The sequence below is a fragment of the Nostoc sp. JL33 genome (assembly GCF_017114985.1).
Classification (GTDB): domain Bacteria; phylum Cyanobacteriota; class Cyanobacteriia; order Cyanobacteriales; family Nostocaceae; genus Nostoc.
Window position 1 is genome coordinate 1 of the sequence record NZ_JABXKP010000078.1, and the last position, 57,671, is coordinate 57,671.

Below are 57,671 nucleotides of genomic sequence, written 5' to 3' on the forward strand. Positions count from 1 at the left end.
ACTTGGGCTGCTAGTTGAACTTGGGCTGCTAGTTGAACTTGGGCTGCTAGTTGAAGTTCCACGATTAACAATAGAACGAACCTGTTGCAGGTGTTCTTGGAGGGTTGGCAGCGTTTGAGCCGCAAATGCTTTCACGTCTGGATCTTGTCCCTGTTGAGCTTCACGCACAAATGCAGAGACATCCTTTTGATGAGCTTGAAGCATCTGATTTAGATATTGGCGATCAAAGTTAGTACCAGAAAGTTTGGATAAGCGTTGCTTTACTTGCTGATTTTTGCTGCCGATACTAGTTGGCAGCGTGACACGTTTTTGAGCCGCCAACTGTTTGAGTTGATTGTTTACCGGGGTATGATCTTGAACCATATGCTGTCCAAACTGTTTTACCACATTGCTGGTTCCACGTTGTGATGCCAGTTTTCCTAGTTGGACTTCTGCTAAACCATCTTGAGCGGCTTCAGTCATGAACTGTCTGTCTAAAGAACTCAGCCGATTTTGCCCTGATGCAGTTGGTGATACACTTGGTGATGCAGTTGGGGATGGACTCTCAGTTGCTTGTACAGGAACACTTGTAGCCGGTGGAGCTTCAGATGTATTCTGGCCAGGGGTAGTTTGTGTGCAACCAGTCGCCATAGATAAAGCGATCGCAACTAGACCAGTAGAGAGTATTTTGAAGTTGGACATAATTAATGTTTTCCTTAGGTAAAGCTATATCTTGAAACGTCGAATGAAAAACAAGCGCGATCGCACGCTTAAGTAAGCTACAAACAAAGCCGAAATTTACAGTTATGATTTAATGGTTACTCCTGCTTCTAACTCCAAAGCTTTAATCAATGCCGATGCATTGTCTTCGCCCCATCCTTGATTAACTGCTGTTTTAATGGTTTCTCTGACAATTGCCGCAGCAGGCATTGGAGAATTTAAATCTTGGGCAAATCGAGCGATTAAATTGGCATCTTTCAACAGATGCTTTAAGGCGAAATTCGGTGTAAAGTCCCGATTCACCAGCATCTTGCCGATGCCGTCAAAAATCGGAGAGCGAAAATCTACCACATGCAGGACATCAAGAACGTCTTGTGGATTCAGTCCGGCTTTGGTTGCCAGAACCAGCGCTTCCCCTAAAGCTTCGATTTGGGTTGCCACAATGGAGTTACCAATGAGTTTCATCGATGCGCCTTTGCCAGTGTCACCCAGGTAATGGATCGTTTCGCTTAACGGCTCTAAAATTGGTTTGACTTGCTCAAATATCTCCTGTTTGCCACCAACGACAATCCACAATCCCCCAGTTGCGGATTCGTTTTTACTGCCGAAAACCGGGGCATCAAGAAACTCAACCTGCTTTTCGGCATAAGCTGCGGCTTGTTTGCCGGAGGTGTCGGGATGAACTGTACTCATGTCGATCGCAATTTGTCCCGATCGCACGTTCGATAAAATGCCATCTTGCCCAAACACAACCTCTTCAACTGCATTGTCATTGGCTAGGGAGTAGATAATCACCTCGGCATTTTCTACAGCTTGTGCAGGTGTTTGTCCTTGGGTTGCACCTTGTTCTACTAAAGGCTTACAAGACTCTGGGCTGCGATTCCAAACCCGCAAATCGTAACCAGCTTTGAGCAAGTTGGTTGCCATGCCACTGCCCATGATGCCGAGTCCTAAATATGCAATGCGTTTCATAATGATGTTCTCGCATAGTGTCTTACTTCAAGAAATTCTGAACATGATCCGACCCACAAAATTTATTGAAGTCAGTCTCCTTCTACCTTCCTATAACATTTCAAGGCTTTGAGGATAAATACATCTTCCAATCGACAGACTCAGCAGTAGATGTAACTCACACCTGCAAAATTGCGGCAGCTACGCCCGTCGTAGATATCGCTGTTTGGGTAAACAAAACCGTTAAAGATAGTATTAATATTTACCCCAGCCAAGCTGGATTCATGGCTGTACTATCATTTTGGGTTGTAGTCTTATATCGTTCGTACTGCCCTTTAGCTGCTGCCTCACGGGTACGCGCTAACAGTGCTGTAACTCGTGCCTGATCCATTGGCTCAAAGGTGCGGACTGCCTCAAACGCCTGGTCTAAAATCCTCATGCTGTCGATGCCCGTAATTACCACTGAGGTTGGTAAATTCATTGCGTAGTGCAGGCACTCGATCGCACTCACCGTGTTGCTTCTGAGAATGTAAGACTCCCCGATGCTTTTCATTCCCAGGACACCAATGTTGTTTTTCACTAGCACAGGTAAAACCTGATGTTCAAAACTTCTAAAATGTGCATCCATCACATTCAAGGGCATCTGCACGGTATCGAAGTGGAAACCATTTTGTGCCGCAGCTTCCAGCATCTGAAGGTGAATCTGGGGATTTTTATGTCCTGTGAAACCAATATAGCGAATTTTGCCCGCTTTCTGTGCTTCCAGAACTGCCTCCATTGAGCCACCGGGAGCAAAAACCCGATCAGGGTCTTCAAAACGGAGTATTTCATGATGCTGCAATAAATCAATGTGATCGACTTGCAAATCTTTGAGTGATTCATCAATCTGCATTTTGGCAGCGCCTTTAGTGCGTCCGTCGATTTTCGTCATTAAAAAAACTTTTTGACGATAACCATTCTTAAGAGCATTTCCCATCCAACGGTGGCTACGTCCGTTGTTATAGTCCCAAGAGTTATCCATAAAGTTGATGCCGCGATCGATGGCACTGCGGATCAGCTTGATACTTTCTTGCTCTTCTTGAATTTTTCCAATATGATACCCCCCCAAACCAATCACAGATACTTGTTCTTTGGTGCGTCCGAGGTTGCGATACAACATTTCGCCGCGTCGAGTTGGAGTGGCTGAGGTTTGGGCTTGCAGTTGAGTATTTTCATCAACAGGTTTTGTTTGGGCAAGCAGCGGTTGCAAAAATCCTTCCGAAACCGCAAGTCCTGCTGCCACTAATCCTGAAGCAGAAGCAGTTTTTAACAAGCTGCGTCTACTAATTTCCATAATTGTCTCCTACAAGTAACAACAGGAATGAGCCGTATAGTATCACGGCAATCTGTCATAGAGACTCTAACTAAGGTGTGTTTTGAAGCATACTCCGCAAGATGTATTCACAATGCTTACCTTTTGTTAAGCTTGCTTGATTTAAAACTTTATAGGAACAGCCGGTAAGCGTAAAACTCAGTGGCAAGGCTAAAATGTTGCAAAAAAATTGTAGGTTGGGGAGCCACTGCGTTGCGCGGGTTCCCCGCGTTGTAGCAAGTGGCGTTGGAGGCTTTGCGTAACCCAACATCCTGATATGTGTTGGGTTGCGCTCCGCTCCACCCAACCTACATCTAATGCACAATTTTTTTGCTTGCCACGCCAGTAGGTTGGGTAGAACGAAGTGGAACCCAACATCAAGTCTGAATATTTGCGAACCCCTTTTACGGTGACGTGTACTAAGGGACTTCCAAGTAAAAAAATAAGTAGATGGACAAAAATATTTACAGTTATTGCAAGCAAACCTTTCCCGGAGCGTCTCGTTGGCGCTGCCTCTCGTAGAGAAGAGAAGCAACGCCAGCCCTTGCGATCGCCTTTGCTTGCCCGATGTACAGACATTCTATGCCAGTTCATGTATCTGATACCACTTTGTGCGGTACTAAAAAACCAAGTACAATTGCTACCAAGAACAATGCTGGAACATCACCAAACAGGTGTCCCTGTTCAACAGGGTCAATTACTGCATGTACCGCCATGATCAGCCCGTGGACTACACTTGACCAGACGGTGAACCAGATTAAACTGAGGTGAGCTTCTGGTTGCCTTGAAGCCAACAGCAAAAAGACACCAAGCGTTGCATAAATACCAATGATCATCTGTTCGTATTCGTGCTGACCTGGTTGCCATAACCAGCCTGATGCCCAGACCTGACTTAGCGGATAGATCAGTAGAAAAACTATTCCAATAAGAACCAGAGCGATTTGTAAGTACCGATCACGCTCATTCATTGCTTTAACCTCCGCTATTTTCTAGTGCAGTCTCTAACAAAACTGTATAATTTTGTGATTGTATTCCCACTGGTGACACTTCAGCTTTGGAGTGTTATAAATTTAAATGCTTCTTGTGGTTTAAAACTGATTCAACTGTGAATGCAAGTTGATGCATTCACAATGCAAGCCGATGCATTCACAATGCAAGTCGATACATTCACAATGCAAGCCGATGCATTCACAATGCAAGCCGATGCATTCACAATGCAAGTCGATGCATTCACAATGCAAGTCGATGCATTCACAATGCAAGCCGATGCATTCACAATGCTTACCTTTTGTTTCAGCTTGCCCAATTTAAAACTTTATCTTACTGATAGATTTTTGGTTGCAATGGGTACATTAAATTTATACTATCTGAGTAGATACATTTATGACTATCCAAGATACAACACGCCGTTTGCGCCCTCAAACCATTAGTCAAGATATTAGCTCATTCCACGGTTTGCAAACCGTCACCACCTACAATACAACTCGTGCTGATGCCTCATCTGCAAAGTTACAGGAACTTTATCAGGGGATGTTGATTTCTCAACAAATCGAAACGGAGAAACTAGCTTTATACCGTGCTGCTTCTGATGCTGGCCGATTAGCAGAATGGGAATATCATAATGCTGTATTAGCGATGAAAGAAGTTGTGCGCGGGCAATATGGTTCAGATAGTGATCAAGCTCAAGCTGTGGGACTGAAGAAAAAATCAGACCGCAAGCGCCCTTCTCGCAAAAAGCTAGTTGCGATGGCGTAACCGCCGGCTGGAAGCGATCGCAAGTTAATCAACTTGATTAAGATTGAAAATTAGCGATCGCTAATCGGATGATTGAGCTTTCATCGTTTCGGCGATGCCTACGGCTGGCTACGCCGAAGCATTGTAAGTAGTCGGCGTTGCAATTTATGAGAGATGCGAACTGCCGAAGGCGGCAGCGCTTCGCTATCGCGCAATTCCTGAAAGCTCAACGGCAGCAATTAATCTCTTATTTCATATTTTGCATTTGCTGATTGCTCGGACGCTCCAACTCCAAATCGTCCCAAGAAACTGGATCTTCTACAGGTTCCAGGTGAGTTGTAACGTGGGTTGAAGGCAGCACCCGAAGAATAGCAAGCTCAATTACCTCGCACAAATCGTGCCCTTGTTGCACTGTCCAAGATCCAGGCACAAGAACATGAAAGGAAACAAAGCGGCGGGTTCCAGCAGTGCGGGTTCGCAAGGCATGGAACTGGATGTCCTGATGTTTGTACTCGTTAAGGATGCTTTTGATTGCGTCAATTTCTTTTTTAGGCAAAGCTGCATCCAGTAACGCGCTACTGGTTTCCCGCAGCAAACGAAATCCTGTCCAAGTAATATTTACTGCTACTATCAGTGCAACAATTGGATCGAGCACGAGAGCGCCTGTTAGCTGGACGAGAATGATTCCAATTACTACACCACCCGAAGTCACCACATCAGTAAACAAGTGGTGAGCATCAGCCCTCAGTGTAATGGAACGTAACCGTCGCCCTGCCCGTAGCAAGATAAAAGCAACAACGCCGTTGATTGCAGTTGCAAAGAGGGAGAGTGCTAACCCGAATCCCAGCTGTGTTAATGGTTCTGGATGCAACAAGCGTCCCCAAGCTTCAACAGCAATACTAATAGCTGCTACTATAATCAACGCACCTTCTGCACCACTGGAGAAGTATTCGGCTTTAGAATGCCCAAAGGCGTGTTCGGCATCGGCTGGTTTATCAGCATAGGTCAATGCCCATAGAGCGACTAATGCTGCTACGAGATTTACAATTGATTCAATAGCATCTGAAAGCAAACCTACTGACCCGGTTAGCAGGTAAGCGCCAAATTTTAGGGCAATAGTGACGATTGCCGCTACAATCGACAAGAAAGCGTAGGAGCGGGCTGTTCGACTACTCATCTCGGTGACAGACGTAATTACAGTGATTCCGAGCTAAGAGTACCAAATTTTACTTGAGTTGGTCATCAGTCCTGAGACTTCTACTGATTAGTAAAAGAAACTACAGGATATCATTGCCAGTATGAACTTCTTGCTCATACTGGTCAACTCAGATGTTGCACCTAGCCCTAGCGATTAGAAATCGCGGCTATACAACGAACGCGAACAGCGTCTGGCAGAGAAGTCCGCCTATCGCGCTTGCGCTGCGCTTCTCTGCGAGACGCTTTGCGAACGCGCACCACGCAAACTAACGCAAAATCAAGGCTTTTCAACCTGCGGAGGCAAGTTTTGTCTGTGTAGCCACGACTTCTAGTCGCCTGGTGCAAGATATAAGTAATGTAGCGATCGCTAATCGGATGATTGAGCTTTCATCGTTTCGGCGATGCCTACGGCTGGCTACGCCTACGCAAATCGATCTACAGCAGCTTGTCTAATGTAATTGGCAAATCGCGGACGCGCTTACCTGTGGCATGATAAACAGCGTTAGCGATCGCCGCCGCAGTTCCGGTAATGCCAATTTCACCAATTCCTTTGACACCAAGCGGGTTGATATGTGGATCGTGTTCATCAACGAACAGCACCTGAATATCAGGAACGTCTGCATTCACTGGTACGTGATACTCAGCTAAATCATGGTTGACAACGCGCCCTCGGTTCGGGTCTGTTAGCGTGTGTTCCATTAGCGCCATGCCAATACCATAGACAATTCCACCGATTAGCTGACTGTTGGCTGTTTTCGCATTCAGTATGCGTCCCACGCCAAATGTTCCCACCCAGCGCGTTACTCGCACTTCACCTAAATCAGGTTCAACGCGGACTTCGGCAAACTGCGCTCCAAATGCGTGCATTGAGAACTTCTTTTGTTCCTCTCCCGGCTTGGCATCTGCACGCGCTTCGATCATTTTCATTCCATGCCGTGCCAAGATTGCCCCATAAGTTTCGCTTGCTGACGATTTATTTTTTAAGGAAAAGCTGCCATCTTGGGCAATCACATCCTCAGCGTTTGAACTATAAAGGGGTGATTTTTGATCGGCAAGCGCTAATTGCAAAAGCTGACTGCGAGCTTGATTTCCCGCTAAATGTACCGCCGAACTGACGCTGGCGGCGGTTTGCGAACCACCGGAAACAGGGGTTTGTGGCATCTTAGTATCGCCTAGTTCAAACCGGACTTTGTTAACTGGGAGACCGAGTGCTTCAGCTGCCACTTGAGTCATCACAGTATAAGTTCCCGTACCAATATCTTGGGAACCGCTTTGCACTACGGCTGTACCGTCTGCCATAATTTGAGCGATCGCCGATGCTGGAGAACGGTTGGTAGGATAAGTAGCTGTCGCCATACCCCAACCGATCAAATAATTGCCGTCTCGCATTGAGCGGGGCTGAGGGTTGCGCTTCTGCCAGCCAAACTTTTCTGCCCCTAATTTGTAGCATTGTATGAGTGACTTGCTCGACCAGGGCAGTCCTTTGCTAGGATCGACATCAGCATGGTTACGCAGACGCAGTTCCACCGGATCGATATTCAGCGCATAAGCCAGTTCGTCCATTGCCGATTCTAAGGCGAACGACCCAGAAGCTTCGCCTGGTGCCCGCATATAGGTTGGTGTTCCCTGATCGAGTTGAATCAGACGATGGCTGGTTTCGATATTCGGGCAAGCGTAGAGCATCCGGGCGCTTTTACCAACAGGTTCGATAAATTCATCGAAAGTTGAAGTTTGGGAAGTCCCAGCGTGTCGGAGAGCGGTCAATTTGCCTTCGCGGGTTGCACCGAGAGAAACCTGTTGAATTGTCTCTGGTCGGAAGCCAACAGGCCCATACATCTGTATCCGTCCCAGAACTAATTTCACTGGGCGATTAACTTGCCGGGCTGCGATCGCCGCTATTGGCACATGCGACCAAACCGACCCTTTGCAACCGAAGCCACCGCCAACAAAGTAAGACATAATGCGGACTTTCTCTGGCTCAATTCCTAATACCCCCGCAACTTTTTGTTGAGCCGAAAAGATTCCTTGAGTTGCGTCATACAACAGCAGTTCATCGCCTTGCCAAACTGCTGTTGTGGCATGAGGCTCCATTGGATTGTGATTTTCGATCGGTGTAGTATAGGTTTGCTCGACGCGGACAGCAGCAGTCGCTAGTCCCTGGTTGACATTACCGTGCGCTAAATCGGGCGGCTCGTCTCTAGGGATTTTACCTTTAGGCAAGTATGCCTTAGCGAGGTTGTCCCGCATATTGATGGTCGGTTTCTCTTCGTCATAGCGAACTTGCACCAGTGAAGCAGCGTACATAGCTCGTTCAAAGGTATCGGCAACCACAACACCAATGTGCTGACCGCTATAAAGCACAGCGTTATCTTGCAGCACTTGCAGCTTATTACCGCCGCCTTTTTCTCCCGATGCCTTTGGTGCGTTGAGGTGGGTAATTACTGCTAATACACCCGGTACTTGTTCCGCCGCTTTTGTATCGATTTGGGCAATCTTACCTTTGGCGATCGTGCTTTGAATCGTGACTCCATAAGTCATTTTGGCGATCGGAAACTCTGCCGAATAGCGTGCGCCACCCGTTACCTTGAGATGTCCATCGACTCGATTTAGCGGTTTGCCGACAACTGTATTTGTATCCCCTGTATTCATGCCATCCCTCCCACGGTTGTCAGCGCCTTAACAATTGTGCGTTTAGTTAGTTCGACCTTAAAGCCGTTGTATTTTTGAGGTTTAGCTCCGGCGATCGCAACTGAGGCTGCTGCTTGAAATGTTGCCTGGTTTGCGGGTTTGTTCAGAAGTGCTTTTTCAGCTTCGTATGCACGCCAGGGCTTTGTTCCTACGCCACCAAGGGCAATGCGTGCCGAGCGAATAATCCCATTTTGAATATCTAATGCTGCCGCAACCGATGCCATTGCAAAAGCATAAGAGGCGCGATCGCGGACTTTTAAATAGTGCGATCGCTGGGCAAAGTTTGAAGCAGGTAAGTCAACGCCAACTATTAACTCTCCGTGTTGTAAAACTGTCTCTCTTTCTGGTGTATCGCCAGGTAAAAGATGAAAATCTACAAGGGGAATACTCCGCTCTCCATTCGGGCCGCGGGTTTGCACAACTGCATCGAGTGCGATCATTGCCACCGCCATATCAGAGGGATGGGTGGCAATACAGCGATCGCTTCCGCCGAGAATCGCGTGAATCCGGTTGTAACCTTCGATTGCCGGACAACCTGAACCGGGAACGCGCTTGTTACACGGCATGGAAGTGTCACGGAAGTAGTAACACCGGGTACGTTGCAGCAAATTTCCGCCCACCGTCGCCATGTTTCGCAGTTGCGGTGATGCCCCAGACAGCAACGCCTCCGATAGCACGGGGTAACGCTCCCGAATTATCGCATCATAGGCAACATCGCTATTACGTGCCATTGCCCCAATCCGTACACCGTTACCTTGGGTTTCTATCTTGGTTAGCGGTAGTGGGTTAATGTCAACCAACTCTTTTGGGGTCTGGACATTCAGCTTCATCAAATCAATTAAGCTTGTACCGCCTGCCAAGTAAGCAGCTTGCACCTCTGGAGCGACCAACGCCACGGCATTCTCTGCTTGTCCTGCTTTCTTATAGCTAAACGGCTGCATCTTTTTTTCCCTCTAAGACATCGCGGACAGCAGCCACGATATTTGGATAAGCGCCACAACGGCAGATATTGCCGCTCATCAGTTCGCGAATGTCGGCATCGGACTTAGCATGTCCCTCGTTGACTAAACCCACCGCCGAACAAATCTGTCCCGGTGTGCAGTAGCCGCACTGAAACGCATCGTGAGCAAGAAACGCCGCTTGCATCGGGTGCAAATTGTTTCCTTGCTCCAGCCCTTCAATAGTTGCGATCGCGGCATCAGTGTGCATAATCGCAAATGTCAAGCACGAATTAATCCGTTGCCCATCAACCAGCACCGTACAAGCACCGCACTGACCGTGATCACAACCTTTTTTAGTACCAATTAGCCCGATATATTCCCGAAGTGCATCAAGTAAAGTAACACGCGGTTCAATCTGTAAACTATGTGCTGTTCCGTTGACTTGCAGCGTTACCTTCATAGTCTCAGGTGTCGAAGTTGTCAGCATTGGGGTAGTTTTTTTGACTTGAGTTTGTGCTACAGTTTTCCCTACAAAATTACTGATTGTAGCCGCTACTGTGCTGACGACCATCAATTGACCCAACCTGCGACGTCTTAGGATAAACTTCATCTGTTTACTCCATTCTGTTTTTGTTGGTAATAATATTGCGTAATTCTCTTGACTTGAATTCTTTATAGAAAACCACTTTTTTTACAAGCATTTTTCTCAAATGACATTGTTAACAGAATACAATTTATCTTGTTATCCTCTCTCTATCAGAAGATTTATGCCATAAGTACCATCTATTATCAAAACAGAATAAAGGCGTTATTCGTCAAAATTCAGCATGAATTGAAGTTAGTTTATCCGCTCAGAGAGCTAGTAACGCGGCGGCGATAAATTTAGTAATACTACCAGACGCTTCTCTTCTTAGGCTCCGCCAATGCGTAGCTTGCTTAAGGGAAAGGGTACGCACTACGTGTCTAACTCAGTTGCCTGGAGTTGAGCCAGTTTCAGGAATCTGCCACGGCCAAATTACTGATACACTGCGATCGCTTGCAAGCTGGCAATTATTCAGCCGCGTCCAAAAACGGCAGTAAAGATTTGACATCAAAATTATCCGCAAAATCCGAGCGCACAGCTAGCATTAATTGAAACTTAATAACTTCACCGTGGTAGTTAAGTAAGTTGGCAAGAAAATTCCAATGTATGTAACCAAATATAAATTAACGCACCTGACAATTTAAATTTATTAACATAGTTATTAATTTTTGAATTTTCAATCTTCTCTTCTTAGGCTCCGCCAACAATTCCATTATCCAAAATTTAAAATCTAAAATTCGGTGATCGAGCCTAAAGATACATCTAAAATTGTTTGGATTTCTTCGTACAAGTAATCTTGGTACACCAGCTTGACTTGCCTTGCGCTTTTCTTGCCTGACGCGCATCACCGCAAGCAGCGATAAAATCCTGTAACTTTGCGTTAGCGTTGGCGTAGCGTCTCGTAGAGAAGCTCACCGTACCACTACGTGGAAGCAAGCTACGCGTAGCGTCTCGTAGAGAAGGTATCGCAGTTACGATTTGAGTAGCAATTAAGACTTAGATATCTGCTAAGTATGATTGGCTAAAAAACTTTTTAGAATTAGCAAATGGGATTCCGTCGCATGATATTGGGCTTTCAGTAGACCGAAAATTTGGGAAAATGGACGAAATAGTAGGGGTTTCAGCCGTCGTGATTGCGAGGTAATTATAAGAACGTTAAACCGAAAATATACGGTTACAGGATTTATTCTTCCGATACCAGAAGCGGCAATTGAGCTTGATACGCCAGACGAATACGAACAGCTACTATATATTTTGTAAATCGGACAGGATGCTTGACCTACAATAATAATGCTATATCTTTGTAGTTGAAAATTTTAATAAACCACAAAGCCAACTTTTGCAACACAACCGTATTTGATGGCTAAATCAATTCTTTCAAAAAAACAGTTCGGCAGACAGTTAATCAACTGGTTGCTTGAAGAAAACCGAAAAGAGAAGGAAGGGCCTTACCGCAAGGAAGAACCACATCGCCAGCATGCTTGGTGGCAGGTGATGTGCTTGACTGGTGTAGATTATTTCTCGACTCTTGGCTATCAACCTGGGATTGCAGCACTGGCGGCTGGCGCTCTTTCTCCTCTGGCTACCCTGATTCTGGTTTTGCTGACAATCTTTGGAGCATTGCCAATCTACCGGCGCATTGCTGCCGAAAGCCCTCATGGGGAAGGGTCGATCGCAATGTTAGAGCGTTTGCTCCCTTGGTGGCAAGGCAAATTACTTGTGCTATGCCTACTTGGCTTTGTGGGAACCGACTTTATTATTACCATTACCTTGTCGGCTGCTGATGCTACAGCCCATATCATCGAAAATCCGCTCGCTCCAATTTGGCTTCACAATCAGACGATCGCTATCACCCTGATATTAGTTACATTACTAGGCGGAGTTTTCTTGAGAGGTTTCCGAGAAGCAATTGGTATTGCAGTAGTTTTGGTGGGAGTTTATCTGCTGTTAAACTTTATTGTCGTTAGCGTCGGTCTGTATCAGATCCTAACTCACCCACAAGCGATCGCTAACTGGCAGGCTGCACTTTTTGCACGCGATTCCAACCCTGTGATGCTACTCGGCATAGCTCTTTTGATATTCCCCAAGCTAGCGCTGGGATTGTCAGGCTTTGAGACTGGCGTCACCGTTATGCCCCTCGTCAAAGGTAGCAGCAGCAACACCGCGCCGCATACCAAAGGGCGAATTCGGAATACACGCAAGCTGCTCACCACTGCTGCTCTGATTATGAGCTTCTTTTTGCTCACCACCAGCTTTATAACTACTCTACTAATTCCAGTCGCAGAATTTGCATCTGGGGGTAAAGCCAATGGACGGGCCCTTGCTTATTTAGCACATCTGTATTTAGGCAATGGCTTTGGCACATTTTACGATTTAAGTACTATTTCCATTTTGTGGTTTGCAGGTGCATCTGCAATGGCAGGGCTGCTGAATATCGTGCCCCGCTATTTACCACGCTATGGCATGGCACCAAATTGGGCACGAGCAGCGCGACCTTTGGTTTTAGTCTATACAGCGATCGCCTTTGTTGTCACAATTATCTTTCGGGCAAATGTGGAAGCCCAAGGTGGGGCTTACGCAACTGGTGTGCTTGTATTGATCACTTCAGCTGCTTTTGCCGTCACCTTATCAGCTCACCGTCACCAACAGAAGCGGGCAGAACTGATTTTTGGCATTATCACACTGTTATTTTTATATACCACTGTTGTTAATATCATCGAAAGGCCAGAAGGGATTAAGATCGCTGGGTTCTTCATCGGTGCGATCATTTTTACCTCGCTGGTTTCTCGTGTTTGGCGTTCAACGGAACTGCGAACAGAGCGGATCGAGGTTGACGAACTTGCAGGCCAATTCCTTGCCGAAGAGAGCCAGGGAGCAATACGGCTAATTGCAAATCGGTTGAATGTGGGCGATGCCCAAGAGTATTTTTTAAAAGAGAAAGAGGTGCGCGACGATAACCATATTCCACCCAACGATCCAATTCTGTTCTTAGAGATTCATGTATCAGATGCTTCGGAGTTTGCGGATGTGATCAAAGTAAAAGGGGTGCAAGTTGGTGATTATCGGATTCTACGGGCCGAGAGTGCAGCAGTACCTAACGCGATCGCGGCTTTACTGCTCTATATTCGTGACCAAACAGGTAAGATTCCCCATGCCTACTTCGGCTGGGTTGAAGGCAACCCCATACAATACTTACTGCGTTTTATCTTGTTTGGGGAGGGCGATATTGCTGTAGTCACGCGTGAAGTACTCCGTCGGGCTGAAAAGAATCCCCACAGGCGTCCTTGCGTTCATGTCGGGGGGTAAGGATCATGGATGGGCTGTACGCCCTTACCTTAAACAGCAAGGAGGCTCACACTGTACCGCAAGGGAACGTGTAGGTAGTTCACACATGTATCTGTAGTAGACATAGGCGTGAAATTAAATATGCGTTACCCAGAACCCTTGTAGAGACGTAGCAGTGCTACGTCAAAACAATTCTTTTTCACTCCTATGTCTAGTAGGTATTTCTTGAAATGCTATAACTTATAATCAAAACAAGTCTGCCTTCAGGAGATTGACTCAATGACATATATCTCCCCAAAAACCCTTACCTTTGAAGATTTTCTCTCTCAATACCGAGATAATCCCCGCTATGAACTGGCAGATGGAGAACTAATTGACATGGAACCCACTGGCCCGCACGAAACGGTAAGTGGCATTGCAACCCAAATTGGTATCTACCTTGTTGCAGAACAACTCCCCTGGTTTATCCCTCGCACTTGTTTAATTTACCCCTTGGCAGATGCTGCCACAGTTCGTCGTCCTGATGTTGTGGTTCTCGATGAAACTGTTCTCCACCGTGAACCCCTTTGGGAGCGAGAACCCGTAATTACGCTGGGACGTTCGATTAAACTGGTGGTGGAAGTTGTTAGCACCAACTGGGAAACTGACTATGCTCGCAAGGTTGAAGAATATGCACTCTTAGGCATTCCTGAATATTGGATTGTTGATTATCGAGGATTAGGCGGTGTCGCATTTATTGGTAAACCCAAACAACCTACTTTTACCGTCTGCGAACTGGTTGAAGACACCTATACTCAACAACAATATCGGCTAAACCAATCAATTAACTCACCCCTTTTACCCCGTCTGCAACTTCGCCTAGATAATATCTTTCCTCTTTAAGTATCTAACGTAACGCTATTCATCCCCTTCTGTTCGCCGATTAACTAGGGTAGCGCTAGCTTGGTCAACAGGCATTAGCACAACTTCATTAATATTGACATGAGGCGATCGCGTCACACAGAAAAATATCACATCAGCCACATCATCTGCTGTCAGGGGTGTAACTCCCTGATAGACTTTGTTGGCGCGTTCGCTATCTCCGTGAAAGCGCACCTCGCTAAATTCAGTTTCTACCATACCAGGGTCAACGGAAGTTACACGTACCCGCGTTCCCAACAGGTCTTGTTTTAAACCTTCAGAAATTGCCCTCACAGCAGCTTTGGTAGCACAGTAGACATTGCCACCGGGATAGGTTTGATGTCCAGCAATGGAACCTAAATTTACCACATGACCGCGATCGCGACTCACCATTCCCGGAACGACATAGCGAGAAAGGTAAAGTAGACCCTTAACGTTAGTATCAATCATGTCTTCCCAGTCTTGAAAGCTGCCTTCGTGCAACTTGTCTAAACCACGACTTAGACCAGCATTGTTAATTAGAATGTCGATGTCAGACCAGGCGGGGGGTAGAGTCGAAATAGCAGATTCGACAGCGTTGCGATCGCGCACATCTAGCTGTAATAAATGAATTTCAGTCCTAAAATCTTTACTGAGAGTATCTGCTAGCTGCTGCAAACGTTCTAACCGTCGTGCCGCCAAGATCAGTTTTGCACCCGCACCAGCGAAGATTCTCGCACAAGCAGTACCGATACCACTACTTGCACCAGTGATCAAAATGATTTGATTTTCTAAGGAAGTCATTAGGATAGTTAGGAGTCAAGAGTTAATAGTTATGAATTATGAATTAGCACAAGTTTCATAGTTCATAATTTATCATTAGTCGTCTATAACTCCTAACTCCTGTACAGACGCGATTAATCGCGTCTCTGGTAACTCCTGTACAGAGGCGATTAATCGCGTCTCTACTTCTTCACCACTTGCAGGCGCTGAGTTATCATCGTCATTCCATTACCCCGCAGGATGACAGCAGAAACCCATTGGCTACCAGGCGTAGATGGTGCTTGTGCTACTTTAAACAGTCCGCCAGATGTCAGTAATTCCAAATCCACGGATGTGGGGTTGAGATATTTATCCGGTTGGATGGGTTCCTCTAGCGCGGTTCCTAGTAGAAAATCATCACCAAGTGGCTCTTTGACGATCGCATCAAAATTATACTTCTGACCAACTAGCACCTGCTGTGGTAATTTAATATCAACTTGGGGCGGCTTGCTGCCAGAGGTAAGTAGGGTGCGTTCTGACAAAATATCTTGGCGGAGGATTTTTCCGCTTGCAATGCGCTGACGCGATTTAATCGTGGCATTGAGAGCCAAATTATTACTGTTACCGGAGGGTAAGCTAGTTATCTGCGTTTCCGTTTCAGCAATAATCCCATTGCCTTCAGGTTTTGAAGATAGCAGTTTCGTACTGTATTGCAATTTGGGATATCGTTGCCAAAGTGAAGTCAAAGACCTTTCCATCGTTTGAAGGGTTAATCCATCCCCATGAGTGAAATTGGGGCTGTAGAATTGCAACACCCCTTTGACATCGCCCCGGCTGGCGGCTGCATCAACTTGTGTCAACAGTTTTTTCACATCGGCTGGTGCATTTGGGGGTGTACCAGCCTGGACTAATTGTTGTGGTGTCGTCGCTTGAGTGCGTTGCCAACCAGTTGTTAAACCAAAGGTTAGCAGGAAGAAAATCAGCCAGATACTTGCTGGAAATCTAAGTTGGCGTTTCACTAAGGCGGTAATAATGTTAGTCATTGGTAAGAATTTACTGATTTGATTAGAGAAAGTGAGGAAATTGTTTTATCTTAGTTAAGCTAGGCGCTAAACGGTAGAGGTTTGATGGCAAACGCACCGATACGATTATTAATCGCTGCCAGTGGGACTGGTGGACATTTGTTTCCAGCGATCGCACTGGCAGAGAAACTCCCAGATTATCAAATTGAATGGCTGGGAGTACCCAATCGGCTAGAAACTCAACTTGTTCCCAAACAGTATCCCTTGAATACTATTGCAGTTGAAGGGTTTCAGCAAGGGTTTGGACTCTCCTCGATTCGCATTTTGGGTAAACTCGCCCTTTCGATTCTGGAAGTCAGACGAATTCTCAAACAAGGAAATTTTCAAGGCGTGTTTACCACAGGGGGTTACATTGCCGGGCCTGCTGTGATTGCGGCGCGTTCCCTCGGTTTACCCGTGGTTTTCCACGAATCTAACGCTTTACCTGGTAAAGTAACTCGCTTTTTTGGCCCTTGGTGTAGTGCGATCGCCTTGGGATTTGAAGTAGCTGCTAAGTATTTACCCCGTTCCAAAACTGTCTACGTGGGCACTCCCGTAAGAGCGCAATTTCTCGATGGGGCAATTAATCCACCTCTGGATTTAGCCATTCCTGAAGGTGTTCCCTTAATTGTCGTCTTTGGTGGTAGCCAGGGTGCAATTGCGGTTAATAAATTGGTGCGGGAATCTGCAAACGCTTGGTTTGATGCTGGTGCATATATAGTACATTTAACTGGCGATCGCGATCCAGAAGCAGATAGTCTCAAACATCCACAGTACATAGCCTTACCTTTTTACAACAATATGGCGGCGTTGTTGCAACGGGCAACTCTTGCCATTAGTCGTTCTGGCGCAGGTAGCTTGACAGAATTGGCAGTGTGTGGAACGCCAGCGATTTTGATTCCTTACCCCTTTGCCGCAGAAGACCATCAATCTTACAATGCAGACGTATTTACTTCAGCTGGTGCGGCGTTAACTTTGAAGCAATCGGAGTTGACGACCCAAGCATTGCAAAGTAATGTGTTGAATTTGTTGCAGTCACCGCCAGAGTTAGCAAAGATGGCTCAAAAAGCTCGTGCGATCGCAGTTCCCGATAGTGCCGAAAAATTGGCGCAATTAGTGCGTGAGGTGATAGAAACTTAAAAAAATTCGTAATTCGTAATTCGTAATTCTTAATTAAAGACAATAGGAATTTATTTTCCAGGTTATGAATATCTTATTTAACCCAAAATTCCGCCTTGCAGTAGGTTGTGCTGGTTTATTATTTGTCAGTTTAGCGAGTAGCCATCTATATACTCAGTCAAAAAATAAACAGCTAGTTCAACAAGATCAGTCCTTTAGTCAGCAAAAAAATTTTGCCCCACTTCAATCACAGATTTACCTTACTTCCAAATTTCAAAATCCTTTTGTCGCTCAACAAACATCTGATCAGATTATCGCCAAGCAAAACGCTTTTTCATCTTCGGATAATTTGTTAGCAGCATCTGCACCCTATCCAGTTGTCGATGAGTTCAAAAAATATAAATTTAGCATTAATGGCAGCCAGGTTGTTACTCCAGCCAAGCTGCCAAGTAGTAAGGTTAACTTCAATCAAAAAGATTTATTAACGGTTCTCGTTAATACTAGAAAATATTTTCAAGACTACGCTTCAGCAGACCCAGATATTCTGCGTACAGGGATGCTTACCACCCAAGGGGTTACTGTGCCAGATGTTCTCAAAACTTTGGATTTCATGATTGCTATCTTAAAGGAGGATGTTGCTAATAATCGAGCTACTCGTTTACAAGACCCTAAATTTATCAATACCAATTTTCGAGTCATTAAATGGTCTGCCTACAACCCAAATAATAAACAGCAAAAACAATTACGAATTACCAAATATGCTGTCTTTACTCACCCCGGTTCTCGCAAGAAAACCTCTACCTTTAATACACCAATTTATAGCTTAAAAGACAACTCTAATAGCGATAAGTTCTACACTCGATACACAAAGCAGGATGTTTTGTCGGGTATTTATGAACCAGGTGGTAAAGAATTTGGAAAAGTTACAAGTCTCGCTTATCTAACCAGGAATGGCTTAGAAGAGGCAATTATGGAAGGAACAATACTGATTAATTTTACAGATGGTTATCAGGCATTTTTTAATGTAGATAGAAATAATGGAATGTCTTATATTCGCGGATTGAAGGCAACAGCACAAAAGCGTTATTGGTATTTTCGAGAAGTTGATGCTATTAAAGGCTATGGATACAAAATAGATGCAAAAATTTCTATCAAACCCGGAGTCACTTTTGCCGGAGATGTTTTGAATATCGGTTTAGGTAAAGTGATTGTGATTGAGCATACTCAAGGTGGTCGCAAACATCTGCAAATGGGAGTCATCGCCGATACAGGCGGAGCATTTTTACCCAATCTTTATCAACTCGATTTTTTGGCAGGTATTTTTAAGAATAAAAAAGATTTTGGGCAGCATATCACGCAATTGCCAGACTATGCTACAGCATATTTTTTAGTAAAAAAGTAATGCATTGACTTGATGTCAAATATCTAGGCACTGGTCAAAATAATTCGTAATGACGGCGAACGTCATTACGAATTAGTAATTATTTGGTCAACAGTTCTAAGTTGTGACCATTGGGATCATAAAAATAGAAGCCACGACCTTGCTTCCGGTGGTTAATTTGTCCTTTATTCTGATGCATGGGGTCGCTAGTGTATTCAATGCCCGCCTCTTTGATGCGTGCAAAAATTGCATCAAATTCCTCATCACTGACATGGAAGGCATAATGATGCGACTCAAACGCTTCGGCATCGGCGAAGTCGAGTGTCAGTGCATCATTTATATGTACAGCAGCGAAGTGGCCAACGGGAACCTCGACCTCTAAACCAAAAATTTTTGCAAAGAACCTCGCCGATGCTTCCTTGTCATGTACGGGTACTATGGTGTGATTTAAAGTAATTGTCATGTCACACTTCCCCTCCTAATTTCGGTAATAATTCATTTCAACTCTCTATTCAGAGTCGATAAGAACAATGTTCCTTTCTATTTTATCTTTTCAGCGCTAACACCAGAGTAAATATATCGGAATCCGGTTTGATTTTTGAACAAAATTAAGTATTTGTAGCGACTGTCTTAATTGTCAAGTGCGATCGCCTGATGTTGGCGACTGTTTTAAAAGTCAAGCGTTCGCTTTGTTTGTTGAGATTTATGAAGGCGATGCCTACGGCGGGCTGCGCCGGAGCACCTGTATACTTGATCGCGGTGCGACAAAGTTAAGAGTACTTCAACACGATATTTGAGTACCTGAATACGATATTTGAGTACCTGAATACGATATTTGAGTACCTGAACACGATATTTGAGTACCTGAACACGATATTTGAGTACCTGAACACGATATTTGAGTACCTGAACACGATATTTGAGTACTTCAACACGATATTTGAGTACTTCAACACGATATTTGAGTACTTCAACACGATATTTGAGGTATCTGTTTTAACGCGATGTTGAAAGCGATCGCTCAGACATCGAGATCAAAAGTGCGATGCAATCGATATTGTACGGTACGTTATCGGCGTGAGTACAGCACCAAATCCTTAAGAATAATCTCGTACTCTCAGCGATAATCAGAAATAAGCAAAACTAATAACTTCTATCAGTTTTACTGAAGTAATAAAACTTGATAAAAAATTGTAAAGCATTGTAAAGTAGATTCACAGGCAAAAACAAAACTGCCTGATTCATAAATAACTAACCGCACTTATAAAACCATGACAACAACCTTACAACGTCGCGAAAGCGCCAACGTATGGGATCGGTTCTGCGAGTGGATCACCAGCACCAACAACCGTATTTACATCGGTTGGTTCGGCGTAGTCATGATCCCCACCCTGCTAGCCGCCACTGCTTGCTTCGTAATCGCCTTCATCGCCGCACCTCCAGTAGACATCGATGGAATCCGTGAACCTGTTGCAGGTTCCTTAATCTACGGAAACAACATCATCTCTGGTGCAGTAGTACCTTCCTCCAACGCTATCGGCTTGCACTTCTACCCAATTTGGGAAGCAGCTTCTCTAGATGAGTGGTTGTACAACGGCGGCCCTTACCAATTGGTAATTTTCCACTTCCTGATTGGCATATTCTGCTACATGGGTCGTGAATGGGAACTATCCTACCGCTTAGGAATGCGTCCTTGGATTGCGATCGCCTACTCAGCACCAGTAGCAGCAGCAAGTGCAGTATTCTTGGTATACCCCATCGGACAAGGTTCTTTCTCTGATGGTATGCCCTTGGGTATTTCTGGAACATTCAACTTCATGATCGTGTTCCAAGCAGAACACAACATCTTAATGCACCCCTTCCACCAATTAGGTGTAGCAGGTGTATTCGGCGGAAGTTTGTTCTCTGCAATGCACGGTTCTCTTGTTACTTCTTCCTTAGTTCGTGAAACTACCGAAACTGAGTCCCTTAACTACGGTTACAAGTTCGGTCAAGAAGAAGAAACCTACAACATCGTTGCAGCCCACGGCTACTTCGGTCGCTTAATCTTCCAATACGCTTCCTTCAACAACAGCCGCAGCTTGCACTTCTTCTTAGCAGCGTGGCCTGTAATCGGCATCTGGTTTACCGCCTTGGGTGTAAGCACAATGGCGTTCAACTTGAACGGTTTCAACTTTAACCAATCAATCATTGATTCTGAAGGTCGTGTGATTGCAACTTGGGCAGATGTAATCAACCGGGCTAACCTGGGTATGGAAGTAATGCACGAGCGCAACGCTCACAACTTCCCCCTAGATTTGGCTGCTGGTGATTTTGCTCCTGTAGCTCTAACCGCTCCTGCTATCAACGGTTAATCATAATCTGAGATACGCTCTTCACGCTTATCTATAATTAAAAGACGCTCTCCCGAAAGGGGGGGCGTTTTTGCATTAGACATAGGAGTGAAAAAGAATCTAGAGACGTAGCAGTGCTTGTAGAGACGTAGCAGTGCTACGTCTCTACAAGGGTTCTGGGTAACGCATATTTAATTTCACTCCTATGTCTATTGGGTTAATTGGTACGTTAAGCATGGCACTGGTTTCTGAAGTGTAAGAATAGTGATGGGTGTTGCATCAAAACAGACTGCTATAGTTCAGAACTTAGGCAATAATTATCAAAAAGTAAATTTTACGGGTAATAATTGCTAGCAGCGCTGATAATTGCCTCAAAGCTCAAGTATAAGGAGAAGCCAAGAATGATTTTACACCGTGGGCGTAGGGTAGTAGCTGCTTTGTTGCTGTCAGTGGTACTACTGACAACAGCCTGTACTCCAAAAGCACCTGGACGTTTTGACCAGGTGCAAAAAGAAAGTACTCAACAAAAACGCGGTCAAGCGGTAAGTAAGACCGCAACTCAGGGTAGCGAATTTAATAAACTTTTCCCTGATGCAGGTGATGGCTACCAGCGCGTCTATACCCAAGAGAAAAAAGGCTTTGCGGAAGCGAAGTTGAAAAAAGGCGGTAAAGATATAGCATTGCTATCTATTTCTGATACCACCAGCACACCGAGTACAGCAGCAAAGTTCTCGAAGAGTACCAAAAAAATTGGCGGTTATCCCGCAGTAGAAGTTGGTAAGACGCAAACTGCAATTTTGGTAGGTAAGTACCAAGTAAAAGCACTTTCCCGTGATTCGTCATTTACAGCTAGCGATCGCGCAGATTGGCTAAAGAAGTTTAATCTTAATGGTCTGGCTAAACTGCAATGATTTGCACTACGAAGATTCAGATAATAAAACCTAAATAAGGAGATTTTTGTGAGTAAATCGATTGTTGAGTTGGTTGATCAATTACCAACCGGTGGCTTGACTGTTTCTATGTTGAATTCCCTCGATTTTGTTGCTCCCGGACAGTGGCAAAATACCGTCGGTTTTGTCAACACTATTAAAACTGTCACTGGCGAAGACGACGAAGATTTAATTCAGCAAATTGGTGAAAGAGCAATTTATTTATTCAACGACAAATCCCAAGGATACCAAACAGCCTTGTGGTTATATCAAACCGTTGATGGTACAGATAAAGCGCTTGGTGCAGCAGCTTTAGCTAACAAAGTCGGTGAGAAAATTCCTCTGTTGGGTTTTTTAAACTCTGTCACTCCCAAACCAGACAAAGCCCAAACCATCGATCTGACATTAAAATTAGTGGCTGAGTTGGTAGCTTTCTGCCAAATTAACGGCATTCCTGGAGACAGTATTGGGGATTTTGTCGCCTCTTTAGGTGAGTATAGCGGTGAGTCGCTCATCCGCATGGTGGCATTAGTTTGTGTTGATGGTTTGATCCCTTTGGGCCCAGACTTCATCAGCAAAGCGATATCTGGGCTTAATCAAACAAATCCCCAGGAGTTAGAAAAAAACTCGACTTTCCAAAATATCAAAGATGTGATTCCAGGGAACAATTCTGGTGGTAAACTCGCTTTTATCGGCGAAAGTTTTGACTCAGTTAAAGGTTGGATGAGTGGGTTAGTCAGCGCCAATAATTTAACCCCACAAAAGGTAGTTGGCAACTTACAAAGTTTTGTCGATATTGCCGATGACAAGTTAGACTATCTCGCGGCGTTCCTAGATGTAGCAACGAATTATTATGAACACACTGGCACGCAAACTTTAGCACGTCGCTTAATTGAACGGGCGGTAGCTGAGATTTAGATTGATTGGGAATGGGGGAGTAAGAATTTTAGATTTTAGATTTTAGATTTTAGATTTAATCCAAAAGACGCTCCTACGTCGCTCTCCGTGGCGCTATCGTCAATCCAAAATCCAAAATTAAATTGCCCCATGCCTCTTAGGGTAAACGCAAATCTGCTGCGATCGCATACAAGTAAGGTTGAAAAATAGCCAAGTTTTCCAGTTTCTCAAACTTACCTGTTTGCGTACCTGGGTCAAAGGCAGTGGTAATTACGTAAAGTTTACTACCATCAAAGGCAATATGACCGATATGTTGCTCTTGTACTCCACCTTGTTGGTTGAGTCCGGCGAACCCGTAGCGGATTCCCTGAAGTTTACCAACGGGTACTGGTTGCGGTGGATAGGCTGAGAAAGTAATCTGTTTTCCATATTCACCCTGACGATCTTTCACAAAAGCAGCGTAGTGGTCTGCAACCCAAGCCTTGAGTGCTGATAATATCTGGGTTTGGTATTTGGAACTTTGGTAGTCCACTTGGGAACCAGGTGGAATACCCGCTGCTACAAGTTTCTTTTGAAAATCCTCATTGTTTGCTAGCGGGTAAACGTTAATCTCAACTGTACCCAAAACTTCCCCTTTGGAGGAGACACACAATAAAGGCGCATTTCCCTTACAAGCAGCAACTTCCCAGTTAGTTGGAGCCGCAGCACTTCCCAGGATTTTCTGCCAGATATTTCCTTCGTTAGGGTTGGAAAGTCTTCCAACAGCGAGGGGTTTTACCACTTTGGGTGGAGAAAATTGGGGGAGAATAAGTTTTGCTCCCACTGGTATTGACACCAGCAAGATAGAACCTAGTAATAAATGATAAAGTCGTAACATTTTATTGAAAATCCAGAGCCAAGGATTGCAGACTAACGATATCTACAATACTTTATGGATATACAGGAAGATACATTTATATTGCTGCAAGTTCCGCAAATGGAACTCAACAAACTATCGCTCTTTATTACTCTGAAAAAACATGGGTTGAACATTCGTGTTACCCAACGAAAGCAAGAATTCTTGGTGTTGGGTTATCCTGCCTTAAGCCGGAGACGCTTCTCTTCTTAGGCTCCGCCAATGCGTAGCTTGCTTTTCCAACGACAGGCTTTTGTTGCTTGTAATATAAGAGTTACATTTTTAACAAAAAATCGTAATTAACTAGCGATCGCCCAGGCAATTAGTGTTGTCAACTACCCACCACTGAGCGCGGTACCGCAGAGCGTGGGGGCTGCAAATTAAAAAATATTCATCCTCAAATGCCCCATTTAGTTATGCTCAAACTGCGCTAAAATCCTTTCTGCTTCCTTACACAGCACCTCGTGATATTCACCGTTACTAGCCAGCAAACCTCCCCATTGATTGATATCACCAGTGTTATACTGCAACGGAGTGCCGTCGAAGTGGGTAAATTTACCACCAGCTTCTGTTAAAATCAGTTCTGGGGCTGCCATATCCCAATCTTTGGGCGCAGACTTGCCGGAAAGGGAAATGTAGATATCTGCCTGTTGCTCGACAATGGTGGCGATTTTGCAGCCTACACTACCCACAGTTTTCTGATTTTGACAGGGTAAATTTTTTAGTAAGTAATCTAATCGTTGGTTACGATGAGAGCGACTAATGACTAAGGTTAAATCCTCAATTCGTTTGCCTGACGACACTTGTAAAGGAACAGAACCATCACGGGTTTCTACAAATGTACCCCCGCCTTTGGTAGCGTAATATAACTTTTCTGTCTCTGGTACTGCCACCACGGCCAAGACTGGGCGTGTTTCCTTGACTAAAGCAATGTGAACTGCATAGTCTCCAGTTTTTTCGATAAAGTCTCGTGTGCCATCTAAAGGGTCAATTATCCATACCCAAGGGGCGGAAGGCTGTGCTACACCACTTGGAGATTCATAGGTTTCTTCACTGATATAAGCAAAATCTTCATTACCCAAAGTTGCTTGTAGCCTCTGCAAAATGTATTGACTCACAGCTACATCGGCAACGGTAACAGGCTCATTCTGTTTATATTGTACTTCTAAATTTGGGTCTTTTGCGGTGCCGTGGTAATATGATCGCAGTATATGTGCTGCGCCCCAACCTACCTCACGAGCGATCGCTAATATTTCTTGTAAATCTTTCATTAATTTGGCCTGATCTAAAAATATGTATAACCTGATTAGAGGCGCACAGCGATGCTTACTTAGTTTAACTAATTACTAATGGGCTACGCTCCGCTACGCTAACGCAATTCGTAATTGGAAGTCTTTAATTACGAATTATTTTAAATCCATCCAGCGCCGGGTGCCAAAAGATTTACAGGAATCAGCAGCAATATTAACTGCCAGTGCCAGTGCATCAGTAAAACTTTCCCTTAAAATGTAATCACAGAAAGCACCGTGGAAAATATCTCCAGCCCCTAATGTATCAACCGCTTGAATCTGCGGCACATCTACGATACCAGTTTTAGTGCAACTCAAGTATTCAATTGGTTTTTGTCCGTGGGTAATGGCGATGTGAGGAATGTCAAATCCACCCAGATAGGCAAAAATGTCTTCTCCAGTCTGGCAGTTGGGGGGATAAAAATTAGCCGAACAGATGGCATAATCTACAAATGGCAGAATTTGCTCAAATCCAGGTTTCCAACTACCACCATCGATCACTACTGGGATATTCTTGGCTTTAGCCATTTCGGCTATGGAATAACTAACCATCATCTGATGTCCATCAATCAGTACTATATCGACATTTTGCAAAATATCTGGCGGGATAGATGCGCTGCTGGCTTGAGTTTTGACAGAATTGATCGAAACCACAGCCCGTTCACCCGTGGCTTGGGTGACAATGATTGAGGAGACAGGAGGTGCTAAATCAGTGGTAGGCTCAAGGTCTGCGATCGCAACTTTGTAATTTGCCAAATCACCTCGAATTAGCTGCGTCATGGGATCAGAACCCACTACACCTAAGACTGTAGCTTGATTACCTAAATGGCTGAAAGTCACAGCCGCGTTTGTTGCTGGGCCCCCTGCCGCTACAGTATAGTCAGTAGCAACAATCTTCTGATTATTCTTAGGGGGATCAGCAAGGTAAATTAAATCTAAGGTTACTAAACCTACAAATAACCCACGAGGCGATTTTGGATTTTGGATTTTGGATTTTAGATTATCCATTTGTCATATATTTTCGTATTGGTGCATAAATTATTATTTTTAACTCTTGTACAGACGCGATGAATCGCGTCTCTCCTGCATAGCATAGACGCGATGAATCGCGTCTCTACAAACTCCTAACTCTTACTCATGCAAACCGATCCAAAACCAGGAACACTTTACGTTGTCGGCACACCAATTGGCAACCTGGAAGATATAACCTTTCGGGCGGTACGAATTTTGCAGACTGTGGATATCATTGCTGCGGAAGACACGCGCCACACTGGGAAACTGCTACAGCATTTTCAAGTTAAAACTCCCCAGGTGAGTTACCACGAACACAATCGTACCAGTCGCATCCCAGAATTATTAGAGCATTTAGTTAACAATAAAGCGATCGCTCTGGTGAGTGATGCTGGAATGCCAGGAATTTCCGATCCTGGATATGAACTAGTGAAAGCCTGCATTCAGGCAGGAATTGCAGTAGTTCCCATTCCTGGCGCTAGTGCAGCAATTACTGCATTGAGTGCAGCTGGATTACCAACAGATCGGTTTGTTTTTGAAGGCTTTCTCCCAGCGAAAAGTCAACAGAGGCAAGAACATTTAGAATCTCTGCAAACAGAAGCTCGCACATTGATTTTCTACGAATCGCCCCACCGTTTGCGAGATACTTTACAAGACTTAGCTCTTGTTTGGGGAAGCGATCGCCAAATTGTGCTGGGGCGGGAGTTAACTAAATTGTATGAGGAATTTTGGCGGGGGACAATTGCTGAGGCGATCGCTCACTACAACCAACGAGAACCCCAAGGGGAATATACATTAGTAGTGGCGGGAATTCCACTCAGTCAGCCCCAACTGACACAAGAGGAATTGAAAGCCGAATTGAAACAGTTAATTACTCAGGGAATATCGCGATCGCAAGCTAGCCGTCAGTTAGCAAAAGCTACTTTCCTTCCCCGTCGCCAACTCTATCAACTAGCTCTTTCTATAGTCCTCACTCCTGAGGCTTAAGCAGCTAATACTGCTTTGAAAAAATCACAAGTTCGGGTGCATCCCAGTTTTTACTATTCGATAAAATAATCAAATTTAATCTGTGATTGCGTTCACGTAGCGAACGCAATCCCGGAAGATTGTTAGATTTTACACTCATGGGGATGCTCCCACAAATTCAAATCTCTATTTACCTTCTGTGAATAATTGCATGAACAGAATTTTCTACTTAATAATTTAGGAAAAACATAATTCTAAGTAACTGGGCAAGAATAAATCAAGCTATGTTAGGTAATGCAAACATTACTTTTGCTCGTAATCAGGACTGAAGCCCTTACTATAAACCTTTAATTATTCACGCCCACTTACTTAAGTCGAGTTCACACTCCTATGAAGCACCCATTGGGTTATATAGTTCCAGCAAAGAAGTATGATTGCCAGATAAAAATTGTTACTAATTCATATATAACAATCCTATTTGATTTGATCTCCACCGACAGGCTCAGATCCCCCACTTCTTGAAGAAGTCGGAGATCTTTTTGTTCGTAACTCCTGCACGGATTGCTATATTCATCCTCAAAGACGACCTAGTGAATATTCAAATGATATCTAAAGATTTTTGATATTAGTTCTCTAGATAGATCAGAAATTTTGCCGAAAAATTTTAAGATGAAATGGTGAAAAGCAAACAAAGCAGATTCTCAAGGAAGGAGAAATTCAATGGGTAACATTATTGCTTGGCTAGTTTTGGGTTTAATTGCAGGTGCGTTAGCTAAGTTATTTTATCCAGGAACCCAAGGTGGCGGCATTCTCTCCACCATTGTATTAGGAATCCTTGGAGCCGTTGTCGGTGGTTATTTGGGTCAAGCTTTGCATATAGGAAGTAGTTCAGCAGCCGCCGCATCTGTAGGAGCTTTTTCCCTCGGAAGTATTTTATTTGCTGTTCTTGGTGCGATGCTACTGATTTTCATTTGGGGTTTAGTGACTCGTCGAGCTGTGTAATTGCCTGAAATTAGCTAATGGTCTTGGGAATCACTTCTAGCTGAATAAACCGATAAAATGACCTTAGAAAAAGAGCGAAGAACTATAGGAGTTTTCGCTAGTTGTTCGGATGCACAATTGGCACTTCAGGAACTAAAAGCTTCTAATTTTCCAATGCACAAAGTTTCTGTAATCGCACGGAATGCAGAAGAACAAAGTGATATTGCTGGTGTTGAAGTTAAAGAGCACACTAGCAATACATTCTCAGAAGATACGGCTCAAACCGTTACGGGTGCAGCTTTAGGCGGTCTTACTACCTTATTAGTCGGTTTAGTATTCTGGGTAATTCCTGGTATAGGCCGAGTCATCCTAGCCGGAGCAGCAACAGCGATCGCTACCACTTTAGCAGGTAGTTTGCCTGGTGTGTTGCTAAGTTTAGGAATCCCTAAACAGCAAGCACACGGTTACAGCGATCTTGTCTGCAAAGGTTACTATTTGGTGATAGTAACCGGCATAGAGATAGAAATTCGTCTTGCTAAGAGGATTTTTAATCGCCGTGATATTGAACAGTGTGGGGTTTATGAGCCATACTCGACCCCAAATAGTCGCTATAAAAATGCAGTTGGTGTTTTTTCTACGCGCCAAGACGCAGAAAGAACACTTACTCAACTGAAAGCTGCTGGGTTTCCTATGAGTCAAGTGTCGGTGATTGCTAAGGATACAAATACTCTGAATGGTCTTAGTGAGGTAGATATCAGCAGTTCCAAAGATAACTACACTACTTTCGGAATTCCTGCGGATCTAGCCAGATATTATGAACATCAAGTGACCCTTGGCAATTACCTATTAATGCTAAATAGTACTGATATCTATATCGCAGGTGCAAGAGCCATTTTAGAGAGTAACAAGATTGAACATTTTCGGATATATAGCCAATCTGAACTTGATGCGGCTAGAAGCGATCGCCTCTTTCTTACGAACTTCTAGTTAAACGTCAAGTTAATATAAAGAGGTTTGATGGCATACCCTAATTGAGGATATTCCTGAAAATTTAGAGGAGGAGTATATAGTTTGTCTTGTAAACTACAGATAAGCCTCAGTATAGGTTGCCTTTTGAAACCTGAACTTTGCGCTAGAATACTGCTTGCGATAACTAAGTTTAGGGTTGATCTGTATAGTGATGTAGAATGGCATTGATGTCATATCCAACCGCAACCACTATCTATATTTAGCGTTTATAGAAATTCTGTTTTAATGAACTTAATTTTCCCTATCCGCCTGCTTGATTTTACTATCCAGCCTTTTTGTCAACCCCCAAAGTTATTGAACCGTAACAATATAATATTAAATGAGCCTTGAATTGTTTAATATTCTTCAAGGTTTTTTTGATTATTAAACCTAAGCGAGAAAAGGGGGGAGCATCCCAAATGTGTAAACTCATAAAAATCACCATTTTTTAGCGAGTAAAGTCTAGTCTGAATCCTAAATTTATAATCTAAGAACAAGTGTTGAATCATCCACCGCCAGATTCAATTAAAAAATAAGGTGGCTGCTTCTTGTGAAAGAAGTTATGCTGTCTAAAGGCTTATTTTTTAAATTATCAAAATCTTAGACGAAGAAATTATATAAATTTCTTTAAAATAACGTTACATTTGTAAATATATTAGGATACAAATGATAATATTTTGTGGGCAAAAAACTAAGCATATCCCATGCGAATAAAATATCCTACATTTGTTTTGGATAGTTAAAACATAATCAGAATAGTCTTAAAAACAGAAATAATTTGAATACCTGACTGGAATAATGTTGAAGCGTTTGAAGATTGGAACCAAGATTGCAGTAAGTTTTGCCCTGAGTTTGGCAACTCTGACCACCATTGGTCTAATCTCCTACCAAAGCACCAATGATCTAATTGAAACTTCGCGCCAAGAAAACCATACTTACCAGGTATTAAGTCAGCTTGAAGACCTCAACTTGCAACTGATAAATGCTGAGACTGGGCAACGCGGTTACATTATTACTGGAGAACAGCGCTATTTAGAACCTTATAACGCTGCTATTCAAGTACTAAATCAAAAATTCAACGAACTTCAGAGATTAACAGCAGATAATCCCAACCAGCAAAATCGGCTTGATATTTTGGAGCCACTGCTAACCGAGAGAATGGCTGTAATGAAAAATGTCATTGAGCTACGGCGAAGTCAAAGCGTGGAACTTGCCCAGAAAGCTATTCTGACAGACCAGGGTAAACAACTGATGGATAAAATCCAGAAAATTATCCAGGCGATGAAAACTGAGGAAAATACACTGCTGAAACAGCGCTCTAACAAGGCAAAAGCAGCTGCTCAACAAATGATCGCCATTATTGTTTATAGTATTCCTCTATTTGCTTTGATCTTAGCTTTGATCGGATACGCCCTGACCCGAAATATCTCAGTACCCCTGAAGCAAGTTTCTGATTTGGCTCAAAAGCTGGCGGATGGGGATTTATCGGGGAGTTTACCACACAGCGATCGCCTAGATGAAATTGGCGTGTTGACGCGCACCTTCAACCAGATGATCGTTAATTTGCGAAACACAACTCAAAAAAATGATGAGCAAAACTGGCTAAAATCTAACTTAGCTGAATTTACCCAGATGCTGCAAGGGCAGCGAAAGCTGGAAAGTGTATCTCGCCTGATCTTGTCGAATTTAGCACCACTGGTTGGAGCATCGCAGGGCGTTTTTTATCTGATGGACTCCATAGACGACGAGCCTGTACTGAAGTTGTTGAGTAGTTATGCTTACAAAGAGCGGAAAAACCTGGCAAATCAGTTTCGTTTGGGCGAGGGATTGGTGGGACAATGCGCCCTAGAAAAACAAAGAATCCTCCTCACAGAAGTTCCTAGTGACTATATCCGCATTACTTCCGGCTTGGGAGAAGCTCCACCGCTAAATATTATTGTCTTACCTATAGTATTTGAGACGCAGGTGAATGCCGTAATTGAACTTGCCTCTTTTGGGACTTTTAAGCAATTGCACCTGACATTTCTAGAGCAATTGAGTGAAAATCTGGGTGTATTTTTAAATAACATTGCCTCACAATTCCAAACTCAGCAACTACTTCAAGAGTCTGTTGCATTAACAGAGGAACTGCAAACCCAACAAGAAGAACTACAGCAGAGCAATCAACGCCTGGAAGAACAGGCGCACGAGTTGGAGGAATCACAATTTATTGTCAAGGAGTCTAACGAAGAATTACAACAATTAAATGAGGAGCTAGAAGAAAAGGCAGAATTGTTAGAAGTTCAAAATCGGGAAGTTGCCCGCAAAAACCAAGAAGTTGAGCGGGCGAGGCAGTCTTTGGAAGAAAAAGCTGAACAACTGGCCTTGTCTTCCAAATATAAGTCAGAATTTCTCGCGAATATGTCCCACGAACTGCGGACACCGCTAAATAGCCTGTTAATTTTAGCAAGGCTGCTAGCAGATAACTCTCTTAGCAACTTGACTGACAAACAGGTTGAGTACAGCCGGACTATTTACTCGGCTGGGACTGATTTGCTAGAGTTGATAAATGACATTCTAGATTTGGCAAAAATTGAGTCGGGTACTATGTCACTCGATATTGAGCAAATTGCTCTTGCAGATTTGCAGACATCTCTAGAGCAGACTTTCCGGCAACTTGCCCACAATAAAGAACTCAGTTTTACTGTTGAACTAGATAATAAGTTACCCCCGACAATTTATAACGACTCCAAGCGTCTGCAACAAGTATTGAAAAATCTCCTAGCTAACGCCTTTAAGTTTACCGAACAGGGAAGCGTGAAGTTACAAATTGGCATAGCAACTCAGGCAGGCGAAGTTGATAATCCGATGATTGCTTTTGCAGTTAGCGACACGGGTATAGGGATTCCAGCCGAGAAGCAGAAGATTATTTTCGAGGCATTTCAGCAGGCAGATGGCACAACCAGCCGCAAGTACGGGGGAACTGGCTTGGGCTTGTCCATCAGCCGCGAATTGGCTCAACTGCTGGGAGGGAGAATTGAACTAGTCAGCCAACCAGGACAGGGAAGCACCTTCACCCTCTACTTGCCCAGGCGACACCAAAAGAATGGTCAAAATACTCTCACCACACCACACCCTGAGCCAATCACCTCTATTCGCACGGCATCGATCATCAAAGAAGTGCCAATAGTCGAAAACAGACCTGTAATTTTGAATACATTATTATCTGCGAAAGTACTTAGTAGCTTGCCCAGCGAAATTCCAGACGATCGGGAAATAATTCAACCAGGCGATCGCGTTTTGCTAATTATCGAGGATGACGATAAATTCGCCCGCATCTTACTAGATATGGCACGGGAGCAGGGCTTTAAAACCATCGTTGCTTTACAGAGCAAAGAAGGTCTAGGACTCGCGCAACAGTTTAAACCGAATGCGATTATGCTAGATATCCACATGCCAGAGATGGATGGTTGGACGCTGCTGGATCGTCTGAAGCATAACCCAAACACTAGACATATACCAGTACATATACTTTCTGTTGATGAAAGACAGCAACGGGGATTACACTTAGGAGCGATTACCTATATACAAAAACCCATTTCTCCAGAAGCGCTAACTCAGGTATTGACTGAGATTAAAGGCTTTATTGAGCGTCAGGTAAAAACTCTCCTGATTGTAGAAGATGATCCCGTACAAGCCCAAAGTATTATCGAACTGATCGGTAATAGTGATGTCCAGAGTACAGCAGTGGGTACAGGGGCAGAAGCCCTGATGATTTTGCGATCGCATCACTTTGATTGTATGGTATTGGATCTCGGTCTGCCCGATATGAGCGGGTTTACACTAATTGAGCAGATAAAGCTTGAACCTAGACTTTTGAAACTGCCGATCATCGTTTACACCGGCAAAGAACTCAGCCGACAAGAAGAAACACAACTGCGGGGACTAGCAGAGACAATTATCATTAAAAATGTGCGATCGCCAGAGCGGTTGTTAGACGAAACTGCCCTGTTTTTGCATCGGGTGCAAGCAAATTTGCCCCCACCAAAACGTCAAATGCTAGAGCAATTACATCAAACTGATCCGGTGCTGGCTAATCGGAAAATTTTGATTGTAGATGATGACCTCCGAAATATTTTTGCCCTGACCAGCTTTTTAGAAATCTATCAAATGCAAGTGCTGTTTGCCGAAAATGGCAGAGATGGCATCGAGATGCTGGAAGCTAATCCTGACATTAATATAGTTTTGATGGATATCATGATGCCGGAAATGGATGGTTACGAAACCACCCGCGCCATCCGCCAACAACAACAGTTTCGCTCACTACCAATCATTGCTTTAACTGCCAAAGCCATGCCAGGCGACAAGGAAAAGTGCATCGAAGCTGGAGCTTCTGACTACATTACCAAACCTGTAGATACTGAGCAACTGCTTTCCCTACTTCGGGTTTGGCTGTATCGTTAAGGAGTCATCTTTTTTATTAGCCTTTTCCAAGAGGGCTTTTCCATACTCATCAGATTCTAAAGAATCCTCAAAAACAGGAACTCCCATTTTTTCAAGATACCTTATGTATATTCCATTAAGTTGATCATCTTCAACTAAAAATGTGACAATTTTATTGTCAGATGATAAACAATATATTATCCCACTGTTTAATTTAGGTGTACCCCAGATATAATAATTTTCTATTAAACCGAACTGCGTAAGATAATCATGAATAAGCTCATCAGTGATCCCAGGTCTAGTCTTAATTTTAACTTTTTTAGCTTTCATATTTTTAACTTCCTATGAGAACGAGGAAAGCCTCGTAGGGGGCAGGGGGAGAAAGAGTTTTCTGAAACCAAGCTTGCCACCAGCCACCACCCAATCATCAATTCCTTTCTCATTACCTAGCAGTTGCGCTACTTCACACTGACACTCTTGTATAAGTACATTAGCTTTCGTTTTCATCATTTTCCTGATTCGTGCAACAAAGCCTTTCGATAACTTCTTCAGGAACAGATAGGACTCCTATTTAATTTTTGAAAAAACTCAGTATATATCTATTCCCTATTTCCGATATTCTCATTCAACTTTTGCATAAATTCTTGATGTTCTGTCGCAGCTAAACCTGCTTGTAAAACAGATAACACCATTGCCATTTCTCCTGACAGCAAGGCAGGTATCGACAACCACAACCCCGGAAACACCTGACTGCGAATAATTCCCTGCTCATCGGTTGGTAGCGAAACATACTCGTCCGCTTGCAGCCTAAACCAATCCAACTGATTATCTAATGTTCGCCAAACAATATACTCCTGTACTCCATTCCGTCGATAGGTACGTTTTTTGTCATGTAAATCGATGGCTGCACTGCTTGCTGCCACTTCTATCACCAGTTCGGGTGCGCCTTGGATATAATCATCTTCACTAATCAATGCCTGTCTGCCCGGAATGAATAGTACCGCATCAGGCTGTGGTTCATTATCCGGATCTAAACGCACTGTGGGTTCAATTCCCAAAACAACGCCAGGGGTTGCAGTTTTATAGTTCCATAACCACCCGATCAGGTTTCCATGTGGTTCGCCATGACTTTTAATTCTCAGTGGCGATGCCATGATATACACAACTCCCTCAACCAGTTCAGCTTTTCTTAAATGCGGCATTGCCTGATAGCGCCGCTCAAATTCGCAGCGAGATAAGCGATCGCCATTTTCCAAAGGTAAAACTGAAATCACTTTTTTAGGAGTTGTAACCATCCCTTTGTCCTCTTTATCCAAATTGTCCAAACTCAATTAAAGTATTCTAATTTGGCAGTGCTGCATCCATTTTACTAGCGCACATGAAAAAGCTCTTGTGCAGGGAGCAGGGGTGCGATCGCCCACAAGGGACATTACTGTTGGCGTAATAACTAAAAGCAAAAGCCCACACTGCACCCGATCAAGGGGTCAATGTGGGTAATTTATCCCTGTAACGGGAATGTAGTTAGCGGAACATACTACTAACTGAAGTATCTTCATGAATCCGCCAGATAGTTTCTCCTAAAAGATTAGCTACTGACAGCACCACTAGTTGGGGAAAGCGATCGCTTTCTGGTATGGGAATCGTATTTGTCACAATGACTTCCTCAAACAAGCCACTGGATAACCGCTCCATCGCTGGTGGAGAAAACACCGCATGAGTTGCACAGGCGTATACCTGACGCGCTCCTTCTTCACGCAGTAATCGCGCCCCTTCTGCGATCGTGCCCCCAGTGTCGATCATGTCATCCACCAACACTGCCGTTTTGCCTTTAACATCGCCGATGATATTTAACACTTCGGCAACATTATGTGCCTGACGACGTTTGTCAATAATTGCCAGTGGAGCGTCATTCAGTTTTTTTGCAAATGCCCTAGCTCGTGCTACACCACCAACATCGGGGGAAACAACCACCAAGTCGGGCAGTTGTTTGCTTGCTAGATAATCCAGCAATACTGGCGAACCGTAAACATGATCAAAGGGTATATCGAAATAGCCCTGAATCTGAGCCGAGTGTAAATCCATTGCGAGAACGCGGTTGGCACCGGCTTCAGTGATCAAGTTAGCAACCAGCTTGGCGGTTATTGACTCTCGTCCTGCCGTTTTGCGATCGGCGCGGGCGTAGCCGTAGTAGGGAATTACTGCCGTTACCTGTCGCGCCGAAGCTCGACGACAGGCATCAACCATAATCAATAATTCCATCAAATGATCGTTTACGGGTTGACAACATGGCTGGATTAAATAGACATCACAACCCCGAATCGATTCTTGGATTTGAATGTAAAGTTCTCCATCGGCAAATCTTTTGCGAATCATTGGCCCCAAGTCCATGCCCACATAACGAGCGACTTCTTGAGACAGTTGTACATTGGCAGAGCCAGAAAACAGCCGCAGGCGATGATTATCATTCAGTCCTGTTGCAGATGGTTGCACTTTGAAAGTTGCAGAACTGAGCACAGCAGATCCTCTATGTGCATTCATAGCAATATTATCATTAGAGATTTAATAGATTTAACCGAGAAATTGCCTAAAAAAACATCTGTGAGTATTCTTGAAGCTTTCATACAAAATTAAAACATTTTTCCCTACAATAATCATTCGTTAACTGTCTAATTTTCTAAGGTAAACAAACTATTGATAGCTTAACGGACATCAAGACCGTCCACTAGGTCTATAGTTAAAATTTTTTGAGTTGAGGTAAATAACCCAATCTTTCAAAGATTGGTATGCTAGATAGCTTCTGCTAACTACCTCATTTATAACTTAAGTGATATTCAAGTTTGTTCTCATAAGAGTATAACACTTCTCTCTAAGTAGTAATAATGTAACTTATTATCACTTTATTTACGAATTGACAAAAGAGGACATATCTACATATCTTTAACGGTGAACACAATTTACCTACGTATAAATTTTTATGTAAAGATTTAATAAAGTTTACATAAAGATTTTATGAAAGTAGATTTTTTAATATGAAAACATTACTCAACAAGGGTACTATCAACTAGGTAAAAAGTTGTAAGTAATTTTACTAAGATAAATTTTAATAGAACCTGGGAAAGTTGTTCAATCTAATTCTCCTGACACAGGGAGGCAACAGGTATACTTATGGACTATCGGCGTACTTCAGTAGTAGAAAAATCTTTAACTAGTTCCAAGAAGTTGGCGTACTGTTTAGCTGCAATGCGACCGCGACAATGGACAAAAAACCTGGTGGTGTTTGCAGCACCGTTGTTTGCATTTAGTATCAATCTGCAATCTCTGCTAGGTAGCCTATTGGCATTCATATTATTTTGCTGTGCATCAAGTGGCTTCTACTTAATCAATGACATCGCAGATGTTGAATCTGACCGTCAGCACCCTGTCAAGTGTAAGCGGCCAATTGCCGCCGGATTAGTCAGCATCCGTGTTGGTACTGGGATGGCATTGGTGCTATTAGGTGGCGCTCTGATTTTTGCCTGGTTGCGATCGCCCCAGTTGGGTGCAGCCATAACTGCATACGCCGTGTTGCAGATCGCCTATAATCTGCGACTAAAACGGATGGTGATTTTGGATATTGGGGCGATCGCTACTGGATTTGTTCTCCGAGCCTATGCCGGTGCTGCTGCTACCGGCATCGTTTTATCAGCTTGGTTTTTACTTTGCACTGCGATGCTAGCGCTATTTTTGGGTATTGAAAAGCGCAAAGCAGAACTGCGATTAGCACAAATTAAAGGCAACAAGCCTCGCTCTGTCCTCAAATACTATTCCTTGCCTCTGCTGGGTCGCATGGAAAATGTTGTCACCACTTGCACAGTTGTTACTTATGCTCTATGGAGTGCGGGCCCCTATCTACATGGAGCGCCCAGTTCTTGGATGCTACTGACTTTGCCGTTCGTATTGTATGGCATTTTTCGCTATCAACTGCTGAGTGATCCCCCAGAGATTGCCAATTACGGCGACAACTATCCAGAACAAGATGGACGTAGTGAGCGCCCAGAAGAAGTTTTGTTGAAAGATTTGCCCATTCTGTTAACTGTCATTGGTTGGGTATTAACTTGCTTTGTGATTCTCTTACTCAAACATCAAGGGCTGATCGAATAAATCTGGTAAATGCACCAATGGCATAATTTTCGGGACTTTGCGGATGAAAAATTTCAAAACTTTTTTGATGAACTGGCCTAAATTGGGTATCAAAGAGAAACGCCATAGGCTTCCCCGACGTATCCATACACTAGCTCAAATAAAAATTGATAAAATCAAGATTTCTGGTGTTAAAGGAATCATTCTTGATTTAGATAACACTATTATTTCTGAAGATGATCGCTACCTATCCCCGAGAGCAGAAGATTGGATTACACAAGCAAAGTTAGCCGGATTGCAATTTTTTATCCTCTCAAATGGGAAACGTCGCTATCGTGTCAAATATTGGTCTCATCGTCTTGATATTCCAGCGCTCAGTCCAGCTAAAAAACCTTTTCCCCCGGCATTTCGACAGGCAATAGCTCACATGCGGTTGCCAGCAAAACACATACTCGTTGTTGGTGATAGCTTACATACTGATTTTGTGGGAGCATTACTTTGTCGATGTGCTTTCATCCAAGTTGCTACCCTACCACACCCGCCCCGATGGTGGGAAAAACTTGCTGGCAAATGGGTGCAAATACCTTATGCATCTGGAGGAGAACTTTGGGATTTTGACGATGCTGCTGGCTATGAGAGTTTTTTGTAAATTGCTCTTTTGAGCAAAAAATATCACCTTATAAATTGAGTAAATTTTCACCATGAATAACCAGATAGTTTTTAGCTTGCTGATTTTAATCACAGTGGGGTTAAATACACTGGCTCAAAATCTATTAAAACTAGGAGCGGGACAAAATCCGTTAAATATCTATTTACTAGGAGGAATTTGTACTTATGGTCTGAGTACGGTTTTTTACGTGGTAGTTTTAGGAAAGCTGAATTTATCAGTTGCCTATCCAGTAGTGATCGGATTAACAATTATATTGACAATGATCACTGGTGCTGTAATTTTGCGAGAAAAAGTCTTAATTTCCCAATGGGTAGGAGCAGGTTTGATGTTGAGCGGTATCTGTGCGATCGCTTTAAGTAAACATTGATTAGTATTTCCAAAATAGTTAAGCTATGTAATTAAAAGTACTAGGACAGAAAACGCTTTATCCTAGTATCACTAATAGACTACTCTTAACTTATTACATTATTCTGAAGCATTTGCCAGATTCATTGTCCCGCAAGTTGGGATAAAAGAAGGTATGCCGCAATAGTTCCTATAGTGTTATGCAGAAGAAATAAAATTATGATAAAAATGCAAAATCAGAGATGGTCAAAATATTATCTCTTTGTTTTCATAGTGATTTCTTTGAGTGTTATTCTCCGCTTCTTTATGCTCTCAAAGCAGAGTCTTTGGTATGATGAGGGTTTGAGTTTAACTAATTCCGATGTCTCGACGCTTCAAGAGAGCATTGCCAAAGTAAGATACATAGGAAATAGTGATAGATTTCAACCACTGTACTTTATAGTTCTATTTTTGTGGCGTCAGGTATTTGGTGAAAGTGAATTTGCCCTTCGCTCACTCTCTGCTATTTTAGGAATTGGCTCAAGTATCGTTATATTCTTTACTGCTTTGCGGATATATGGAAAAAAGCACGCTTTATGGTCTCTGCTAATCCTGACATTTAGCTCCTTCTGTGTTTACTACAGCCAAGAAGCAAGAATTTATGCCTTAGCAATGTTTATAGCTTCACTTCAACTATATTTCTTTACCACAGTATTAGTTAAAAATGAAGGTAATCAAGGTATTTCAATATGGTTATTCAGTATTTTTACTGCCATAGGAATTTTTACTAATATTAACTTCTGCTTTTCCACTACAGCTCTATGTTTATCTCATATTGCAATCTATAGAAATTTAAGGCAATGGCTGCAATGGTGGCTTCCTGCTGCCTTTTTATCTTTACCGCCAATTTTATATTACCTGACTTTACCTGGAGCAACTGATCCGGAAAGCATTTCAGTTTCTCGCTTGGGACTCCCGATAATTCAAAATATTATTTTTGTGTTACATGGAATTTTAGTGGGGACAACGTATGGCCCTTCAATGGAGCAGTTGCGCGGCAATGATAGAGTACAGGTTATGCTTCATTACTGGCCTCAAATATTTTTATTGTTGATTGTCGGTACTGTAATTTTTCTGGCTTTAATAAAAGTTTTATTGAGACACAAAAAAAATAACAGAGAGAAGCATCCTGATTACTTCTTTGCTTCCCTTATTGTCATGGCATTTTTACTAGGATTGCTCTTAGCTATAGTCACCAAACTTAATTGGGTGCCGCGTCACTCTTATTATCTTTGGTTACCACTTGCCATGCTTATCCCATCAGCTTTGAGTTTAAGACCTGGTATTAGCTCAAAGCGTTATGGAGTATCTCAGTTGGCTAAAATTGCTGTGATCTCTCTGATAGTTCTGAATATTTATTCTCTTTTTAACTACTACTTCAATGAAAACTATCAGAAAGATGACTACCGTTCTGCTGTCCAGTACATTATAAAAAATCGTTCCTCTTCTACACAATCTGTATTTTTATTTGGCAATCCCAGATTATTTAGATACTACGGTGACACTCTAAGTCTGGATGGAAGGAAGTTAGGGGATCAGTTAAAAAAGGGGATTACGAATGAAAATATGGCAGGAAAAATTCAAAAATTAACAAATAGTGCGGATACAGTTTTGATCGTAGTTAATCGTGATTATCTATTTCCCAAAGGATTAATTGAAAAAGAGATGAGTAATTTATATAACCTGGATTCTGAAGTTAGTTTTGCATATTTCAAAATCTATCGTTTTCCCAAGAAGAGAACTTGAATTGGGGATTGAAGACTCTTAAGTTATAAAGTATGAAACAGCCTTGTTATTGTGGGAATGGGATGTGCCCGTTGGGTATAGTAGAATATTGCCGCAGGTAACTGTCCGTCGCCTCTTGGGCTTAATCTTAGTGGGTGACTTCCTTTTCAGTTCCTACTACACTCAATCAATCGCTCATGGAACCACCCATTACAGTTGGCACCCTCTTGCAAAACCGTTACCGGATAATTCAAATTCTCGGACAAGGAGGATTTGGTAGAACCTATCTGGCAGAAGACCAGAGGCGCTTTAACGAACTTTGCGCGATCAAGGAATTGATTTCAACAGCAAGGTCGGCTTTGGCTTGGGAGAAGGCACAAGAGCTTTTTGGGCGTGAAGCTGCCATTTTATATCAAATACAACACCCACAAGTACCTAAATTCCGGGAAAGATTTGAGCAAGACCAACGCTTATTTTTGGTGGAGGACTACGTTGCAGGTCAAACGTACCGAACTCTGCTGGCTGAACGTCAAGCTGTGGGTCAAACCTTCACAGAGGCTGAAGTATTGCAGCTGATAGAGTTATTGTTGCCTGTTTTAGAGCATATTCACAGTCGAGGGATTATTCACCGGGATATCTCGCCAGAAAATATTATTTTGCGAGATAGTGACGCTAAACCTGTGTTAATTGACTTTGGGGTGGTAAAGGAACTAGCAACACGTTTACGATCGCCAGAGAGTGCAATGCCAGAAACCACTGTAGGAAAATTAGGCTACTCTCCTATTGAACAAATGCAAACAGGGGGAGCTTATCCTAGTAGTGATTTGTATGCATTAGCGGTAAGTGCGATTGTTTTGCTGACTGGTAAAGAACCAAGGGATCTATTTGACGAAAACCAACTAACTTGGAATTGGCAACGGTGGGTAAAAGTTAATCCGCGATTTGCCCTGGTTTTGAATCGAATGTTGAATCATCTACCGAGCGATCGCTACCAAAGTGCTGCTAGTGTATCCCAAGCACTGCAATCTCTGGCTCAACCCAGTATTCCTACCCCCGATGTATCGAACTTGCAAACAATGGCTGTTGGTCGCCGTGCTGGGGTAGTACCATCAGCAGCTTCGCCCAAGAAGAAACAACCCGATCCTGTGATTCCACCAAGTAGTACTAGCTCAGTTTTGGATAATCCTTTAGCGATCGCCGCAATTGGTAGCGCTGTAGTGATCATAGCCGGATTTGGTTCTTGGGCACTGGTAAGTTCTATCCGCAGTCAGCCGAAAACACCACCAACACAGACGCTTCCACAAAATTTCCCTTCACCAGTGATTTCTGGTGGTACTACATTCACATCCACACCCACACCCACCAACGAGCAACCTGTTGTATCTAGTAGGCGGCTCAATCTTAGAGCATCTAACCCAACCACGGTTACAGATACTCTCAAAACAAATCAAATAATCCGGTACACTTTTTTTGGGGAGGAAGGTGACAAGTTAACTGCGTTTATTGACCCAGGAAGCAGCGTTTTGCTAACAGTCTTAAGTCCCAATCAACAACCAATTAATAATGCCCAGCAAGTAACATCCTATGAAAGTACATTGCTGGTTACTGGTAGATATACTATTGAATTAACACTGCTTTCAGGAATTGCCGAAAGCAATTACAATCTGAATGTTGCATTAGAAAAACCAGTCAAACCAACACCGACAGAAACACCTACCCCAATTCCGACAGAAACACCCCTGCCAATTCCGACAGAAACACCCCTGCCAATTCCAACAGAAACACCCCTGCCAATTCCAACAGAAACACCCTTCCCAATTCCGACAGAAACACCCACCCCATTTCCTCCGAGTGGTGAAACGCCAACTTTTCCGCCGGCTGATGGAACACAACCATTTTCTGGCCAAAGAAATTAATGTTAAACACACTACTGATTACTGGAACTGATACCGAAGCAGGTAAAACTGTTTTAACAACAGCGTTAGCAGCCTATTGGCAAAAATATTACCCGCAGCGTAGCTGGGGAATCATGAAACCGATTCAATCGGGAATTGGCGATCGCGAGTGGTATCAAAAGCTATTTACACTAGAACAATCCCCAGAAGAAATTACACCTTTGTACTTTGAAGCACCTTTAGCCCCTCCGATCGCAGCAGCACGGGAAAATCGCCGAGTAGATTTAGCACTTGTGTGGCAAGCTTTGTCTAAGTTGCGATCGCATCGTGATTTTGTGCTTGTAGAAGCCTTGGGAGGATTAGGTTCGCCAGTAACTGAGGAATTAACCGTAGCCGATTTAGCGGCAGAATGGCGTTTACCAACGGTATTGGTAGTACCAGTTAGATTGGGTGCGATCGCTCAAGCAGTGGCGAATGTAGCATTAGCGAGACAATCACGCGTCAATCTCAAAGGCATTGTTTTAAACTGCGTACAACCCCGAACGGATGCAGAAATAGCTGACTGGACACCACAGCAATTGATTCAATCACTCACTAACACGCCAGTTTTAGGCTGCTTACCTTATTTAGATAACCTGACTGATTTAGATAAACTTGCTCAAATAGCATCAGATTTAGATTGGGAAACACTGACACTTTAAATTGGGCATTGGGCACTTGTACTGAGCGAACGCGCAGAGCGTCTCGTAGAGAAGTCGTTGGCGCAGCCTCTCGTAGAGAAGTATTGGGTATGATTGCGTAGGCGTAGCCCAACCCAGGCATGGCTCTTGGGAGAAGAACTTTTTGGTTTACTTAGATAAGACTTGAGCAACTGATGGTAGCGATCGCCTAAGTACAGCATTTCATTAATTCGTAGCAAATTAAATTTAGCAATAACCTGCAATGTTAATGCGTAAGCTGGCATTATTAATGCATCGGCTTGCATTATTAATGCATCGGCTTGCATTAACAATGTGTAAGCTGGCATTGTTAATGCATCGACTTGCATTGTTAATGCATCTCAATGCAATGCCAATGCATCGGCTTGCATTGTTAATGTGTTCCCCTGCATTAAAAACGCTACGTTTTTACGCAAAGCTCTACCTAATACCATTTCACACAAACCCTGATACATATAGATTTCTCGTAGGGGCACAGAAAAAGCTCATTGGTGTCAACTTAAGAAGATAAAGCCCATATTTGTATTTGCTGAGTGTAAGCGTCAATCTCTCGATGGTGCTTACGCCTTTTTGGCGACAGTAAAACTAAAAACAATTGCAAGCTATTTGTTACTAATCTAAAATTCCCACTTTTCCTCAACAACAAAATGAAAACAGGATAATACGCATCAGTTGTGAGGTATTGGTTTTTGAAACAAAAACCTCACCCTTGGGAGACGGACATCCCTCTCTGTGATTTGATATCATGTCCGGTTGAACAATTGTCATTGCGAGCGAAGCGAAGCAATCGCAAAGGTGTTGAGATTGCTTCACTGCACTTCGTTCCGTTCGCAATGACATATCGCAACACGGCGAACATGATATGACTACGCAAAACCGTCCCTACCTCTTAGAGGAACAGGCTTGAACTAAAGTTCAACTCGCATAGAGGTTCGTTGACATCTCATGTTAAAAAAAATCAGCCACCCAAGGAGAACTACCTGCAAATATTTGCGTAGCTGCTGAAATAGCTGTTTCTGTCCCATGCAGTTTTCCGGCTATTTGCAAATGGTAGGGAGCGAACAAGCTTGTATATATTGGTGCTAGTTCTCGGACATCTAACTGCAACTCACCTTTTCCACCTTTTGTAACTTCACCGCGTCCATTGGCGACAGAAAGAATGAATTTACCATTGTTTGCATCTAGCAAATTATCTTGAATATCTAAGTGCAGTTCAGTTTCAATTCCCGATGGATAACCCCGCATCTCCAGCGCCTTGACTACATCTACTACCCGCAGCATCCAACGCATTGTATTCTTAAGTTTGGCAGTTTGCTCTGGTAGCAGCAATGTCAAGGAATCGGTTACAGAACTCCTCCATCGCACCTGCTCAATTTGGGAGCGATGACTGGCAAGAAAAGACCAGAATGTTTGTGCAGCCGCAACTGTGAGAATTACCCAATCCTTTATCCGCAGGATTGCACCATCTTCTGTTGAATGTTGGCTAAAGAGGATGTAGCCTTCGGGTTTCTCTTTTGTACCGATAAAATATGCGTAAAATGTTTCCTTCTCATCTGGCTGGATTAAGCGCTCCCAGATTGCGGGATGTCGGTCTAAATATCCATGCGTTAATTTGGCCTGCTGCTGATATAGTTTGTGAAAGACTTGATGATTGATTGGAAATATTGGTTGCAAAGGTAAGGGTTGCTCCCGCAATTGGATACTTTTAGTCGGAACTTCCCAATTACACCAGCTACCCCCTTGCTCATACCCGACTTTTCGATACAAGCCTTGAGCTGCTGGATAAAGAGCAGAGAGCGGTATACCTCTAGCATAAAGTTCTTTGAGGGTGTGCTGCATGAGAGCGATCGCAGCTCCCGAACCGCGATACTCTGGAGCAATGCCCACTACGGCAATTCCTGTCATTGGTACACGCACACCACCCCACCATTGGCCCATATCCAGAGTTGCCAATCCACCAACTAACTGTTCTGACTCACGAATAATGCGGAAGTTTTCTACGCCAAGCAGATTAATGTAAGCTTCCTCGCCACCAAGCCCACTGATGAAACACTGCTCAAAGATAGTTCCAAGCTGTTTAATATCCTGTGGATGGGCAAGAGTGCTGTATTCAAATTGAGGCATCATCTCTAATACCATTAGTAATACAAAACCACAATCATACTATCCCAACCCTTGCGATCGCTTTATTCCGTTTTGCTCTATTCGCATTGAAGAAGAATACATTCGTCAGAATTCAGGAATCAGAATCAAGACGCTCTCTACCAGACGCTACGCGTAGCTTCTCTGTATGAGTACGCAGACTCGCTCTCCGTGGCGCGATCAGTATTAAAGTAAAACGGTATAAGCCCTGTTTACAACTGGTGCAGTCACAGTTCTGACATAACTTGGTAATAGCTTTGTCAATAAGACGTGCAATGGTGAGTAAGGATGAAATTAACCCTAACTCTAGTGACACACAAGGCAGGATTTACCTGCCTTATTTCATGTTTAGGGCTAAAACACCACTTCATTAGCAGCTTTTGTCTGTGCCAAATATGAATGTTAAAGACGTTTTTAGAATTACCAAATGGTATTTCCTTGGGTGACAACACGCTGCGCTAACACACGATACCAGTGTATTGTATGAAATGCCATCCAAGTGGCATATCTTAGTCACAAAAACGTCACTGGCATAAGTTAATCTGTCGATATTTGATTAAAAGTAAATTATTTACGCCTGATATCATGATGCTTTCTTTGGCGGTGGCGAGTGCAGTCTGTGGCAACGGTAGCGAAGTAAATCTAGACTTTGCTAACTTTAGCTGGATTGACGTGATTATTTTAGGCATCGTTCAGGGAATTACAGAACTACTGCCAATTAGCAGTACTGCTCATTTGCGGATAGTGCCAACTTTACTAGGACTGAAAGATCCGGGGTCTGCTTTTTCGGCAGCAATGCAGTTAGCTAGCTTGACTGCTGTTTTAGTCTATTTTTGGCAAGACTTAAAAAAATTAACCGGGGAGACAGTTAGAGCAATTAGCAGACAAGACTATCAATCTAGTTCTTTGCAACTGATGTTAGGTTTATTGATAGGAACTTTTCCCATTGCTGTGGCTGGTGTGCTACTCAAACCAATTCTTAACGCCTGCAACTCACCAATACGAGGGTTAGTAGTTATCGGTGCGGCTTCAATTATTATGTCAGGATTGCTGGCGATCGCCGAAAAACGCGGAGGACGCGATCGCACTTTCGACAACCTCACCCTCTGGGATGGCATTTGGGTAGGGGTTGCTCAAGCTTTTGCCCTCATCCCTGGCGTTTCTCGCTCCGGTTCCACTCTCACCGCCGGGTTATTTTTGGGCATGAAACGGGAGACATCTGCCCGCTTTTCTTTTTTGTTGGGCTTACCAGCCGTGATTTTGGCAGGTGCTGTAGAACTCCACACTCTTACGAAAGCCGGACTGAGTGTGGCTGGTTGGTTGACTTTGTTGGTGGGCTTAATCTCCGCCAGCATTTCCGCTTTTCTGGCAATTTGGGGACTCCTACGCTACCTGGAAAAACACAGTACCTTGATTTTTATTTTCTACCGCTTGGCGATGGGTGTATTTTTGATAGTTGCTGTGATGGCTGGTTGGTTGCAAAATTGATTTTAAATGATAATGGGGTATTAATAGCATCAGAACAGAAAACTAGGATCATCGGTATTATATGAATAATCCAAAAGTTTTTCGGCACTGAAACCCTTGTTTTATCTTGAAATGAAATTGGTATGACGATATGGACATAAACCCGATTGACTCGGTTGAGCCGGAAGACGATGAACCCGAAACGTCAGCTAACCGTGAAAAACGCAAAAGTAGTCTAAATAGTGCTGTTGCAATTGCAGTTGCATTGATTGCAACCTTTATGGGAATCTGCAATGTCAAAGACGATAATCTGGTTCAGGCAATGCAGCAAGCTCAAGCAAATAAAATTGATGATTGGGCGTTATACCAGTCTCGTAATATTCGTGAAGAAATAGCCAAATCAAATGTGACTCAACTGAAATTACAATCTGTTTCTCAATCTTCTGCTGTCAGGGCTGACTATGAAAAACAGATTGCGGCTTATCAAGTATTGGCTGATCAAGAAGACCAGAAAAAGCAGGAACAGAAGCTAGTTGCCGAAAAAGATCAAACAACCTATGACCAGCTTAATTACCATGACGACCAGTTTGACCTAGCTGATGCCTCCTTATCGCTTTCTGTCTCGCTATTTGCCATCACATCTCTATCTCAGAAAAAATGGTTGTTCTACCTCGCCTTGCTTCCAACTATATTTGGCTTGGTCATGGGGTTATCTGGATTATTAAATTGGCAACTACACCCCGATGCCTTGACCAAATTACTATCGGAAAACTTCTTAGAAAAGCCAGCCGAAAAAAAAATAGCGCTTTCCACTCGCACTTCCCCAAATCTGAAAGTCTTGTGAATTGATTGATTAAGAACATTAGACATCTCCAGAAATTAGATATGCGTTACCCAAAACCCTTGTAGAGACGTAGCACTGCTACGTCTCTACATTGCACTGCTACGTCAAAACAATTCTTTTTCACTCCTATGTCTATTGTGATTCTTCCCCATTCCCTACGATAAACTGGGAGAATAAACTTGCATTAGCTGTACTTAAACTAGTTTGTCTTCATAATGGTTTCTACCTTTCCCAATCCCTCTTCTGTTGACCTATCTCGCATCCGACTGGCAATCCGTTCATTGCAACCGCAATTGGTAGAGTGGCGGCGGCGATTGCATCAACAACCAGAGTTGGGTTTTCAAGAAAAACTGACGGCTGAGTTTGTATCACAAAAGCTGCAAGAATGGGGAATTGAGCATCAAACTGGCATTGCCCACACTGGCATTGTTGCCACCATCAAAGGCAACAAACTCCCCACTCCCGACTCCCCACTCCCGACTTCCCAAGTTTTAGCGATTCGGGCAGATATGGATGCTTTGCCAATCCAAGAACTCAACGAAGTGCCGTACAAATCGCAGCATGATGGAGTGATGCACGCTTGTGGACATGATGGACATACTGCGATCGCTTTAGGCACAGCTTACCATCTCCAGCAGCATCGCCAAGATTTCTCTGGTACCGTGAAAATTATCTTTCAGCCAGCAGAAGAATCACCAGGAGGCGCAAAGCCGATGATTGAAGCTGGAGTTCTGAAAAATCCTGATGTTGACGCGATTATTGGTTTGCACTTGTGGAATAATTTGCCCTTGGGAACAGTGGGTGTGCGGGCTGGGGCGTTGATGGCAGCTGTGGAGTGCTTTAACTGCACAATTTTGGGCAAAGGTGGACACGGCGCACTACCCCATCAAACTGTTGACTCCGTTGTGGTTGCTGCCCAAATCGTAAATGCTTTGCAAACCATTGTCGCTCGGAATGTTAATCCCATCGATTCAGCTGTGGTAACGGTGGGCGAACTTCATGCTGGAACCAAGCGGAATGTGATTGCTGATACAGCGAGAATGAGTGCCACTGTTAGGTATTTTAATCCTAGTTTTAAAGGCTTTTTTCATCAGCGCGTCGAGCAGATTATTGCCGGAATTTGTCAAAGTCAAGGTGCGAATTATGACTTAGAATATTGGTCACTTTATCCACCAGTCATAAATGATATTAAGATGGCAGAATTGGTGCGAACTGTAGCAGAAGAAGTGGTAGAAACCCCGATGGGGATTGTACCAGAATGCCAAACTATGGCTGCGGAAGATATGTCATTCTTCTTGCAAGAAGTACCTGGTTGCTATTTCTTTTTAGGTTCTGCTAACCCAGCGAAAGACCTAGCATATCCACATCATCATCCCCGGTTTGATTTTGACGAAACCGCCTTGGCAATGGGTGTAGAAATGTTTGTTAGATGCGTGGAAAGCTACTTGAATTGAGTGGGTGTAATCTTGATCATAACTTGCGCGATCGCATTAGACATAGGCGTGAAATTAAATATGTGTTATCTAGAACCCTTGTAGAGACGTAGCAATGCTACGTCTCTACATTCTTTTCACTCCTATGTCTATTATCCAAGAAGCTTTTTTACGCGGTTTATATTTTTGAAAAAATCTGAGTATATGTAGGGTGTGTTAGCACGGAGTCCGTAACGCACCAAAACCTTCCAGTCGTGCCGTACTTTCGTCTAACGCACCCTACGGGTATTTCAAAAATCAAATATGAGTCTTATATTGGAAATTATTTGGGCATCTTAAACTTAAAGCGATCAAAATTCAATCCAGGTTCATTAAGATGCTACCAACTCAACTAGTTTCATCGAATAATGGTTCTAGCCATTCACCCAAGCCCTTAAATAGCTTAAAGCTATGCAGAGATAAATTTAGTCAGTGGCTGAACAACCTGAAAGTTGGTCAAAAAATTACCCTTGGGTATACTGTAGTGTTAGGTATTGCCGTTGTTGGCACGGCAACGGGAATTTTGATTAGTGAACACTATCAAAATTTAGCTTACAAGCAAGAAAAATATAGCCAGGAAGAGATAAACTCACTCCATCGCTTGCAAATTAATATTTTGGAGTCGCGCATATCTCAACAAAAGCTCAATTCTCTTGTCCAACAACCAGAAGAGTTTCAACAAGAATATACCTATTTGCTTAAACATCTGGCTAACCTCAAGCAGACTTGGGCTGAAGCTAAAAATTTTATCACTACAAATTCAGCAATCGACGGAGAACACGGTCAAGTTCTTAAGCATTTTATAGAAGCCAATACAGGTATTGTAGAGGAATACGTGAAAGGAATAGAGCAGACAGTAGAGCAAATTGGCTTATCTAAACTCAAATCAACAGTAGCAATCGAGAAGGGTGAAACATTACTCTTTAATTTTACCAATAGCCCTCTAGCACTCAAATTGGATAGTATTTCCAGTAAATTGGACAAGCAGGTTGAAGTTTCTTCTCAAGAACTTAGAACAGCAAAAAAAGATGCCAATAAAGCAGATATTCTTCGCCTCCAGATTATTGCGGTGAGTATGTTATTTTCGGTTGCGATCGCCTCTATAATAGCTATTTACACTAATCGGATAATTACTCATCCTTTAGAAGCCACGACTAGAATAGCTCAACAAGCTACCTTGGAAGAAAATTTTGATCTGCAAGCCTCCGTGACAACCAAAGATGAAGTCGGGATATTAGCAACTTCTTTGAACAATCTAATCCAGCGAGTTAAACAATTATTACAAGAGCAAGAGGTTAAAAATCAATATCTCCAACACACTCTGCAAGAACTCCATAAGTCCCAAGCACAGTTAATTCAGAGTGAAAAAATGTCGAGTTTGGGTCAACTTGTGGCTGGGGTTGCACATGAAATTAATAACCCCGTCAACTTTATTCATGGGAATCTTGGTTATGCCATTGAATACGCCCAAGATTTACTGCGACTACTACAACTTTATCAGCAGCACTATCCTAATCCTCCAAAAGAAATTCAACAAGAAATTGAAGCAAGCGATCTTAATTTTATTTCTGAAGACTTTATTAAACTGCTTAAATCTATGGAGATTGGGACGAAACGTATTCGAGAAATAGTGCTGTTGCTACGTAATTTCTCACGTTTGGATGAAGCGGAATTTAAAAAAGTAGATATTCACGAAGGTATTGACAGTACCTTAATGATTCTGCAAAATCGCTTGAACGCAAAACCAGATAGCCCAGCTATTGAAGTCATCAAAAACTATGGTCAATTACCTGATATTGAATGCTATGCTGGTCAACTCAATCAGGTATTTATGAATTTAATAACAAATGCCATTGATGCCCTAGAGTCGGAAGCGCTCCTCTCTAATCCTATGATTAGTATTCATACTAAGGTTATTAGTGATAATTGGGTAGCAATTCACATTACTGATAATGCATCGGGGATAGAGTCAAAAATTGCAGAAAAAATTTTTGACCCCTTCTTTAGTACTAAACCTGTAGGCAAAGGCACCGGATTAGGTTTATCTATCAGCTACCAAATTATCACAAAACATGCTGGGGAATTAAAGTGTTATTCTGCACCAGGAGAAGGAGCAGAATTTGTGATTCAGATTCCTATAAAACATAAAGATTGCGCTACCGTTGATAAATAAAATAGGATTCTCCTATGAAATGCCTCCTTGCCCACCACCTCTACTTCATTACTTTGGCAAGAATACAGCACTTAAGATGCATATCATTAATATTCCCACGCTTACCCTCTCTGATGCCCCTTTGCTGCGACATCCGACCGATAGCGGTAATTCGTAATTCCTAATTAGAAAATTTAATCACGAATTAAAAGCTTACAATTACCAATTGTATTAATACCGATCTTTTGGTGTCTACTAGTCAACAAATTTGACTTTTTAAGCAAAAATTACTTTGATAAGGGACTGACAAATAAAAAAATATCCAATTATTTATTGTGGGGTGGGCATCTTGCCCGCCTTTGGTTATTGGGCGGGCAAGATGCCCACCCCACAAGATTGAATAATTTATTTCTTGGAAATCCATAACCGTTAAATTACTTAAATACTCTTATAAATATCTAAGCATTGTCAATATGGTTAGCGTCATTCTGGTAAAGTTATAGTTAATTTTATGACCTGCCAAGTAAAGTTTTTGCGTAGGCGTAGCCCATCGTAGATATTGTGCTATTTTATAGGTTGTGTTGAGAAACCAAACCCAATATTTGCGTGTTTGTTGGATAAAGTTCGTCTTTAATAGAACTTAAAGCACGATGTTTCTTATCAAGATCACGATGTTTCTCATCAACATCACGATATTTCTCATCAACATCACGATGTTTCTTATCAACATCACGATGTTTCTCATCAACATCACGATATTTCGCATCAACATCACGATATTTCGCATCAACATCACGATGTTTCTTATCAACATCACGATATTTCGCATCAACATCACGATGTTTCTCATCAACTTATATCATGTCCGCTTGATTGCTTATTAAACCCGAAGAACCCCACCCCGCCAAAGCTACGCTTTGTCTCCCCTCCCCGCTTGCGGGGAGGGGCTGGGGGTGGGGTGTAATGACTGTGGTTAGCATAACTAATTATGCGGACATGATATTAGTCACTCTACATCACGCTTTGCCAGATATTGGTACATCTGCCAACGTGCATCTACCTCAGATTGCGCTTGTTCTAACAAGTGCTTGGCAACGTCGGGTTTACTCTTAGTGAGCATTTTGAAGCGATTTTCTTGATACATCGAATCTTCTACCGATTGCTTAGGCGATCGCATATCCAATTGCAAAGGATTTTTACCCTGGAGGAGCAACTCTGGATTATGCCGATACAGCAACCAACGACCTGATTCTACCAGAGTTTTTTGATGATTCATCCCTGTGGTCATATCAATGCCGTGGGCTATGCAATGGCTGTAAGCAATAATCAGTGACGGGCCATCATAAGCCTCTGCTTCCAGAAATGCTTTGAGAGTATGTTCATCTCTAGCACCAAGAGCTACACTCGCTACGTAGACATTTCCGTAGGTCATGGCAATCATCCCTAAGTCTTTCTTAGGTGCAGGCTTACCACTGGCGGCATATTTAGCAACTGCTGCTCGTGGCGTAGCTTTAGAAGATTGACCGCCTGTATTAGAATAGACTTCTGTATCCATGACTAAGATGTTGACATTTCGACCACTAGCAATTACATGATCGATGCCACCAAAGTCAATATCATAAGCCCAACCGTCACCACCAACAATCCAGACGCTTTTTCTCACCAAGTAATTTGCAAGGGATTTGAGATTTTGGATTTGAGATTTTAGATTGGGATCGAGAGTTAGAATTTCATCTAACCTCTGCTGCAACAGTTCTATCCTTTCGCGCTGTTCCCAAATGTCAGCCTCAGATTTTTGTTCAGCTTTCAGGATGGAATAGACAAGGTTTTCATCTATTTCACTCCCCAACTGTTGCAATAATTCCGCCGCAAACTCAGCTTGTTTATCGAGAGAAAGACGGAAGCCAAAACCGAATTCGGCGTTATCTTCAAATAGATTATTAGACCACGCGGGGCCGCGTCCTTGGGCGTTTGTTGTCCAAGGAGTTGTGGGAAGATTACCACCATAAATTGAAGAACAACCTGTAGCATTGGCGATGACGGCGCGATCGCCAAACAATTGTGTTAATAATTTCAAGTAAGGTGTCTCACCACAACCTGCACAAGCACCAGAGAACTCAAATAAAGGTTCTTGCAGTTGTTGTTGGCGAATCTGGTTTAATTTTAGCGATCGCCTGTCAGGATTGGGTAAACTTAAGAAGAAATCCCAGTTTTTCCGCTCTTGCTCTTGTAAAGGCAGCTGCTGTGCCATATTAATCGCTTTCCGCAATGGCTCAGATTTATCTTTAGCAGGGCAAATATTTACACAAATAGTGCATCCTGTGCAATCTTCTGGGGCAACTTGAATGGTAAATTTTTGATTGGCAAAGTCTTTATCTTTTGCACCCGTTGACTTGAAGCTTCCCGGTGCATTGACTAACTCATCTGCTTGATAAGCTTTTGCACGGATGGCGCTATGGGGACAAACCATGACGCACTTACCGCATTGAACGCAGACATCCGGCTCCCACACAGGTATTTCTTCAGCAACGTTACGTTTTTCCCACTTGGCAGTACCTACGGGAAAAGTGCCATCAACGGGTAGTGTGCTAACAGGTAAGTCATCGCCTTCCCACACCATGATTTTGCCCAGAACTTCCCGCACAAATTCGGGAGCGGAGTCTAGCAATTTTGGATTTTGGATTTTGGATTTTGGATTGTTGATTCCCTGTGGGACATCTACTTTATGTAAGTTTTCTAAGGTGTTGTCTACAGCTTGCAAGTTCATGCGGACAACTTCTACACCTTTTTTACCATAAGTCTTGTCAATCGCTTGTTTGATTTTAGCGATCGCTTCTTCTTGCGGCAAGACACCCGCTAAGGCAAAGAAGCATACCTGCATAATAGTGTTAATTCTTCCACCCATGCCACTTTCGCGGGCAACCTGGCTAGCATTGATTACGTATAACTTCAAATGCTTGTCAATAATTTGCTGCTGCACCTTCATCGGCAAATATTCCCAGACGGTATCTGCATCATAAGGACTGTTAAGCAGCAAAGTCGCCCCAGGAATAGCAGCCTTCAAAATATCTATGCGTTCCAGAAAACCCCAGTGATGACAACCAATAAAGTTAGCTTGGTCAATTAAATAGGTGGAGCGAATTGGCTCTTTACCGAAGCGTAGGTGAGAAACGGTCATTGAGCCAGATTTTTTGGAGTCAAAGACAAAGTAGCCTTGGGCGTAATTGTCGGTTTCTTCACCAATAATCTTGATAGAGTTTTTGTTAGCCCCAACTGTACCATCAGCACCCAACCCATAAAACATTGCCCGAACAACATTATCCGATTCTGTAGAAAAGTTAGGGTCAAAGCTTAGAGAAGTATGACTAACGTCGTCATTAATCCCAATAGTAAAGTGATTTTTTGGTTTAGCTTGGGCAAGGTTATCAAAAATGCCCTTCACCATCGCCGGAGTAAATTCTTTAGAAGAAAGACCGTAACGGCCACCCACAATTTTAGGGTATGAAAAAGTATTTTCTTCCCCTACCTCCCCTGCCTCCCCTGCTCCCCCTGCTCCCTTATCTCCCCACGCTTCATGAATTGCAGCCACAACATCTAAATATAAAGGCTCACCGGCGCTACCTGCTTCTTTGGTGCGGTCAAGAACAGCGATCGCTTTTACACTAGTTGGCAATACTGCAACAAACCTTTGAACATCAAAGGGGCGGTAAAGTCGCACTTTTACAACACCAAGTTTTTCACCACGCGCGTTAAGATAATCTACTGTTTCATGGACGGTTTCACAGCCTGAACCCATAATAACGATAATGCGATCGGCATCGTTAGCGCCATAATATTCATAGATTTTGTAATGCCTTCCCGTGCGTTCTCCAAATTCATCCATGATCCGCTGGACAATTTCTGGACAGGCATTGTAGTAAAGGTTAGCGCCTTCACGTCCTTGGAAGTAGACATCGGGGTTTTGGGCAGTACCCCGCAAGACTGGACGATCTGGGGTGAGCGCACGGCTGCGGTGAGCGAGTATTAGGTTATCGTGGATCAGCGATCGTAAATCGCTATCTGAGAGCAGTTTGACTTTCTGCACTTCATGCGAGGTGCGGAAACCATCAAAGAAGTGCATAAACGAGACTCGCGTCTCTAGGGTAGCAGCATGGGCGATCAGAGCAAAATCTTGACTTTCCTGCACCGAAGCAGAACACAGCAGAGCAAAACCAGTCGCACGAGCTGCCATCACATCGCTATGATCACCAAAAATTGATAAAGCGTGAGTAGCCAACGAGCGAGCTGCAACGTGAACCACGGCGCTAGTCAGTTCACCAGCAATTTTGTAGAAGTTGGGTATCATCAACAATAATCCCTGAGATGCCGTGAAAGTCGTACTCAGGGAACCTGTTTGCAATGCCCCATGCACAGCACCTGCGGCTCCTCCCTCGCTCTGCATTTGCACGACGCTGGGAACAGTACCCCAGAGATTGGGACGACCTTCTGCTGACCAAGCATCTGCCCATTCACCCATTGCTGAAGAGGGGGTGATGGGATAAATGGCAATCACTTCATTTAATTTGTAAGCAACACGGGCGACAGCCTCATTCCCGTCAATGGTTGCAAAGGTTTTCGTCATAATGTTCATAATATGATTTTTGTCCTCGCCTTTAAACTGGATTATCAGAACACGTAAATATAAAAATCAGAAATAGCCAGAGCCAAGAAATCAGTGAACATGAGTTACTGATAACTGTTAAAAGGGGGATATTATCCGAACCGTACTGAAATTTACCCTTGCTGAAAGGATGATTTATTGATGGCTTTTGGCTCTTAAGTTAACTTTAAATAAATACTGCACCTATTAATATCTCATCCGCAATCCTGCGTCTATTAATATGCATTAATAATGTACTCAATAACCAAAGGCTCTGTTTGATAAGACTTTAAGCTAATTTATTCTTTTTTGTGGGGTATAGGGTCGGGAATCTCTGATCCAAAATATTCCCGAAATCAGGAAACATTATGTGCTACAGATTTTAAATAACAAACAGCACTACTACCTTGTACTCCTGGGCGAACACAAGTATCACTACATGTATTATCATTAATACAAGACTGCTGGCAAACTGAAGCGGATGCTGAGATTGGAAAAGATGTGTAATCGCTTGTTTAAAATACAGTTATTTTCCACTTATTACAACAATTCTTAATAAAATACAATTATTCTTAATAATTCTACATAATTCTACATAATTCAGCCAGTGTTTAGCTGTAACCCATACAGTGACTGTAAGGCAGGGGGATGAAAGAATCGAGTTGTATTCAAGCTTCCCTCCTCGCGCCAGATGGTTTCAAGCTCGTGTTTTGAAATATGGAGAACCAAGGCTGTACAAACACTTTGGCGATATCGATGTTCAATGACAGTTGGTAATACTTATTTTGTGTTTACTTACTTTGGTATTCCTTTTACATTCTATTTATAATTACCGCCCTAAAAGTAGCTAAACTTCACACTTGAGAATATACCCTACCTCTTCACTGTTGCTTAGAAAAATATCATGTCCTGCTTCATGATTACTTAAAAGAGATGTCATTAGTTATACCATTGTTTTAGCAGCTTAAATGATTGATATTAGAGAAGTAGTTTAAAAATATCGCTTGTCTGTCTAAATACATGAATAAAAAATGGGCTGCTAAACGACTTACAATCAATCTCACATCAAGCGAGGCACAGAAGCTCGAACAATTCTGTTCAATCACGGGGAGACCAGCAACCGATGTGATTCGGGAGTTAATTCGCTCTCTTTCTCCTCAAAATGAAAAAGTCTCTGAAACCTAGTAAATCAGCATCAGCACATCTCAATTTGGGAGTGAAATATACTGTTTCACAGTTATCAGTTATTTTCCCGGCAAACACGCGCTATAGGTAGCAAGTGAACACAATCCAGATGTGATTATGCTCGATTTAGCCATACCCAATATGGATGGTTTAGAAATTAAATATGCGTTACCCAGAACCCTTGTAGAGACGTAGCAGTGCTACGTCTCTACATTCTTTTTCACTCCTATGTCTTATAGGTAGCGAATCAAAATCAGTTTGGAGATTAACTACCAATGGTAGAAGTTATCAGTTTTTCTATATAGAGCGTTCAGCTCAGTTGCTACAAGTTCTAAAAGTAATTTATCAGCTTTAAAAGGGAACTTAACTTTTAGAGCCAAGAATCCCACGACTTTAAGTGGGAATGAGCGTAGCGATATTTCCGTAGCCGTGGGAGCGTCAAATTGCCCATTCCATAATAGTGAGTAATGGTGCCAAAACCTACCCTTTAGATTCACATGCAGGAGTATAGCGTTCGCCTCTTCGACAGCTAAGAATCTAATGAGAGAGTGCGTTAGCGTCGCTTACCGTAGGTATCGCTTGTTCTCAATTACGACGGAAATTTCTCTTACGTTGTTTGTGCCTTGCGACTTCTTTGCGCTTGTGTTTTTCCAAAGGCGTTTCAAAGTGACGATGCTTTCTCATGTCGGGAAAAATACCTGCTTTGGAAACTTCCCTCTTAAATCGACGTAAGGCTGACTCAATTCCTTCATTCTCGCCCACAAATACTTGGGTCATTTTCATCTCCTACTTAATTGGTACTGGGCAATTTTAAGCGATCCAGTATACCGGAGTGCAAAAAGGGCAGATAATGATTCTGCCCTTAAGACGTTAAAACTGAATTTTTTATCTTAAAG

At 43.1% G+C, this 57,671-nt stretch carries 49 protein-coding genes and 2 pseudogenes; 26 read left to right on the forward strand and 25 right to left on the reverse strand.

Annotated features, from left to right (window positions below; genetic code table 11):
* The 5 genes from HWQ23_RS22715 to HWQ23_RS22735 form a co-directional block, all read right to left on the reverse strand.
* The coding region (locus tag HWQ23_RS22715; RefSeq protein ID WP_292833176.1) for a DUF4142 domain-containing protein at nucleotides 1-681 on the reverse strand (681 nt) is incomplete at its 3' end.
* A gap of 102 nt (nucleotides 682-783) precedes the next feature.
* Nucleotides 784-1,671, reverse strand: a complete 888-nt coding sequence (locus HWQ23_RS22720) for an NAD(P)-dependent oxidoreductase (RefSeq protein ID WP_292833178.1) — start codon at nucleotides 1,669-1,671, stop codon at nucleotides 784-786.
* A gap of 241 nt (nucleotides 1,672-1,912) precedes the next feature.
* The gene (locus HWQ23_RS22725; protein WP_292833180.1) at nucleotides 1,913-2,983 is read right to left on the reverse strand and encodes an aldo/keto reductase; all 1,071 of its coding nucleotides are present in this window, start codon (nucleotides 2,981-2,983) and stop codon (nucleotides 1,913-1,915) included.
* Nucleotides 2,984-3,172: 189 nt separating this feature from the next.
* The gene (locus tag HWQ23_RS22730) at nucleotides 3,173-3,595 is read right to left on the reverse strand and encodes a hypothetical protein (RefSeq protein WP_292833182.1); all 423 of its coding nucleotides are present in this window, start codon (nucleotides 3,593-3,595) and stop codon (nucleotides 3,173-3,175) included.
* Nucleotides 3,592-3,969 carry a DUF6632 domain-containing protein gene (locus HWQ23_RS22735; RefSeq protein ID WP_292833184.1) on the reverse strand — a complete coding sequence of 126 codons (378 nt, stop codon included), beginning with the start codon at nucleotides 3,967-3,969 and terminating at the stop codon, nucleotides 3,592-3,594. The genes HWQ23_RS22730 and HWQ23_RS22735 overlap by 4 nt, the downstream gene beginning before the upstream one ends.
* A gap of 141 nt (nucleotides 3,970-4,110) precedes the next feature.
* Between HWQ23_RS22735 and HWQ23_RS22740 the strand changes: the two genes are divergently transcribed.
* Together HWQ23_RS22740 and HWQ23_RS22745 are read left to right on the forward strand one after the other, a co-directional pair.
* On the forward strand, nucleotides 4,111-4,431 hold the full coding sequence (locus HWQ23_RS22740) for a hypothetical protein (protein ID WP_292833186.1): 321 nt from the start codon (nucleotides 4,111-4,113) through the stop codon (nucleotides 4,429-4,431).
* Nucleotides 4,385-4,756, forward strand: a complete 372-nt coding sequence (locus HWQ23_RS22745; protein WP_292833188.1) for a hypothetical protein — start codon at nucleotides 4,385-4,387, stop codon at nucleotides 4,754-4,756. Before HWQ23_RS22740 ends, HWQ23_RS22745 begins: the two co-directional genes overlap by 47 nt.
* A 226-nt stretch (nucleotides 4,757-4,982) precedes the next feature.
* On the opposite strand, the gene HWQ23_RS22750 is transcribed toward HWQ23_RS22745, so the two are convergent.
* The 6 genes and pseudogenes from HWQ23_RS22750 to HWQ23_RS22775 form a co-directional block, all read right to left on the reverse strand.
* Nucleotides 4,983-5,912 carry a cation diffusion facilitator family transporter gene (locus HWQ23_RS22750; protein ID WP_292833190.1) on the reverse strand — a complete coding sequence of 310 codons (930 nt, stop codon included), beginning with the start codon at nucleotides 5,910-5,912 and terminating at the stop codon, nucleotides 4,983-4,985.
* Between the two features lie 455 nt (nucleotides 5,913-6,367).
* On the reverse strand, nucleotides 6,368-8,581 hold the full coding sequence (locus HWQ23_RS22755; RefSeq protein WP_292833192.1) for a xanthine dehydrogenase family protein molybdopterin-binding subunit: 2,214 nt from the start codon (nucleotides 8,579-8,581) through the stop codon (nucleotides 6,368-6,370).
* Nucleotides 8,578-9,561 (reverse strand): FAD binding domain-containing protein, encoded by a 984-nt coding sequence (locus HWQ23_RS22760; protein ID WP_292833194.1) that lies wholly within the window; start codon nucleotides 9,559-9,561, stop codon nucleotides 8,578-8,580. The genes HWQ23_RS22755 and HWQ23_RS22760 overlap by 4 nt, the downstream gene beginning before the upstream one ends.
* Nucleotides 9,548-10,171 (reverse strand): (2Fe-2S)-binding protein, encoded by a 624-nt coding sequence (locus HWQ23_RS22765; protein WP_292833197.1) that lies wholly within the window; start codon nucleotides 10,169-10,171, stop codon nucleotides 9,548-9,550. The genes HWQ23_RS22760 and HWQ23_RS22765 overlap by 14 nt, the downstream gene beginning before the upstream one ends.
* A 358-nt stretch (nucleotides 10,172-10,529) precedes the next feature.
* Nucleotides 10,530-10,652, reverse strand: a complete 123-nt coding sequence (locus HWQ23_RS22770; protein WP_292833200.1) for a hypothetical protein — start codon at nucleotides 10,650-10,652, stop codon at nucleotides 10,530-10,532.
* A gap of 231 nt (nucleotides 10,653-10,883) precedes the next feature.
* Nucleotides 10,884-11,032: pseudogene (locus tag HWQ23_RS22775) on the reverse strand (IS630 family transposase); the annotation flags it as partial.
* Between the two features lie 471 nt (nucleotides 11,033-11,503).
* Here HWQ23_RS22775 and HWQ23_RS22780 point away from each other — a divergent pair.
* Complete coding sequence (locus HWQ23_RS22780; RefSeq protein ID WP_292833203.1) at nucleotides 11,504-13,450, forward strand: APC family permease; 1,947 nt, start codon at nucleotides 11,504-11,506, stop codon at nucleotides 13,448-13,450.
* Between the two features lie 258 nt (nucleotides 13,451-13,708).
* Nucleotides 13,709-14,311, forward strand: coding sequence for a Uma2 family endonuclease (locus HWQ23_RS22785; protein ID WP_292833206.1), 603 nt, complete (start codon nucleotides 13,709-13,711; stop codon nucleotides 14,309-14,311).
* Nucleotides 14,312-14,326: 15 nt separating this feature from the next.
* Here the strand turns inward: HWQ23_RS22785 and HWQ23_RS22790 are convergent, their stop codons facing one another.
* Together HWQ23_RS22790 and HWQ23_RS22795 are read right to left on the reverse strand one after the other, a co-directional pair.
* Nucleotides 14,327-15,112, reverse strand: a complete 786-nt coding sequence (locus tag HWQ23_RS22790) for an SDR family oxidoreductase (protein WP_292833210.1) — start codon at nucleotides 15,110-15,112, stop codon at nucleotides 14,327-14,329.
* Between the two features lie 161 nt (nucleotides 15,113-15,273).
* Nucleotides 15,274-16,113 carry a nuclear transport factor 2 family protein gene (locus HWQ23_RS22795; protein ID WP_292833213.1) on the reverse strand — a complete coding sequence of 280 codons (840 nt, stop codon included), beginning with the start codon at nucleotides 16,111-16,113 and terminating at the stop codon, nucleotides 15,274-15,276.
* A gap of 84 nt (nucleotides 16,114-16,197) precedes the next feature.
* On the opposite strand from HWQ23_RS22795, the gene murG reads away from it, so the two are divergent.
* Together murG and HWQ23_RS22805 are read left to right on the forward strand one after the other, a co-directional pair.
* Complete coding sequence (murG, locus tag HWQ23_RS22800) at nucleotides 16,198-17,271, forward strand: undecaprenyldiphospho-muramoylpentapeptide beta-N-acetylglucosaminyltransferase (RefSeq protein WP_292833215.1); 1,074 nt, start codon at nucleotides 16,198-16,200, stop codon at nucleotides 17,269-17,271.
* Nucleotides 17,272-17,335: 64 nt separating this feature from the next.
* A complete protein-coding gene (locus HWQ23_RS22805) occupies nucleotides 17,336-18,652 on the forward strand; it encodes a murein transglycosylase A family protein (protein WP_292833217.1) in 1,317 nt (438 codons plus the stop codon).
* Nucleotides 18,653-18,731: 79 nt separating this feature from the next.
* Here the strand turns inward: HWQ23_RS22805 and HWQ23_RS22810 are convergent, their stop codons facing one another.
* Complete coding sequence (locus HWQ23_RS22810) at nucleotides 18,732-19,094, reverse strand: VOC family protein (RefSeq protein WP_292833219.1); 363 nt, start codon at nucleotides 19,092-19,094, stop codon at nucleotides 18,732-18,734.
* A gap of 808 nt (nucleotides 19,095-19,902) precedes the next feature.
* On the opposite strand from HWQ23_RS22810, the gene psbA reads away from it, so the two are divergent.
* The 3 genes from psbA to HWQ23_RS22825 all read left to right on the forward strand — a co-directional run bounded on the left by psbA (nucleotide 19,903) and on the right by HWQ23_RS22825 (nucleotide 22,811).
* The gene (gene psbA, locus HWQ23_RS22815; RefSeq protein WP_104905973.1) at nucleotides 19,903-20,985 is read left to right on the forward strand and encodes a photosystem II q(b) protein; all 1,083 of its coding nucleotides are present in this window, start codon (nucleotides 19,903-19,905) and stop codon (nucleotides 20,983-20,985) included.
* Between the two features lie 380 nt (nucleotides 20,986-21,365).
* A complete protein-coding gene (locus HWQ23_RS22820) occupies nucleotides 21,366-21,875 on the forward strand; it encodes a hypothetical protein (protein ID WP_292833221.1) in 510 nt (169 codons plus the stop codon).
* A 48-nt stretch (nucleotides 21,876-21,923) separates the two neighbouring features.
* Nucleotides 21,924-22,811: a hypothetical protein gene (locus HWQ23_RS22825; protein WP_292793535.1), complete on the forward strand. Its 888-nt coding sequence runs from the start codon at nucleotides 21,924-21,926 to the stop codon at nucleotides 22,809-22,811.
* A gap of 136 nt (nucleotides 22,812-22,947) precedes the next feature.
* Here the strand turns inward: HWQ23_RS22825 and HWQ23_RS22830 are convergent, their stop codons facing one another.
* Nucleotides 22,948-23,667, reverse strand: a complete 720-nt coding sequence (locus tag HWQ23_RS22830) for a hypothetical protein (RefSeq protein ID WP_292833224.1) — start codon at nucleotides 23,665-23,667, stop codon at nucleotides 22,948-22,950.
* 54 nt (nucleotides 23,668-23,721) lie between these two features.
* Here HWQ23_RS22830 and HWQ23_RS22835 point away from each other — a divergent pair, with 54 nt between their 5' ends.
* Complete coding sequence (locus HWQ23_RS22835) at nucleotides 23,722-23,898, forward strand: hypothetical protein (RefSeq protein WP_292833227.1); 177 nt, start codon at nucleotides 23,722-23,724, stop codon at nucleotides 23,896-23,898.
* A gap of 197 nt (nucleotides 23,899-24,095) precedes the next feature.
* Here HWQ23_RS22835 and HWQ23_RS22840 read toward each other — a convergent pair whose 3' ends face one another.
* Nucleotides 24,096-24,956, reverse strand: a complete 861-nt coding sequence (locus HWQ23_RS22840) for a 3'(2'),5'-bisphosphate nucleotidase CysQ family protein (protein ID WP_292833230.1) — start codon at nucleotides 24,954-24,956, stop codon at nucleotides 24,096-24,098.
* A 135-nt stretch (nucleotides 24,957-25,091) separates the two neighbouring features.
* Nucleotides 25,092-25,982 (reverse strand): sugar kinase, encoded by an 891-nt coding sequence (locus HWQ23_RS22845; protein ID WP_292833233.1) that lies wholly within the window; start codon nucleotides 25,980-25,982, stop codon nucleotides 25,092-25,094.
* A gap of 129 nt (nucleotides 25,983-26,111) precedes the next feature.
* On the opposite strand from HWQ23_RS22845, the gene rsmI reads away from it, so the two are divergent.
* The 4 genes from rsmI (at nucleotide 26,112) to HWQ23_RS22865 (ending at nucleotide 33,383) form a co-directional block, all read left to right on the forward strand.
* Nucleotides 26,112-26,972 carry a 16S rRNA (cytidine(1402)-2'-O)-methyltransferase gene (rsmI, locus tag HWQ23_RS22850; protein ID WP_292833236.1) on the forward strand — a complete coding sequence of 287 codons (861 nt, stop codon included), beginning with the start codon at nucleotides 26,112-26,114 and terminating at the stop codon, nucleotides 26,970-26,972.
* A gap of 699 nt (nucleotides 26,973-27,671) precedes the next feature.
* Entirely contained in the window at nucleotides 27,672-27,953 is a 282-nt protein-coding gene (locus tag HWQ23_RS22855; protein ID WP_292833239.1) for a GlsB/YeaQ/YmgE family stress response membrane protein, read from the forward strand.
* A gap of 57 nt (nucleotides 27,954-28,010) precedes the next feature.
* The gene (locus HWQ23_RS22860; RefSeq protein ID WP_292833242.1) at nucleotides 28,011-28,919 is read left to right on the forward strand and encodes a hypothetical protein; all 909 of its coding nucleotides are present in this window, start codon (nucleotides 28,011-28,013) and stop codon (nucleotides 28,917-28,919) included.
* Nucleotides 28,920-29,738: 819 nt separating this feature from the next.
* Nucleotides 29,739-33,383 (forward strand): response regulator, encoded by a 3,645-nt coding sequence (locus tag HWQ23_RS22865; protein WP_292833245.1) that lies wholly within the window; start codon nucleotides 29,739-29,741, stop codon nucleotides 33,381-33,383.
* On the opposite strand, the gene HWQ23_RS22870 is transcribed toward HWQ23_RS22865, so the two are convergent.
* The 3 genes from HWQ23_RS22870 to HWQ23_RS22880 all read right to left on the reverse strand — a co-directional run bounded on the left by HWQ23_RS22870 (nucleotide 33,357) and on the right by HWQ23_RS22880 (nucleotide 35,900).
* Nucleotides 33,357-33,692, reverse strand: coding sequence for a hypothetical protein (locus HWQ23_RS22870; protein ID WP_292833248.1), 336 nt, complete (start codon nucleotides 33,690-33,692; stop codon nucleotides 33,357-33,359). The two genes, HWQ23_RS22865 and HWQ23_RS22870, sit on opposite strands and share 27 nt — an antisense overlap.
* Before the next feature lie 269 nt (nucleotides 33,693-33,961).
* Complete coding sequence (locus HWQ23_RS22875; RefSeq protein WP_292833251.1) at nucleotides 33,962-34,657, reverse strand: Uma2 family endonuclease; 696 nt, start codon at nucleotides 34,655-34,657, stop codon at nucleotides 33,962-33,964.
* Between the two features lie 226 nt (nucleotides 34,658-34,883).
* Complete coding sequence (locus HWQ23_RS22880; protein WP_292833254.1) at nucleotides 34,884-35,900, reverse strand: ribose-phosphate pyrophosphokinase; 1,017 nt, start codon at nucleotides 35,898-35,900, stop codon at nucleotides 34,884-34,886.
* Between the two features lie 627 nt (nucleotides 35,901-36,527).
* Between HWQ23_RS22880 and HWQ23_RS22885 the strand changes: the two genes are divergently transcribed.
* From HWQ23_RS22885 to bioD, 6 genes are all read left to right on the forward strand, one after another.
* A complete protein-coding gene (locus HWQ23_RS22885; RefSeq protein WP_292833257.1) occupies nucleotides 36,528-37,502 on the forward strand; it encodes a decaprenyl-phosphate phosphoribosyltransferase in 975 nt (324 codons plus the stop codon).
* Between the two features lie 67 nt (nucleotides 37,503-37,569).
* The gene (locus tag HWQ23_RS22890; RefSeq protein WP_292833260.1) at nucleotides 37,570-38,130 is read left to right on the forward strand and encodes a YqeG family HAD IIIA-type phosphatase; all 561 of its coding nucleotides are present in this window, start codon (nucleotides 37,570-37,572) and stop codon (nucleotides 38,128-38,130) included.
* A gap of 52 nt (nucleotides 38,131-38,182) precedes the next feature.
* On the forward strand, nucleotides 38,183-38,518 hold the full coding sequence (locus HWQ23_RS22895; RefSeq protein WP_292833263.1) for an SMR family transporter: 336 nt from the start codon (nucleotides 38,183-38,185) through the stop codon (nucleotides 38,516-38,518).
* 197 nt (nucleotides 38,519-38,715) lie between these two features.
* Nucleotides 38,716-40,281, forward strand: coding sequence for a glycosyltransferase family 39 protein (locus tag HWQ23_RS22900; RefSeq protein ID WP_292833266.1), 1,566 nt, complete (start codon nucleotides 38,716-38,718; stop codon nucleotides 40,279-40,281).
* A 176-nt stretch (nucleotides 40,282-40,457) separates the two neighbouring features.
* Nucleotides 40,458-42,176, forward strand: a complete 1,719-nt coding sequence (locus HWQ23_RS22905; protein ID WP_292833269.1) for a serine/threonine protein kinase — start codon at nucleotides 40,458-40,460, stop codon at nucleotides 42,174-42,176.
* A complete protein-coding gene (bioD, locus tag HWQ23_RS22910) occupies nucleotides 42,176-42,856 on the forward strand; it encodes a dethiobiotin synthase (protein WP_292833273.1) in 681 nt (226 codons plus the stop codon). The genes HWQ23_RS22905 and bioD overlap by 1 nt, the downstream gene beginning before the upstream one ends.
* On the opposite strand, the gene HWQ23_RS22915 is transcribed toward bioD, so the two are convergent.
* Nucleotides 42,853-43,203: a hypothetical protein gene (locus tag HWQ23_RS22915; protein WP_292833276.1), complete on the reverse strand. Its 351-nt coding sequence runs from the start codon at nucleotides 43,201-43,203 to the stop codon at nucleotides 42,853-42,855. The two genes, bioD and HWQ23_RS22915, sit on opposite strands and share 4 nt — an antisense overlap.
* Before the next feature lie 619 nt (nucleotides 43,204-43,822).
* On the reverse strand, nucleotides 43,823-45,001 hold the full coding sequence (locus tag HWQ23_RS22920) for a GNAT family N-acetyltransferase (protein ID WP_292833279.1): 1,179 nt from the start codon (nucleotides 44,999-45,001) through the stop codon (nucleotides 43,823-43,825).
* Between the two features lie 600 nt (nucleotides 45,002-45,601).
* Between HWQ23_RS22920 and HWQ23_RS22925 the strand changes: the two genes are divergently transcribed.
* From HWQ23_RS22925 to HWQ23_RS22945, 5 genes are all read left to right on the forward strand, one after another.
* Entirely contained in the window at nucleotides 45,602-46,504 is a 903-nt protein-coding gene (locus HWQ23_RS22925; protein WP_292833282.1) for an undecaprenyl-diphosphate phosphatase, read from the forward strand.
* A 130-nt stretch (nucleotides 46,505-46,634) separates the two neighbouring features.
* Nucleotides 46,635-47,327, forward strand: coding sequence for a DUF4337 domain-containing protein (locus HWQ23_RS22930; protein ID WP_292833284.1), 693 nt, complete (start codon nucleotides 46,635-46,637; stop codon nucleotides 47,325-47,327).
* Nucleotides 47,328-47,542: 215 nt separating this feature from the next.
* Nucleotides 47,543-48,781 (forward strand): M20 metallopeptidase family protein, encoded by a 1,239-nt coding sequence (locus HWQ23_RS22935; protein WP_292833287.1) that lies wholly within the window; start codon nucleotides 47,543-47,545, stop codon nucleotides 48,779-48,781.
* A 355-nt stretch (nucleotides 48,782-49,136) separates the two neighbouring features.
* A complete protein-coding gene (locus tag HWQ23_RS22940) occupies nucleotides 49,137-50,972 on the forward strand; it encodes a sensor histidine kinase (RefSeq protein ID WP_292833290.1) in 1,836 nt (611 codons plus the stop codon).
* A gap of 629 nt (nucleotides 50,973-51,601) precedes the next feature.
* Complete coding sequence (locus tag HWQ23_RS22945) at nucleotides 51,602-51,835, forward strand: hypothetical protein (RefSeq protein WP_292833293.1); 234 nt, start codon at nucleotides 51,602-51,604, stop codon at nucleotides 51,833-51,835.
* A 122-nt stretch (nucleotides 51,836-51,957) separates the two neighbouring features.
* Here the strand turns inward: HWQ23_RS22945 and nifJ are convergent, their stop codons facing one another.
* Nucleotides 51,958-55,572 carry a pyruvate:ferredoxin (flavodoxin) oxidoreductase gene (gene nifJ / locus HWQ23_RS22950; protein WP_292833296.1) on the reverse strand — a complete coding sequence of 1,205 codons (3,615 nt, stop codon included), beginning with the start codon at nucleotides 55,570-55,572 and terminating at the stop codon, nucleotides 51,958-51,960.
* Between the two features lie 374 nt (nucleotides 55,573-55,946).
* Nucleotides 55,947-56,090 (reverse strand): annotated as a pseudogene (locus HWQ23_RS33480) (PAN/Apple domain-containing protein); the annotation flags it as partial.
* A gap of 520 nt (nucleotides 56,091-56,610) precedes the next feature.
* Here HWQ23_RS33480 and HWQ23_RS22955 point away from each other — a divergent pair.
* Nucleotides 56,611-56,775, forward strand: a complete 165-nt coding sequence (locus HWQ23_RS22955; protein ID WP_292833299.1) for a CopG family transcriptional regulator — start codon at nucleotides 56,611-56,613, stop codon at nucleotides 56,773-56,775.
* A 585-nt stretch (nucleotides 56,776-57,360) separates the two neighbouring features.
* On the opposite strand, the gene rpsU is transcribed toward HWQ23_RS22955, so the two are convergent.
* On the reverse strand, nucleotides 57,361-57,552 hold the full coding sequence (gene rpsU / locus HWQ23_RS22960) for a 30S ribosomal protein S21 (RefSeq protein WP_094333031.1): 192 nt from the start codon (nucleotides 57,550-57,552) through the stop codon (nucleotides 57,361-57,363).
* Between the last annotated feature and the right edge of the window lie 119 nt (nucleotides 57,553-57,671).

Coding starts and splice junctions, on each gene's coding strand:
- murG (WP_292833215.1), top strand. CDS start 16,198: ATGGCAAACGCACCGATACGATTATTAATCGCTGCCAGTGGGACTGGT.
- HWQ23_RS22935 (WP_292833287.1), top strand. CDS start 47,543: ATGGTTTCTACCTTTCCCAATCCCTCTTCTGTTGACCTATCTCGCATC.
- HWQ23_RS22955 (WP_292833299.1), top strand. CDS start 56,611: ATGAATAAAAAATGGGCTGCTAAACGACTTACAATCAATCTCACATCA.
- HWQ23_RS22745 (WP_292833188.1), top strand. CDS start 4,385: ATGACTATCCAAGATACAACACGCCGTTTGCGCCCTCAAACCATTAGT.
- HWQ23_RS22835 (WP_292833227.1), top strand. CDS start 23,722: ATGGATATACAGGAAGATACATTTATATTGCTGCAAGTTCCGCAAATG.
- HWQ23_RS22770 (WP_292833200.1), bottom strand. CDS start 10,652: ATGTCAAATCTTTACTGCCGTTTTTGGACGCGGCTGAATAATTGCCAG.
- HWQ23_RS22890 (WP_292833260.1), top strand. CDS start 37,570: ATGAACTGGCCTAAATTGGGTATCAAAGAGAAACGCCATAGGCTTCCC.
- HWQ23_RS22855 (WP_292833239.1), top strand. CDS start 27,672: ATGGGTAACATTATTGCTTGGCTAGTTTTGGGTTTAATTGCAGGTGCG.
- HWQ23_RS22820 (WP_292833221.1), top strand. CDS start 21,366: ATGATTTTACACCGTGGGCGTAGGGTAGTAGCTGCTTTGTTGCTGTCA.
- HWQ23_RS22845 (WP_292833233.1), bottom strand. CDS start 25,982: ATGGATAATCTAAAATCCAAAATCCAAAATCCAAAATCGCCTCGTGGG.
- HWQ23_RS22735 (WP_292833184.1), bottom strand. CDS start 3,969: ATGAATGAGCGTGATCGGTACTTACAAATCGCTCTGGTTCTTATTGGA.
- HWQ23_RS22920 (WP_292833279.1), bottom strand. CDS start 45,001: ATGATGCCTCAATTTGAATACAGCACTCTTGCCCATCCACAGGATATT.
- HWQ23_RS22945 (WP_292833293.1), top strand. CDS start 51,602: ATGTTTCTTATCAAGATCACGATGTTTCTCATCAACATCACGATATTT.
- HWQ23_RS22925 (WP_292833282.1), top strand. CDS start 45,602: ATGATGCTTTCTTTGGCGGTGGCGAGTGCAGTCTGTGGCAACGGTAGC.
- HWQ23_RS22830 (WP_292833224.1), bottom strand. CDS start 23,667: ATGTTACGACTTTATCATTTATTACTAGGTTCTATCTTGCTGGTGTCA.
- bioD (WP_292833273.1), top strand. CDS start 42,176: ATGTTAAACACACTACTGATTACTGGAACTGATACCGAAGCAGGTAAA.
- HWQ23_RS22900 (WP_292833266.1), top strand. CDS start 38,716: ATGATAAAAATGCAAAATCAGAGATGGTCAAAATATTATCTCTTTGTT.
- HWQ23_RS22840 (WP_292833230.1), bottom strand. CDS start 24,956: ATGAAAGATTTACAAGAAATATTAGCGATCGCTCGTGAGGTAGGTTGG.
- HWQ23_RS22725 (WP_292833180.1), bottom strand. CDS start 2,983: ATGGAAATTAGTAGACGCAGCTTGTTAAAAACTGCTTCTGCTTCAGGA.
- HWQ23_RS22805 (WP_292833217.1), top strand. CDS start 17,336: ATGAATATCTTATTTAACCCAAAATTCCGCCTTGCAGTAGGTTGTGCT.
- HWQ23_RS22790 (WP_292833210.1), bottom strand. CDS start 15,112: ATGACTTCCTTAGAAAATCAAATCATTTTGATCACTGGTGCAAGTAGT.
- HWQ23_RS22755 (WP_292833192.1), bottom strand. CDS start 8,581: ATGAATACAGGGGATACAAATACAGTTGTCGGCAAACCGCTAAATCGA.
- rsmI (WP_292833236.1), top strand. CDS start 26,112: ATGCAAACCGATCCAAAACCAGGAACACTTTACGTTGTCGGCACACCA.
- HWQ23_RS22720 (WP_292833178.1), bottom strand. CDS start 1,671: ATGAAACGCATTGCATATTTAGGACTCGGCATCATGGGCAGTGGCATG.
- rpsU (WP_094333031.1), bottom strand. CDS start 57,552: ATGACCCAAGTATTTGTGGGCGAGAATGAAGGAATTGAGTCAGCCTTA.
- HWQ23_RS22895 (WP_292833263.1), top strand. CDS start 38,183: ATGAATAACCAGATAGTTTTTAGCTTGCTGATTTTAATCACAGTGGGG.
- HWQ23_RS22875 (WP_292833251.1), bottom strand. CDS start 34,657: ATGGTTACAACTCCTAAAAAAGTGATTTCAGTTTTACCTTTGGAAAAT.
- HWQ23_RS22795 (WP_292833213.1), bottom strand. CDS start 16,113: ATGACTAACATTATTACCGCCTTAGTGAAACGCCAACTTAGATTTCCA.
- HWQ23_RS22750 (WP_292833190.1), bottom strand. CDS start 5,912: ATGAGTAGTCGAACAGCCCGCTCCTACGCTTTCTTGTCGATTGTAGCG.
- HWQ23_RS22785 (WP_292833206.1), top strand. CDS start 13,709: ATGACATATATCTCCCCAAAAACCCTTACCTTTGAAGATTTTCTCTCT.
- HWQ23_RS22865 (WP_292833245.1), top strand. CDS start 29,739: ATGTTGAAGCGTTTGAAGATTGGAACCAAGATTGCAGTAAGTTTTGCC.
- HWQ23_RS22880 (WP_292833254.1), bottom strand. CDS start 35,900: ATGAATGCACATAGAGGATCTGCTGTGCTCAGTTCTGCAACTTTCAAA.
- HWQ23_RS22730 (WP_292833182.1), bottom strand. CDS start 3,595: ATGAACTGGCATAGAATGTCTGTACATCGGGCAAGCAAAGGCGATCGC.
- HWQ23_RS22760 (WP_292833194.1), bottom strand. CDS start 9,561: ATGCAGCCGTTTAGCTATAAGAAAGCAGGACAAGCAGAGAATGCCGTG.
- HWQ23_RS22780 (WP_292833203.1), top strand. CDS start 11,504: ATGGCTAAATCAATTCTTTCAAAAAAACAGTTCGGCAGACAGTTAATC.
- HWQ23_RS22885 (WP_292833257.1), top strand. CDS start 36,528: ATGGACTATCGGCGTACTTCAGTAGTAGAAAAATCTTTAACTAGTTCC.
- HWQ23_RS22860 (WP_292833242.1), top strand. CDS start 28,011: ATGACCTTAGAAAAAGAGCGAAGAACTATAGGAGTTTTCGCTAGTTGT.
- HWQ23_RS22870 (WP_292833248.1), bottom strand. CDS start 33,692: ATGAAAGCTAAAAAAGTTAAAATTAAGACTAGACCTGGGATCACTGAT.
- HWQ23_RS22905 (WP_292833269.1), top strand. CDS start 40,458: ATGGAACCACCCATTACAGTTGGCACCCTCTTGCAAAACCGTTACCGG.
- nifJ (WP_292833296.1), bottom strand. CDS start 55,572: ATGACGAAAACCTTTGCAACCATTGACGGGAATGAGGCTGTCGCCCGT.
- HWQ23_RS22940 (WP_292833290.1), top strand. CDS start 49,137: ATGCTACCAACTCAACTAGTTTCATCGAATAATGGTTCTAGCCATTCA.
- HWQ23_RS22810 (WP_292833219.1), bottom strand. CDS start 19,094: ATGACAATTACTTTAAATCACACCATAGTACCCGTACATGACAAGGAA.
- HWQ23_RS22930 (WP_292833284.1), top strand. CDS start 46,635: ATGGACATAAACCCGATTGACTCGGTTGAGCCGGAAGACGATGAACCC.
- HWQ23_RS22740 (WP_292833186.1), top strand. CDS start 4,111: ATGCAAGTTGATGCATTCACAATGCAAGCCGATGCATTCACAATGCAA.
- HWQ23_RS22765 (WP_292833197.1), bottom strand. CDS start 10,171: ATGAAGTTTATCCTAAGACGTCGCAGGTTGGGTCAATTGATGGTCGTC.
- HWQ23_RS22915 (WP_292833276.1), bottom strand. CDS start 43,203: ATGCAAGTCGATGCATTAACAATGCCAGCTTACACATTGTTAATGCAA.
- psbA (WP_104905973.1), top strand. CDS start 19,903: ATGACAACAACCTTACAACGTCGCGAAAGCGCCAACGTATGGGATCGG.